Source organism: Mycoplasma sp. 4423, from assembly GCF_054353855.1.
This window is the reverse complement of the sequence record NZ_JBTHHJ010000007.1, coordinates 1-51,923: the sequence shown is the minus strand read 5'-3', so window position 1 is coordinate 51,923 and position 51,923 is coordinate 1. Positions and strand designations below refer to the sequence as shown.

General features: G+C 29.0%; 30 protein-coding genes and 1 tRNA gene. 12 read left to right on the top strand and 19 right to left on the bottom strand.

What is annotated here, in order from left to right; genetic code table 4:
* The 4 genes from ACXYRN_RS01915 to ACXYRN_RS01900 all read right to left on the bottom strand — a co-directional run.
* Nucleotides 1-632 (bottom strand): restriction endonuclease subunit S domain-containing protein (locus ACXYRN_RS01915; protein ID WP_458607467.1); only part of this gene is annotated, 632 nt, incomplete at its 3' end.
* A gap of 75 nt (nt 633-707) precedes the next feature.
* A complete protein-coding gene (locus ACXYRN_RS01910) occupies nt 708-1,358 on the bottom strand; it encodes a deoxynucleoside kinase (protein ID WP_458607466.1) in 651 nt (216 codons plus the stop codon).
* A complete protein-coding gene (locus ACXYRN_RS01905) occupies nt 1,349-2,023 on the bottom strand; it encodes a deoxynucleoside kinase (RefSeq protein WP_458607465.1) in 675 nt (224 codons plus the stop codon). Before ACXYRN_RS01905 ends, ACXYRN_RS01910 begins: the two co-directional genes overlap by 10 nt.
* 216 nt (nt 2,024-2,239) lie before the next feature.
* Complete coding sequence (locus tag ACXYRN_RS01900; protein ID WP_458607464.1) at nt 2,240-2,662, bottom strand: hypothetical protein; 423 nt, start codon at nt 2,660-2,662, stop codon at nt 2,240-2,242.
* 97 nt (nt 2,663-2,759) lie between these two features.
* Between ACXYRN_RS01900 and ACXYRN_RS01895 the strand changes: the two genes are divergently transcribed.
* Entirely contained in the window at nt 2,760-3,338 is a 579-nt protein-coding gene (locus ACXYRN_RS01895) for a thymidine kinase (protein ID WP_458597615.1), read from the top strand.
* 40 nt (nt 3,339-3,378) lie between these two features.
* On the opposite strand, the gene pgmB is transcribed toward ACXYRN_RS01895, so the two are convergent.
* From pgmB to ACXYRN_RS01820, 15 genes are all read right to left on the bottom strand, one after another.
* Nucleotides 3,379-4,041, bottom strand: coding sequence for a beta-phosphoglucomutase (gene pgmB, locus ACXYRN_RS01890; protein WP_458597614.1), 663 nt, complete (start codon nt 4,039-4,041; stop codon nt 3,379-3,381).
* Nucleotides 4,034-6,412, bottom strand: a complete 2,379-nt coding sequence (locus ACXYRN_RS01885; protein WP_458607463.1) for a glycosyl hydrolase family 65 protein — start codon at nt 6,410-6,412, stop codon at nt 4,034-4,036. Before ACXYRN_RS01885 ends, pgmB begins: the two co-directional genes overlap by 8 nt.
* A gap of 7 nt (nt 6,413-6,419) precedes the next feature.
* Entirely contained in the window at nt 6,420-8,054 is a 1,635-nt protein-coding gene (locus tag ACXYRN_RS01880; RefSeq protein ID WP_458607462.1) for an alpha-amylase family glycosyl hydrolase, read from the bottom strand.
* Nucleotides 8,035-10,056: an alpha-amylase family glycosyl hydrolase gene (locus ACXYRN_RS01875; protein WP_458607461.1), complete on the bottom strand. Its 2,022-nt coding sequence runs from the start codon at nt 10,054-10,056 to the stop codon at nt 8,035-8,037. Before ACXYRN_RS01875 ends, ACXYRN_RS01880 begins: the two co-directional genes overlap by 20 nt.
* A 205-nt stretch (nt 10,057-10,261) precedes the next feature.
* Entirely contained in the window at nt 10,262-10,969 is a 708-nt protein-coding gene (locus ACXYRN_RS01870; RefSeq protein ID WP_458607460.1) for a GntR family transcriptional regulator, read from the bottom strand.
* A gap of 23 nt (nt 10,970-10,992) precedes the next feature.
* A complete protein-coding gene (locus ACXYRN_RS01865; RefSeq protein ID WP_458607459.1) occupies nt 10,993-12,753 on the bottom strand; it encodes an alpha-amylase family glycosyl hydrolase in 1,761 nt (586 codons plus the stop codon).
* A gap of 84 nt (nt 12,754-12,837) precedes the next feature.
* Complete coding sequence (locus ACXYRN_RS01860; RefSeq protein ID WP_458607458.1) at nt 12,838-13,506, bottom strand: hypothetical protein; 669 nt, start codon at nt 13,504-13,506, stop codon at nt 12,838-12,840.
* Nucleotides 13,506-14,747 (bottom strand): ABC transporter ATP-binding protein, encoded by a 1,242-nt coding sequence (locus tag ACXYRN_RS01855; RefSeq protein WP_458607457.1) that lies wholly within the window; start codon nt 14,745-14,747, stop codon nt 13,506-13,508. The genes ACXYRN_RS01860 and ACXYRN_RS01855 overlap by 1 nt, the downstream gene beginning before the upstream one ends.
* Nucleotides 14,728-15,687, bottom strand: coding sequence for a sugar ABC transporter permease (locus ACXYRN_RS01850; RefSeq protein WP_458607456.1), 960 nt, complete (start codon nt 15,685-15,687; stop codon nt 14,728-14,730). The genes ACXYRN_RS01855 and ACXYRN_RS01850 overlap by 20 nt, the downstream gene beginning before the upstream one ends.
* Nucleotides 15,687-18,869, bottom strand: coding sequence for a carbohydrate ABC transporter permease (locus ACXYRN_RS01845; protein ID WP_458607455.1), 3,183 nt, complete (start codon nt 18,867-18,869; stop codon nt 15,687-15,689). Before ACXYRN_RS01845 ends, ACXYRN_RS01850 begins: the two co-directional genes overlap by 1 nt.
* Before the next feature lie 3 nt (nt 18,870-18,872).
* Nucleotides 18,873-19,391: a hypothetical protein gene (locus ACXYRN_RS01840; RefSeq protein WP_458607454.1), complete on the bottom strand. Its 519-nt coding sequence runs from the start codon at nt 19,389-19,391 to the stop codon at nt 18,873-18,875.
* A 12-nt stretch (nt 19,392-19,403) separates the two neighbouring features.
* Nucleotides 19,404-21,893, bottom strand: coding sequence for a hypothetical protein (locus ACXYRN_RS01835; RefSeq protein WP_458607453.1), 2,490 nt, complete (start codon nt 21,891-21,893; stop codon nt 19,404-19,406).
* Nucleotides 21,894-21,932: 39 nt separating this feature from the next.
* Nucleotides 21,933-22,376, bottom strand: a complete 444-nt coding sequence (locus tag ACXYRN_RS01830) for a hypothetical protein (RefSeq protein WP_458607452.1) — start codon at nt 22,374-22,376, stop codon at nt 21,933-21,935.
* 315 nt (nt 22,377-22,691) lie between these two features.
* Complete coding sequence (locus ACXYRN_RS01825; protein WP_458607451.1) at nt 22,692-24,548, bottom strand: alpha-amylase family glycosyl hydrolase; 1,857 nt, start codon at nt 24,546-24,548, stop codon at nt 22,692-22,694.
* A 41-nt stretch (nt 24,549-24,589) separates the two neighbouring features.
* Nucleotides 24,590-25,267, bottom strand: coding sequence for a hypothetical protein (locus ACXYRN_RS01820; RefSeq protein WP_458607450.1), 678 nt, complete (start codon nt 25,265-25,267; stop codon nt 24,590-24,592).
* 213 nt (nt 25,268-25,480) lie between these two features.
* On the opposite strand from ACXYRN_RS01820, the gene ACXYRN_RS01815 reads away from it, so the two are divergent.
* From ACXYRN_RS01815 to ACXYRN_RS01765, 11 genes are all read left to right on the top strand, one after another.
* On the top strand, nt 25,481-26,449 hold the full coding sequence (locus tag ACXYRN_RS01815) for a ribose-phosphate pyrophosphokinase (RefSeq protein ID WP_458607449.1): 969 nt from the start codon (nt 25,481-25,483) through the stop codon (nt 26,447-26,449).
* Between the two features lie 292 nt (nt 26,450-26,741).
* Nucleotides 26,742-32,249: a PDxFFG protein gene (locus tag ACXYRN_RS01810; RefSeq protein WP_458607448.1), complete on the top strand. Its 5,508-nt coding sequence runs from the start codon at nt 26,742-26,744 to the stop codon at nt 32,247-32,249.
* Nucleotides 32,250-32,257: 8 nt separating this feature from the next.
* Nucleotides 32,258-35,299, top strand: coding sequence for an ABC transporter substrate-binding protein (locus tag ACXYRN_RS01805; protein WP_458607447.1), 3,042 nt, complete (start codon nt 32,258-32,260; stop codon nt 35,297-35,299).
* Nucleotides 35,300-36,355, top strand: coding sequence for an ABC transporter permease (locus ACXYRN_RS01800; protein WP_435128893.1), 1,056 nt, complete (start codon nt 35,300-35,302; stop codon nt 36,353-36,355). It abuts the gene before it with no gap.
* Complete coding sequence (locus ACXYRN_RS01795; RefSeq protein ID WP_458597596.1) at nt 36,356-37,408, top strand: ABC transporter permease; 1,053 nt, start codon at nt 36,356-36,358, stop codon at nt 37,406-37,408.
* Nucleotides 37,409-37,416: 8 nt separating this feature from the next.
* Nucleotides 37,417-38,724 carry an ABC transporter ATP-binding protein gene (locus tag ACXYRN_RS01790; protein WP_458597595.1) on the top strand — a complete coding sequence of 436 codons (1,308 nt, stop codon included), beginning with the start codon at nt 37,417-37,419 and terminating at the stop codon, nt 38,722-38,724.
* A complete protein-coding gene (locus tag ACXYRN_RS01785) occupies nt 38,717-40,039 on the top strand; it encodes an ABC transporter ATP-binding protein (RefSeq protein WP_435128902.1) in 1,323 nt (440 codons plus the stop codon). Before ACXYRN_RS01790 ends, ACXYRN_RS01785 begins: the two co-directional genes overlap by 8 nt.
* A gap of 255 nt (nt 40,040-40,294) precedes the next feature.
* Nucleotides 40,295-40,558: an HPr family phosphocarrier protein gene (locus ACXYRN_RS01780; RefSeq protein WP_435128905.1), complete on the top strand. Its 264-nt coding sequence runs from the start codon at nt 40,295-40,297 to the stop codon at nt 40,556-40,558.
* A gap of 68 nt (nt 40,559-40,626) precedes the next feature.
* A tRNA-Leu gene (locus ACXYRN_RS01775) sits at nt 40,627-40,711 on the top strand.
* Between the two features lie 180 nt (nt 40,712-40,891).
* Complete coding sequence (locus tag ACXYRN_RS01770) at nt 40,892-50,917, top strand: SGNH/GDSL hydrolase family protein (protein WP_458607446.1); 10,026 nt, start codon at nt 40,892-40,894, stop codon at nt 50,915-50,917.
* 300 nt (nt 50,918-51,217) lie between these two features.
* Nucleotides 51,218-51,877 (top strand): hypothetical protein, encoded by a 660-nt coding sequence (locus tag ACXYRN_RS01765; RefSeq protein ID WP_458607445.1) that lies wholly within the window; start codon nt 51,218-51,220, stop codon nt 51,875-51,877.
* Nucleotides 51,878-51,923 lie beyond the last annotated feature (46 nt).

The window sequence follows — 51,923 nt, the reverse complement described above, 5'->3', positions numbered from 1 at the left end:
TCTCAAGCGTGAGTAAATTCAGAGAAACGAATATTAGGAAATTTTGAGTTTTGATCAGGAAACATTTTAGATAGCAATGTAGACTTGATGTTCATTAAAAAGTCATATTTTCGCTTATGAAGTGAAAGGAAGGAGTCTAAGGAAATGAAAAGATGAGAGATTTTTTGTTGTTCATGCTTTGATGTAGTCTTCAACAAATTCTTTTCAAGCTCATTTAAATTAATATTTTTTCCTTGTCTTAATCCATAAGTTAAAGGAACAAGAGAATTTATGAACTTACTACTTTTAAAGACATACATTCAAAAATTTGGATGATGTTTATCTATATCTCTAAATCTTAGAACATTGTAAACAGGTGATGTAAGTCCTTCAAATTTAGAAAAGGCTAAACCACTATTAAAAGACGAAAGATGCAAAACAAAGTCGTTTGGTAGAACCCTTTTAAAACTCTCAAGTGATTTAACTTTCTTTTTGGATTCTTTTAGTATCATCCCATAATTAATTGATGCGGTTAAAAGTGGTAGATAAGCAAAACCTCTCTCGTCTACACGAAATAAAATTTGTCCAAAAGCATCTTGTTCTCACTCATCTTCAAATCCATTAAACCTCAAACTAGGTACTTTTTTGTCCATTTCTATCCTTTCTTTTTATAATTATATTTAAAAATATCAATTTTTAAATAGACAAAAATAGATATCAAATAATATCTATTTTTCGTAAATAAATAGATCTATAATCTTTGTTGCTTCTTCAAACACCTGATGGTCATCTAAATCATTTGTATTAATTATTTTATAAGGAATATTATATTTTTGCACCAATTTCTCAAACAAAGGACGATATAACTGATGTAATCTTTTAAAATAATCTATATTCAAATCAAAGTTTTCAATTTCAACATCTCTACCTCTTTTTAGGATGCGATTTTTAATTACATCAAAATCAGCATCTAAAAAAATTGCTAGATCAGGGTTATCTTTTAAATCTATAATATAATCGAACAAAGCATTGAATGCATTTAGATACTTTGATGGTTTTTGCTCAAGTGTAACAGTTGCAAAAATATGATGTTCAACATTAAAGCGATCTAAGAAGATGTGGTGCTGTTTATGATTATGATTTTTTAAAAACTCTGATTCAGCATTCTTAAATCTTTCTGAAATAGATTCAATGATGTATGATTGAAATGCAATGTCGATATTAGGATATTTTTGATAAATTCATTCTAAAAAAGTATTAAAAACATCATCATTGGAATCTAGTTCTTCTAATAACATTGAATTTTGATAATGATTAGCAAGTTGTTTGCTGAGTGTTGATTTACCACATCCAATCATTCCACTAATTGCTATTTTCATACTCGCTCTTTTGCTTTTGATAAATCAAAATTATCAATGATTTCAATTGCTTTTGCTAAAACTTCTGCTTCTGTAAGGTTGTTGGTATCAACAATAACATAATTTAGATGATATTTATCAGCTTGCTTGATAAATAAGTCCTTATAAACCCTATAAAGGTTTTTAAAGTAGTCTTTGTTCAGCTCGTAATTATTTATTTCAACTTCACGACCTCGTTCAAATAATCGCTTTTCAAAGGTTTCATAACTCATATCTAAATAAATTGCTAAATCAGGAATTTCTTCATCTGTAATCATATGTTCAAATAAAGCATCATAACCTTTTAAATAATTTCTTCCTTTAACTTTCAAATTTACATGTGCAAAAATATAATGTTCAATGCTAAAGCGATCTAAGATTAAGTGATTATTTTTTAAATCGTTATGTTTTGCAGCAAATTCTGTAAATAACTCTTGTAGTTTAGTTGTATGATTTTCCACAACATAAGTCTGTAAAGCCATTGTTAGGTTAGGTTTCTTTTCATACAATCATTTTAAAAAAGTATTGAAAACTACATCGTCTTTATCAAATTCATCTAAGATAACAGATGTTTTATAATGTTCATTTAATTTTTTGGATAATGTGCTTTTTCCACTACTTATCATCCCACTAATTCCTATTACCATTTTTCCTCCTGTGGTTTTTAAGTATAGCAAAAAAACAAATGCAAAACTAGCAATTAATTAAAAAGTTGATTAAAATTAATTATAAAAATTATTCATTTTACTTTTTTATCTTACTGATAGATAAAAAAGTTTTTGAAAAAGTTTCATAATTAAAAATTATCTAAATCATCTTAATTTAGATAATCTACTGAATTAATATTTTCATCGCTACTTCTATTAATTTTGTGGTTCTGAACTTTTTGCAGTTCCTTTTCCCTTAGCAATGTTTTGTAATTGCTCTAATAAAGTAGCATTACTTTTTGGATATTTTGCATCTGCTGCAGCATATTTTGCTGTATAGTCTGGAGTATTTTTGTCTAAATGCATAGTTTCTTGGTAAAATGCTAATGTATCTGCAACAACATCATCTGCTACATCTTTTAACTTATTTTGCATCTCAGTTTTTGCTTCAGTTTCTTTGCTTTCTATAAAGTTATAAGTTTTTTTAGTTTCTGTTAAAATTGCATTTATCAAATTATTTTTTTTGCTAGATTCGGTTGCTTTTGCTTTTTCACCTGAACCACAAGAAACAGCAGCGGCAACTGGAACTAACGATAAAGTAGCGGCAGAAAATGCTCAAATTTTCTTTTTATGTTTCATCTTTTTTCCTTTCTTGAAAATTTTATCAAAATTTGATAAAAGATATTTAGGAATTTTATAAAAGTTTTATAATGATATAACACACTTGAAAGGAAGAATGAACTTAAAAAGACCAGAAGGAACCTTAGAAGTAATTACTGGACCAATGTTTTCAGGTAAAACTGAAGAATTACTTAAAAGACTTAAAATTCTAGAAATAGCAGAAGTAAAAACAATGGTATTTAAACCACATTTTGATACTAGATTTGATAAAAATAAAATTGTAAGTCGCACAGGAGCAAAAACTAAAGCAATTGTTATTAAGCAATCAAAAGATATTATTGATCACTGAAATCCTGAATATCGAGCTGTTGCAATCGATGAAACTAATTTTTTAGATGATGGAATTTTTGAAGTTATCGATAAATTAGTATTAAGTGGAGTTAGAGTAATTGTAAGTGGATTGGATATGGATTTTTTAAGGCGTCCGTTCGGAGTTATGCCTGGTTTACTTGCGATCGCAGATGATATATGTAAGTTAAAAGCGGTATGTTTACAATGTAAATCTGATGCAGCCTTTTCATTTCGTAAGGATGTGAACAACGAGTTAAATGTATTAGGTGATAGCGAATATGAAGCACGCTGTCGCAGATGTCATATTTTAGGTGAAAAACAAAAGTATAAGAAAAGAAAATAATTTATTTGCCTATAAGCAAATAAAAACAGACATATGTCTGTTAGTTGAATTTTGCTAAAATAGTATCTAAATTTAATTGCGATGTAGATGTTAAAACAATATCTGCATTTTTAAATTCTTCTGCATTTGCTGTGATTGCAACAGCTTTCATCTTTGCATCTTTAATCCCTTGAATTCCAGCAACTGCATCTTCGATTCCGAAGCACTCACTTACATCTAAGGATAAACCTGCTGCAGCCTTAATAAAGATATCTGGCGCAGGTTTACCGTTCTTGATATCTCCCGGATAAACAATGTAATCAAAAAGGTTGATAATACCTAATTTTTCCAAGATAGTAGGGGCATTATAACTACTTGATGCAATAGCAAGTTTTAAATTTTTATTTTTTGCATCGGATAAAAATTTTGTTATCCCTGGTAAAATGGATTTTTCATTAATTTGTGTTTGCAAAAGTTCTTTATAGAACAAATTTTTTTGTTCACTTACTTCTAGTAATTTTGAATTATTTAGCTGCAAACTTGGTTTTTTAAGTTTTAAAATAGCTTTTAAGGTTTCGATGCGTGGTAAGCCGCGCAAAAGTTCATTATCTGCAAAAGTATAATCGATATCAAATTGTTTAACAACTTTTGCTCAAGATTGATAGTGTAAAATTGCTGTATCAGTAATCACCCCATCTAGATCAAAAATTATTCCTTTAATCATGGATAACCTCGAAAGTTTGTGGATTTTTATTTATATTTCTTTTTTGTCCATTGATTCAGATATAACCGTTAAATTTAGTATCTAAAATTGTTCTAATGCTAAAGTTTTGTTGATTTAAAACAACTTCAAATGCAGCATTTTGGTATTTAAAACGATATGTAAGTTTACTTCAATTTTTTGGAAGTAGTGGTTCTAGATGCAATGCATCATTATGTCAATTTAAACCTCCAAAACCAAAAACAATCATATGATAAATTGCAGCTAATGAACCAGCATGAATTCCTGCATCGGATGTATGCATTGCAGGACCTAAGTCCACATTGATTCCATATTTAAATAACTGGTAGGCTTTTTCAATCATTTTCAATCTGACTGCTTCGATGGTATATGTAACAGGAGACAGCGATGAATCGTGTGTTGTAACAGGTTCATAAAAATCAAAATTCGCTTTTCTTATTTCTTTAGAATATAAATGTGGTAGGATGTTTAACAGCAAAATAACATCGGCTTGTTTAACAAGTTGACAAGAAAGTAACGCATTTCCTTCTTGGGTGTTAAATAGTTTTTTGCCTGCATCACCTAACATCTGAAATGGTAGAACATTACCACGATGTAGTTGTAAAAACTGGTCATTTTCAGCGATAACTAAATTCTCATTTGGTTTTTGTTGCTTGAGTTTTTCTGAAACTTCTTTAAGTTTTGTTACATTAATTGGGTAAGGAATTTTTGATTTAATAATAGCTCATCAATAAGGTTTTTTCTTTTTTAATAAATTTATATATTTTAAAGCTAAATCAATATTGAACTTAGCTAACATATTGATATAAGCACTATTATCGATATTTCCTTTATATTCATTTGGACCCATTACATCTAGAATATGATAACTTCCATCACTTTGTTTTTCAGCACGTGATGCATAGAAAATAGCTGTATCGATAATCATTTCATATCCCATTTGTTCCATGAATTTTTCATCACCAGTAATTTTATAATATTGATTTACTGCAAAAGCAACATCAGCTGAAACATGAATTTCTTGACGACGTGAAGCGATGGGAATTTGTTTGCCGGTCATCACATCAGCTTGCCCTCAATATGGACATACCTCGCCATCAGTTGGTCATGCCATTTCTCAAGGGAACTGTGCCCCTTTTAAATTACTTTCTTGAGGTCTTTCTTTGATTTCTCTTGCTTTTGCACGAGCCCCTTCAATACCTTTATATCTATATGTTAGCAAGTTACGAGCAACCTTAGCTCGGTTGAATAAATAAATTGGATTAATAAAGAACTCGGTATCTCAATATGTATGTCCTTGATAACCTTCACCTGAAAGTCCTTTAGCACCCACATTTAAGTTGGTTGAATGTCTAGGTACAAACCCGTTTAGATGAAAGATTGCAAAATCAAGAGCGAGTGAATCGTATTTGCTTTCTTCATCGCCTTCGATTTTAACAAAGAATTCTTTTCAAACTTGAGAATGCATTTTTTCAATTGATTCATTTTTAAGTTCTTCATATGATTTATTAAGTAGTTGCTGATGTTTTGTATTTGCATTTTCGCGAATAACTTTTTTAGGTAATAAAGAATTTTTGCTATCAACTGATGTATGAACCGACATTAATTTTTCTAGTTCGATTACATCACCTGCCTTAGCATTTAATTTGATTTTAAAACCTACATAACGACGCTTCATTTCGATAACATAGTCGTCATTTCCACCCCTAATAAACTCACCATTTAAATAAAGTTTGGTGATAAGGTTATGAACTGCTCAACGCTTAGAAAGTGTAGTACACTGCTCCATTTGCAGTGATTCGGTAGTGATTCGGGTTTTAGCGCCTTCTCCAAAATGTTGAGTTCCAGAGTTGGTGACTTGTGCATTAATAGCAGGTTTGATAATAATTTCTATATCTTTATTATCGGTTGTTTCTAAAACTTTAATCTTAATTTTTTGTGCATAAACATTCGGATCATTTCTAGAAACAAAACGTTCAAAAATAAAACAGTATTTTCCGTGATCACGTTCTAATAAGATCTTACGTTTTAAAAAACCTTCTCGAATGTAAAGTGTTTTATTATACTCGTCACGGTTTTTAACATCAAAAGTTATACCGTTAATGATAATAGGAGTAGTCATTAAATCTGCTAAATTTACTAACTCAGGCGAATCGTCTTTGGTATCTTTATTAAACATCCCGTTAACAAAAAAGTCTTCTTTGTTATATGATGCTCTTTCTTCGTCTGCGCTCCGTATTCCCATATATCCGTTACCTAATGCAAAGATGCTTTCAGTTTTTGCAGTTACTGAACGGTTGAATTTAATTTGACTAATCCGTTTTTTCTCTAAATCGTATTTTAAAAAATCCATGTTTTCCTTAATTAACTTTGATTAATACAGATTCGTAAGGACGAAATGTGTTTGTTATTGGTTTATTATCACTATATGTTGATAAAATTTGTTGTCCTGTATCGATTTGTTCAAAAATTTCTTTGTTTGTAACATTTAAATATGCAATTAATTTTGTGTCTTGATACTCGCGAACGATTTTAATAAGTCCGCTGTAAGTAATTTCAAGATGTGAAGAACCTAATACAAAAACATCTCTATATGTTGTTTTACGCATTGAAATAAGGTTTTGATAAAAGTAAAAAATACTATTTGCATCTGCTAATGCAGTTTCAACATTGATATGTTCACTGTTTCTACCAAAATTGATTCAAGGTTTTGAACCTGCATTAAATCCGGCATTAGTTTGCTTGTTTCATTGCATTAGCGATCTTCCTGCATCGCGTGAATTGATATTTAGATATTTGATAAACTCTGATTCGCTATAAATTTTATTTTTATCTACTAAATCAGCGAATCCATTTTCAATATCGCAATCACGGAATTGTGATCTGTTATCAAAATGAGTATTTAATAAACCAATTTCTTCACCATAATAAATGCAAGGAATACCTTTTAAAGCAAAAAGCATTAGAGCATGAGATTTGGCTGCTTCGCTATGAAAAATACCTTCATCTCCCCATCTAGAAATGCTACGTGATGTATCGTGGTTAGATAGGAAATTGGTAAACATTTGTGTTGTAATGTTATTATTATGTTGAAAAGGTTGTTGCTGATAAACAAACTCTTTATAGTCTCAATTAGCATCGTATCCATTTCTGCCTGTTTTTCTACCTCAACCGATTCATCATCAAGCAAAATTGAAGTAGTTTTGTGAAACTTGATTATCACCTTTTGCATATTCTAATAATTCATCTGCTGTTATTCCTGAAGCTTCCCCTAATGTGTATGCATCTGGTTTGTTTTTAAATGCTTGTTCATTGAATTTTTTAAGATATTCAACTGCTCCATCACATCAAGCAAAATAAGGGTTAGCAGCAACATTATCAAAGGTTTTTGCTACATGTTTAATAGCATCAAGTCGAAAACCACGAACACCTAAATTGTATCAAAAATCTATAACATCAGACATTGCATCAATGGTATTTGGATGTGCTCAGTTTAAATCAACTTGTTCTTTTGAAAATAAGTGAAAGTAGTATTTTTGAACACTTTGAACATATTCTCATGCAGAACCACCAAAAATACTTTGTGCTTTTGCTTCTTCATCGGTAAGTTTTTCTCTTCAAATAAAGTAGTTATGTTCAACGTTTTCAACCGATTCACAGGCTTTTTTAAATCACTGGTGTTCATTTGAGACATGATTTAGCACAATATCCATAATAATATCAATTCCATATTCTGCAGCTTTTGATGACATTAATCTAAAGTCTTCTAAGGTACCAAATTGTTTTCATACTGATTTATAATCAAGCACATCGTAACCAGCATCGACGAAGTTAGTGTCATATGTTGGACATAATCAAATAGCATTTATTCCTAATTTATGTAGATATGGAAGTTTTGTGATAATCCCTTGTAAATCCCCATCTCCATCGTTGTTCGCATCATAAAACGATCTAGGGAAAATTTGGTAAATAATTTTATCTTGCAGTTTTATCATTTCTTACCTCTAATAATACTGATGAGTGTGGTGATAAAATACCATTTTTATACTCAATTTTTGAGTTGAATAAAACTTTTAAGTCTTTGTCATAGGTATATTCTTCATCAGAGAAGTTATGAATTACCTGAATAACTTGTTTTTGATAAGTTATTTTAAAAATTATGATTTTTTTTAAGGTATCAACATCAATAAATTTAAGACATTGGTTGATTAATCTATTACTATGGAGTCTAAAAAATGGAGTTTTATTACGGTATTTATTTAATTTTTTAAAGAACTCAAAAGCATATTTTTCAACTTTTGGATTCTTTAGGTTTTTTCATTTGATTCCGTTGGTGTAGTCAGTTGTTTTATATGAATTTGACTGGTATGCAGACTTATCTGGATAATACTTAAAATCATCATAGGTTGATACCACACAGCGATCAGTTTCGCTTCCTGATATATCACACGGTTTACTTTGAAGAAGTTCTGTTCCGGCTAAAACAAGTTGTTTTCCTTGAGTAAATATTGTCATCATTAAAGCTTGTCGATACATTTCAATACGTTGAATTAACGATAAATCATTAGTTGTAGTGTTAATTTTATCTCATAAAGTCATACCATCGTGACATGCTGCATAAGCTAAATTTACTGAAATATCATTGGCAAAAAGAGCATACGGATCTTTTGAATAATATATATTTCCAAAATTGTAATCCTTAATGCCACCTACAATGCTTGTTACATATTGACGAAATAGTTCGATATCAAATTTTGAAATTAAGCCAGGTGCATATTCAGAGTGTTCATCACCTTTGATAGCATTACGAACCGAATCGTTAAAGTATCCAAAAGCAATGTCATTTCCGGTTACTCCTTTGATGTAGCAGATGTCATGTTTTAAATCACCACATCTTCAGGCTTCACCGTGTAAGATAAGTTTTGGATTTATTTTACGCAGTTCCTTAGCAATTTCATTAAATGTTTCAGCATGCATAAAGCAAGAAAGGTCGAAACGAAAACCATCAACTCCGAATTCTTCGACAAAATATTTTAGCGAATCTAAAATAATTCGTTTTACCATATATCTTTCATCAGCAAGGGGTGGATATGTAACAGGTTTAACCTTAGCATTATCTCGATAATAATAACCAGGTAAAACATTATCATAGATGTTGTTGGTCATCATATGATTATAGACAACATCTAAAATAACTCCAACTCCTTTTTTATGTGCATTTGAAACTAAATTACGAAATTCAGCGATTTTTGCGTATGGATCTTTAGGATTACTGCTGTATTGAGCATTTATTGCAAAATAATTATGAGGATCATATCCTCAGTTGTAATTAGTAGTTCATCCACTTCCTTGTCCTTTTTTAAGGATGTTTTGGTTATTTTCATTTAATGCATATGTGCTATGAATAGGTAGAAACTGCACGTGTGTGATACCGAGTTTTTTGACATATGAGAATAAATCTGCTTCTAATAGAGCATTAAATGTCCCTAGTTTACTTTTAAACTCTTTTTGACTTTTTAAACTAGTAAAGTCACGAACATGTAACTCATAAATTAATGCATCGGTGCTATTATTAAGTTCGGTAGCGAATTTTTTAGGAACAGAACCTGCTTTTTTTGAATTTATATTAACCAATGCTCCATAACCTACTTTATCTTCTTTACCTTCTCAATCAAATGCAGCCAATGAAATAGCATATGGGTCTAAAGCATTTGTAATGCTACCATCTGAATGTCAAATTTTATATTGATAAAAATATCCTTCAAAATGTAATGGTATTTGTGTTTTTCAAACTGTATCTATTTTTAATGAATCAAATTTTTGAACAAATTTTAAATTACTATCATAGAGCATCACTTCGACTCTTTGAGCAAGTGGCTGTCAGAGCTTTAGTTGAATATGAAAGTCTGAAAATTTAATTCCTAAATCAGGTTTTTTATATGCATATTTTTCATCAAAATCTGCATAAAACCTTTTGTTTTTATTCTTAATATTCATATGCAATATTATAAATTTATTTTGTCTTTTTTAGGTATAAATTAATAATTTTCTTGACATATCAAAGAGATAATTTTATGCACCTAAAATATAATAAAAAAATTAAAAACAGCATAAAAAATGTGCTAGTTTTTAACTTTTTTTCAATAAATCAAATTTCTTTTATTACTAAGAGCAAGATAAAAAATAAATTTTATTTTAAAAATTATACATATAATGAAAATTCTTGATGATAGAATTTAAAATGTTCGGGTTTTATATAATATTTCCCTGCTATACAAATGCTATCGCTGTCATAACCTCAAAAAGCAATAACAACCATGTTATCAACACCAAATTTATTTACTTTTTCATATTTTAATTCATAAACAATATTTTTTAGACTATGTCGATCAATTAGAATGTTGATAATTGGTGTTCTAGTATCAATAGGTTCAAATTCATCAATGTTTTTAGTAGAAACATATATATCACCTTCAGCAATAATCTCACCTGCTTTTTGATAGTTCATTTTAAAAGAACGATGTCCTTCGGTAAAAATAATATTTTTTTCTTTAAATCAATTCGGCAAGGTTTCCTTAGTTTCACTGCCAAGAATTCTATCAACCCCGATCAAATAACTTATAGGTTTAATTAGGTTATGAAAATTTTCTGCTACAAAGTGGCCACGTTTTGAAATAGAGTAAATTGCACCAATAGAAAAAAGTTTCTGATAAGCAGATACCACAACAGAACGTGAACAATTAAATCGATTCATAAGTTGATGTTCAGAAGGCATAATCATATTTATAGGAATTTTTTTAGTCGAAATTAAATCAATTAAATACTTAATCAAATTATTAGTCTTGGTTTGATTAAGGTTTGTTTTTTCATTTGTGTCTTTTTGATACTTGACTGGACTATTCTTTTTCATAAATATATTTTAACAAAATAAAATTATTTTCTAATTAACTTGAAAATAACATATCCACCTTGTTCGATTCAGATTCTTCATGATTCGTTTTTTGCTTTATATAGCAAAATTTGTTCAAAGTGATAATTACGAGAAATTTTTAATAAATCAAGTTCTTTATGTTGATAGTTACAAAAAGCAAATAATAAGTATTCTTTTTGTTGTCCTAAGTCTTTTCGGATTATAACACTACTATAATCAACTGTATCAACAAAATCATAAGGATTTGCTATCGTATCAGCATCTGTTAGTGATAAAAATGGATAATCTTTTCTTAGTTTTGCCATAAACTGAATTAGTTTGTATGCTTGTCCTTGCTTGCTTTGCACATCAGCGCTTTCTAAATTAAGTGCTGATGTAAACATTATATGATCACCAAAACTTTCTTTTACTTTCGGATCATAAATAAAGCAGTTATAAGTATTATTTTCCCATTTCATTGGTTCTCTTAAGGTAGGATCACCATAATATCTAGTTGAATAATAATAAAGTTCATCTGCTGCATAAATAATAGGTGTGGCAGGTAACGCTAAAAGCACAAATAATGCAATATTTAGTGCTTCTTTTTCTGATGTTGTAAGATTATCGTTAAATTTATATCATTTTTTCTTACTGATTTGACTGCGATATACTTCAAGTCATCTACGCACATCATGGTTATCTAAAAACGGGATTCATTTAGCTTTTTGCGATGTATTTTGATATTCAATTAACATATTTTTTAGTTGATTATATTCAATTCTAACATCTGGATTGTGTCTGAAAAATTTTCCACCATCATAGATTGTATCTAACCCGATGTTACCATCTGCATCCTTTAAATACATTAACCCTTTGACAGCATCTGAATTAACTCACTCACCCATCATAAACACTTCTTCTATGTTTTCTGCATCAGTAATTTGTTTTGATGCATCCCTTAGAAGGTGAAAAATTTTTGCTTCATTAAAATTGTTTTTAGTTTCAATTTCACTTGAATAATATTCTGCAAAAGCATCGTAACGAAATCCATCTACACCAACAGCTGTTCAAAATTTTTGAATATGAATCAGTTGTTCAATAACTTTATAATTATCTAAATTTAAATCAGGCATCCCGTAAGAAAAACGTGCTAAGTAGGTTCGATTAGTTGCATTTATATCTGTGGTAAAGGGATATTTGCTTTTTATTTTCAGGTTATCAACTTTAACATCTGAATCATATAAATTTATATCAAGACGATAAAAGTCACTGTATCCATCATTAGCAAGTGCTGCTTGAAATCAAGGATGTTCATAAGAAGTATGATTAAATACCATATCTAAATAAACTTTGATTCCGTGTTCATGTGCTGTGTTTAAAAAATCAATAAAAGCATTCATGCCACCCAATCGTGAATCAACATTGCAATAATCAATAACAGAATAGCCGTGATAACTTGACGCAGGATGGATTGGGCTTAATCAGATTTGATCGACTCCGAGGTTGCTAATATATTCAATTTTATCTTTTAAACCGATAAAATCCCCGATTCCATCATTATTTCCATCAGCAAAGTTATATATTAAAACTTGATAAATTATGTTGGTATTTTTGTAATTTTCTAACTTCTTTGCCTTTGGAGCAGTTAAAAACAGATTTTTATAGTCTGTATGATATTCATAATCGACGCGATTGTTATCTCATGATGCAGCAGTTTTAAAAGGTTGTTTTTTAAGCAAATATGAATAATATAACTTGTAAAAAGTTTTACTAAAAGATTTCATAGGAATAAATGATATCATAATGGATTAATAATTTTTGTATAAACTTGACAGGTTAAGAAAAACCAAGGAAACCCTTGGTAAATATTATTTTGAATTGTTTAATAAAGCATTAATTTCAACTTTTAACTTTTGTGTATCATGAGCTTTGGCTGCTAAAATTTTATCTTTTTTAACAAATCCATATCTTTTCTTAGTTACTATTATTAAAACAATACATATAAATGCTAAAATCATCGCAATTCATGATGTTGTATAATTGATTCTAGGTAAATCTCCTGTTTGAATTGGTGTATATGATTTTGCATTATCAGTTATAATAAGTGTGTAATTATTTTTAAATGTTTGATCTGGTTGTAAAGCATTTATAAAGAATAAAACTATAAAGATAGCAGGTATCAAAGCAAATAAGTAAATAAATGTTTTATCGGAATTTGATTTATTTTTATATAACATAACTTGCATATAAATCAAGGTTAATAAAGCAACCAATGAAAGAAAAATACTGATTGAATTTAAACTTCAAAAGACTTCTTTTAACTGATATGAAGGTGAGTTAGCATAAACTTGTGCAGGGGTAAATCCGGCTGCTGTATCGCTGTTTAAAATGTAGTTATATTCAAGTTGAATTTGTGCATAAAAGCGAGTGTATAAGGTTGCTTGCAAAATTATTACAATTGCTAAAAACACAGAAATAATTGCTAAATAAATTTTACGTTCTAAATAGTTGTTTTTAGTATCAAAATACTTATGCATTAGTTAATTCTTTCTTCGCTTTGACTATCAAATAAGTGGATGCGAGATACGATAAATTCAACATAAACATGTGAATATAATTCAAATTCTTCAGAGTTAGAAGCATTAACAATAAATTCAATATCTTCATTAATCCGCACTGTGACTAATTGATCTTTACCGATTAATTCAATATTTGCAATTTTACCTAACACTCTGTTTTCAGCATTGGAATAACTTATTTTTAGGTCTTCACTACGAAAACCGGCAACTACTTTTTGGTTTTCTTTTAATAATGCAGCTGTTTCTGTATCAAGTTTAATTTGAATTTTTTGATCATTAGATACCAATAAATTATCTTTATATATAGCATCAAAAGTATTCATTGTAGGTGATCCAATAAATTTAGCAACAAAAATATTAGCAGGTTTAAAGTATAAATCTTTACCTTTTCCATTTTGTTGGATTTTTCCATCGTTAAAAACAACAATTTGATCACCCATTGTCATCGCTTCGAGTTGGTCATGAGTAACATAAATACTTGTGGTATTTAACATACGATGAATGTTAACTATTTCGCGACGCATACTTTCGCGCAATTTAGCATCCAAGTTAGAAAGAGGTTCATCCATCAAGAATACAAGTGGTTTACGAGCAATTGCACGACCAATAGCTACACGTTGGCGTTGTCCTCCTGATAAATCACGGGGCTTACGGTAAAGGTAGTCATCAATACGTAAAATTTTTGCAACATCTTTAACACGACGATCGATAACATCTTTACGTTCGCGGGCGATTTTTAATCCGAATGAAATGTTGTTGTAAACATTCATATGCGGGTATAAAGCATAAGATTGAAACACCATTGCGATATTACGTTCATTAGGTAAAAGGTTGTTATATCTTTTGTTATTAAATAATAAATCACCTTTAGTAATTGAATTTAATCCAGCAATCATCCTTAATAAAGTTGTTTTTCCACATCCTGAAGGTCCTAAAAAGATGCAGAATGTTCCAGCTTTAATATCTAAGTTAATATTTTCAAGTGTATATTTTTCGTTTCCTTCATATTTTTTTGAAATATTAACTAATTTGATATCAGCACCATTGCTTGATTCATAAATTTCACCTACTTCAGAAACAAGTGCATCAATATCGATGGTTTCAAAACCGCTTGTATCATCTAATTTATCTTCTGTTACAACAGAATTATTTGTGTCTTTTTTCTTTTTAAAAAACATATTATCCTTTCACGGCTCCATCTGAAAGACCACCGACAATGTATTTTTGTAAGTACATAAATAATGCAAATGCAGGGATAGAAGCAAGAATCGAACCAGCTGCATATGCTCCTGCATTAACATGTTTTGGTTCAGCTGATAAGAATTGGTCTAGTCCAACAGCTAAGGTTTTTTCTTTTGAATCAGCAAGTACGAATTTAGGTAAGATAACATCAGTAAATGGTGTTAAAAATGATCATAAAGCCACCATAATAAGCGCAGGACGAATAACAGGGACTAAAATTTTAAAGAATAATCCTCAGTTGCTACATCCATCGATTTTACCTGAATCATCAAGTTCGCTTGATACGGTATCTAAATAGGACTTAAGCATAAAGGTATTCGCTGAAATGGCTCCACCTGAATAAATAATAACTAACATAAATATTGATGGTATCCCAATGCTATTACCTAAACGAACCAGTAAGAAAAGTGAAATAATAGCAGTTGTTGCCGGAATCAGTTGTAACATCATTATTATCATTAATGAATTTTTTGATCCAGCGAATTTAAATCTGGAATATGCATAACCATTTAATGCCACAGCGACAGTTGATATCACCATAGTTAAAACAGCAATTATGATGGTATTTTTATACCAAATCAAAAAGTCGCTACGAGGACTGGTGAATAAGTAAGAGAAGTTGTCTCAACCAAATTTAAATGGAACAACCGCAACAACACGTTCATTATTTACATTGAATGCTGAAATAATTAATGAAACTATTGGAAAGAGAATAATTATTGCTCAAAAGATTAAGAATAAGTAGTTAAAGAATAATCAGAATATTTCAAGTGCTGTTAAGGGTTTGGTATCAGTTTCGTTAAAATTAATTCGTCTAGGAGTTAATTTTTTATACGGAACTTTTACTTTATCAAAGGTATGTTGATAAAATTTTTTGCGTTTTCATTTTTCGAACATTAATCTCTCCTTGACATAGTTTTAATAAACCCTCTTGCACCAATAGCAATTGAAATAAGAGCAGCAAAGGTTGTTAAGGCAGCAGCAAATGCTTGGTCACCTGGGATGTTGGTTGCTCCTTGTGCGATTTTGAAGACAAATGAAATAATAATATCAGTTGATGCTTCATTGAATGCAGATGCTTTAGCAAAGTTTGGCCCACCACCAGTGAAAATAGAAATTGTAGTGAAATTATTAAATGCTCCAACAAATTGACCAATTAGCATCGGTGCAATTGAAATAAGAAGAGATGGTAAGGTAAGATGTCAGAATAGTTGTCTTCCTTTTGCTCCATCAACAGCACCTGCTTCATAAATATCTTTTGGTATAGATTGTAAATTACCAGTTACAAGCATAAAGATAAATGCATAAGCAATTCATGTTTGCACCACGATTACCAATACACGAGCAGTACCGATTTCACCTAATCAGTTACGTGGCTCCTTTAGTAGTCCGATTGATAACATTATTTTGTTAATGTATCCAACTTCACCACCTTGAAATGATGATCTAAGAAATGATAAAGTAACGAATGCTGGAATAGCTCATGGTAAAATATAAATAAGTCTAAATATTTTTTTAAACTTAATGCGTTGGTTATTTGTTAAAATTGCGATTATAATACCAAGTGAAATAGGGATAAAGGTTGAAAAGACTGTCCATATTGCTGTTCAATAAAATACACGTCCTAAACCACTAAAGATACCAGTGTTACGAAATACTCATCAATATCCTCAGTTTTTAAGCCCTACTCAGTTAACAGTTTGTGCCGGAGCATAGTGCTCAAAACCATAGTTAGTAAATGAAACAAGCACTGATGTAATAATAGGTGTAGCTACCACAAAAAGCATTAATACTCAACCTAAAATAGAGATCACTCAGGGATATCCACCTGTCGAAATTCATCTTTTGGTATGTGATCATTTACTTGGACGAGAACCATATTCTAAGTTTTTTGCTACCCGATAACTACTAAGCGATGATGTAGCAAAGTATATTATGACTATTACCATCAAAATAACACTTATAACACCACCAAATAAGTATATCCGAGCATCTGTTAAAATACCTTCTGCATGGTTAAATTTGCCTGCTCCTAAGTCGCTAAAACCAGGAATTCCACCCATTTTATCTCAGTAAGCACCAAATGAAAATGGAACAATTAGTGCTCATAAAAAGATGCTTCCTAAACTAAGTAAAATTCCTTTTATGTATTGTTTAAAGAACAATAATTCAGAAAGACCAGGGAAAATAAATCCAAGCACTAAAGCAAGTCATCTGAAATTTTTCATTGTTTCAATTGGTATTGATTTTTGTGCTTCATTAATTTTGCTATCATAAATTTTTGAATTAACTCGCATTTCAGCAAATTCACGTCAAAATGAAGTTTTCAAAATTTCTTTGTTAGATAAAACTTTTGATTTTAATTTTGCTTCTGTAACAGCCTCTTTATAGTCGATTTTGTATTCGATTTTCTTATTTTTGAAAGCTACCTTAGTAATTTCTTTTGTCTTGATTTTTGCTTTTAAAGCTGCTATATTTTCTTTATAAGTTTTCTTATAAAGTTTTTTGGATGAAGCAAAAACTTGTTTCTCTGCTTGATATTCAGTTATAGGTTTTTCTTGTTTATTAATATTTGGATTGACATCTTTATTATTTAGTTTTTGGATAAGATTATTAATTACAGCCATTAGATTCGTAGATTCAGAACCGTTTTGACTTTGATTTGATAAATGTTTTAGATTATATAAAGAAACCTTTGATTTAATCCGTTCTTCGCAATATTTAATGCGAGTAAGTCGATAATCAATAAACTTTTCTCTTAATGCTTTTGATTCTACCTTGTGAAATTCACCTTCATATGTATATTTAACTTTTGCATCTGCAAGCAGATTTTTATATTGGGATTTTAACAATATTGAAAATTCATTTTGAACTCTTAAAACATTAATAAAATTTAAATATTCTTTTAAAGCGATATTAACAAAAGGATAATCATTGGTTACTTGATAAGCATTAAGAATATTAAGAATTTTGTTATTTTTAACTTTTAAACCTTTTAAATCTAGGTTTTTTATGCTAAAATCAATTTTTGGTAAGTTATTAAGGTTTTTTGAAAGTAATGAATATAAGTCTTTATAATTTTGTAATCTTGCTCGTTCTTTAAAAAATGGTTTGATGGATTTATATCATTGCTTAATTTTTACAACTTCTAAATTTGATTTATCAACAATTTCTTTAACAACTGCTTTATTAGCAACTTCAACTGATAAAATTTTTTCTTGTTGTTGCTTTATTTTTTCTAACGAAAGCAGCTTTTGTTGTTTAGCTTGACTTTTTCGTTCTTGCAGTTTACTTGTGTATTCATATTCGATTTGTAGGATTTTTTGTCTGTTTTCAAGAATAATATTTTCTTTTTCTTTTGTATATAACTCTTTTTGTAAAGTATATGTAGATTCATATTGACGTTTTAATTCTTGACGACGAGCAAATAAACTTAATCTTTGTTTCTCTAAATTTTCATAGAAGTTTTTAAAGAATGTTTTTGCTGAATCTCCTAATCTTTGGATATATGCAAGTTCGTTAGGTAGCAATAAATTATGTATTTTTTCGATATCAAATTCTGTATCTTTAACATGTTTTAGATAAAGTTTAAGAATAGAAAAGATAGTGTATTTTTTAAATGTTTGCACTTCTGAAAGACGAGTTGAAGTCTGTAGTTTTTTAATACTTTCGACTTTAATTTCTAAATCATCAGCAGATTTTGTTAATGAATAAACAAAATCTTTTGCATATGATTTAATGTCTTTTAGTTGTGCATTAATTTTTTTAAGTTCAAAATTTAACAAAGAAATCGAAGAGGTACAAAAGGATAATTTCTTAATAGAATCTTTAAGAACTATTATCTTGTTTTTGTAAGCAACTTTGTGCGAATTTAATTCGCGTTTTAGGTTGTCTTGTAGTTTTGTCCTTGCTCGTAAGAACAAATCTTTGTCTATTTTTTGTTGGTTATTAATACGATCTTGTGTTCTTAAGAAGACATTTTTAATCTGTTTTTTATAGGATTTAAGATTGCCGGCACTCTGAGGTAATATTGAATCGAATGATTCACCGTATCAGTTGTACAGCTTTAATTTTTCCATAAATTACCTTGCCTTTCCTTTGTGTATTTTAACCCATTCATAATAATGAAGTTTTCTTTGAATATGATATTGCATACTGAATGTAAATAAAGCAATAACAGTTGAAAAAGAGAAAATAGATATAAATGCACCTGTTATTATTTGAAAGTTACTCATATAAGATGTTCCCCTAAAAAAAGGTAGACCTGTAAGTAAAATAAAAACAATAATCCAACATGTAAAAAAGATATATCCTGCTTTCAATTTGCTTCGTAAAAGTAGTAAATAAATCAAAAAGAAAACTAAAACTAAGGTATTTGCAATATAAGCAACTAATGTTGCAATGGCTTGATTTTTTGCAAATTCGCTCAATTTATCTGCATCACTTCTTATTTCAATAGGCACCGATTCAGTATTAATTCCATATCCGAATGGAATTAATACCCATATAAGAAGCACTGCTGTAAGCAGTGCTAATAGTGTTAATAAAATATAAAACTGTTTTTTTTCGATATTTATTTTATATTTAGTATAACTGTACATTTAGCTTACTTATTATTTGAATACTACTCTAACTGGTAAGTTACCAGAATTTATTGCATTAAGTGTTGCAGTATAATCAGCTGATAATTTATCTTCCATTGCACTTAAAAACTTATCTTGTGTTTGAAGTTTATCACCTAATGATCTGTATCATTCTGCTGAACCAAAAGTTTTATCGTTTCAATTTGATCAAACAGTTTTTAGGTTTGGATTAGAGTTATCAAATCTGGTTGGTTGTACTTGTAGAATACCTAATCCTTGTTCTTGAAGTTTTTTGCTTGATGTTAGAACATTAAACACAAAGTTTACAGAAATTGATTTATTGTATTCATCAATGTTATTTTTAGTGGTAGCAATGGTAACATCAGATAATGTTCCATCTTTCTTTTGCATCTTAGATGACATAAAATCATCAGCAAAAGTTGAAATCTTAGCAAAGTTTTCAAATCCAGCTAAATAAAGTTTTACAATTTTACGGATTTGTTCATCAGAAACAGTTGTAGGAGCAGCAGTATTAGAGAAGAATTTTGCACGAGCAAATACTTGATCTTCAAATTCTTGGAGTTTATTGTCTTTCATTGCTTGTTGAATCTTTGCAATTAAAGCGGCTTTTTGACCATTGTCATCTCCATTGACACCAAAAATAAATTGTTCAATTTTTCTTAAGTGGAATGTTCCGTTGTTACCATTTTCATCTGGTTTATCTTGAACCATATCAACAAAACCTAGATTTCCAAACTTATCCTTGTTTGTTAAGGTAGCAAATGCTCCTGCTTTCATCTTGTCTGCACCAAGCTGTCATGGTTGTGCAGGTGTGCTACCAACTAATTCATCGCTTCATTTAGTTGTGGATCCCATTAATCCAGCAAGTGTATTTCTGAGTGGCAATGCATTTACCAAAGAATTATTTAGTTCATCAACTTTTGCTTTTGTTTCAGTTGAACCATTGAATGTAATTTTCATCTTATCTTTTGAAACTTGGTTAGCATCTGCGATAGGATTGTTTTCATCAGCCTTTGATTCTCATAAACCTCATTTTCCGTAGCTTCCTTTTAATTCATTAAGTTCACTTAAAACGGTTGCTAGTTTACTATTAAGTTCATTGAAATCAGCATAACCTAAATTTTTTGCAAAATTTTGTATCTTAGTTTCTTCTGATGTATTATCTGATTTGATTCTATCTGACATTCTAGAAAATAGAGCTTCTGAATAAGGTATTTTAGAATCTTGTTTAAAGTATTGATAGTATGAATCGAAATTAAATGCTGCTTTTAAAACTTCTTCAAGTGCTTTCTTTCTTTCAGGTGATGATCCGTTGTTTCTTGAAGAAATACCATAACCTCAACCACCGGCCGCCTGAATGTATGGAGCTCCATCATCAACAGGAACTACATTGAAGAATGATAGTGCATTTGCTGCATCTCTTGAGTTTTGAACATCTCATGTCCCAATTAATGCATAGTCAAGTTTTTTATCTTTCATTGCACTAAAAATAGTTTGGTTAACAACACCCATATCGCTTCCGTACATTGCTTGTAAATCACCTTGACTTAATCCGTTTTTAGCTCAAACGGTTTCTTTGTATGCCTCTGGTGTCATTCCATAAGCTGCATGAATAATTGGAAATAAAACATTAGCAACTTCTTTTAATCCATCTTTAAGTAATCCATGTCATTTATCACCTTTTACAAATCATGAAGAAACTTGTCCTTCATTATTTTTGTATAAGTTCTTTTGGAAGAATGATTGAGATAATGAATTTCCACCTAATTCATTTTGTTGCACTTCTGTGTATGAATCTCATGCTTTTTTGATCCCACCATATAATATACCATTACCATATCAAAAGTCTTGTAATCTTAAGACTAATTTACCTTTTTCAACTAGTTCTTTCAATGTATCTGTATGTTCATTTGTAAGTTCAGCTCTTGTGTCTGCTTCATCTTTGTTTGATGCTAAAATAAGACCTTCCTTGTTATGACGAACTGCTAAAAATTTATGTGTAGGTTTCTGATCTTGTGTCCCGTTAATAGTTCCGAATTTAACAATATCAGCTTTTTGGTCATCAGGTAGCGATACAACTTTGTTTAAATCATCTAGTACTTTTGGTGTATCATTTACTTTATCTCCAAAGAATGTATCTAAGTCAGCTAAATAATTATTTTGTGCAAATTCTGTAACACGGTCTTGAGGTAAATAGAAAATATCAGGAACAGTTGGGTCGTTTAATCCTTGTGTACCAAGGTTTAATGCATCGAAAACACCTTTTTGAATAAATTCAAGTGTAAATCCATCTTTTGTGTGTGAATCAGAAGCATCAAAAAGTTTCTTAACTTCATTGTAAAAGTCCTTTTGTGCTCCATCCACAGCGATGTAAATTTTCTTAGAACCTTTTCCGGTGTCTTGTTGTGCTGAACCACTTGTTCCACAAGAAACAGCAACTCCTACTGCTCCAAGCGATAATAATCCACCTGTATAAACTAATGCTTTTTTTATTTTCATATTTCAATATTCCTTATCTATTGTTAAGTAATTACAGGATTATTCAAATGCAATTTCATTTTTTTGATATGCAATAAAAGAAAAAATAATACAAATTGGTGAGAGTAATAACAAACCACTTATACAAGCAACATAACCTATCCAGTGATTAAATTCTGTTTTTGACATTATATAAATTACATGAATAGTTATTAAAGCAATCGCTAAATAATTTATTACTAATACAGCAAGCATTATACGTACTCAATAATTTTGCAAGGTTTTGAAAAGTTCAACATTAAAAACATTAGGAGATTTACTGAGATTGATAATAATTTGGATAAAAATAATTTCTATAATAAGTACAACAATGTTTGCAAAGAGTAAAAATAAATATTCTAAGATTTTTGGAGTATATTTGCGTTCAAGTGGTAATTTACCTAATCAAAACCACCTAAAACGAGTTTTAAATGGTGGTTTTGAAAAATGTATATTTTTCTTCATAATCCTGATTAAATTATAATATAGCAATACAAAAAACACATAATAATTGTGAAAATATGATATTAATTCCTTTGATAACTTGATATGTCAAGATAGTTGTTCCATAATTTGCTTATTTATAGATAGATTATGACAAAACAATTTTATTTTTTTGTAAATAAATTGGTTTTTGTTCAAGTGTTCGTTATTGATTTTTAATAAAGTTAATAATAAAGAAAAATACACTTTTTAGCTCATATATAAGCAACAAAAGTGTATTTTTATCTCGTGTAATAATAATATATTTCAAGGTTATTTATATTATAAACAGAAATTTTATTGTTTTTTAATCAAAAACACTCCGACTTTTATGTGTGAATTGCTTTTCAATGATTTTTCACTCATTTGAAAACTTTGATTGATTAAATCCTTATCAAATTTATATCCATCTTTTAGGTTAATCTCAAAACTACCTAAATTGTCACTATATACAACTAATAAATAATTTCCATCATGGTTATCTCTTAAGGTTAAATTATTAGGATAATTTGATGCATTTTTGATAATGTCTGATGGTTTCTTAATATATTTTATATCTTGATCTCTAAGTGATGGATATTGCTCGCGTAAATGGATTAATTTTGAAACTAATACATATGCACCGTTTTTATCAGAAACTAATGATTCAACATATCCTTCACCTTTTGAATCCTGTGTTTGAATAATATCACTTCCTGATCTTTCATCCTTAAAATAAACTCTTTTGTGCAAATCTTTCCATCAATATGCTTCACGAATTTTATCATCACCTTTACTTTTATCTCCACCTTGCATTAATATTTCATTTCCGTCATATAAAATAGGTGTTCCACCACGAGAAAGCAAAGAAAATAATGCCGCTAAATAACCTGCTCTTTCTTTATTGTTAAGTCTATGTGATGTTCCTAACGGTGATTTTGTTACATTTTTTTTATAATTTGCTATTCAACGATCGATATCATGGTTATCTAAAAACGGTAATCAATAACTCATACCTTCATCGCTGTTAAGATAATTGATTAAGTTTTTTTCCTCATCAGAATTAATAAATGGATGTATTTGATATTTATAATGATTTCCATCTAAGACACTACCAAGAGCTTTATAATTCGACCTTCCATACATTAAATATTTTGATGCATCATAAACACTTTTTCATCATTCCCCGAACATTAATACTTCTTTATCAGAACGAGCAACATTATTTTCTATAGCTTGCTTAATTTCTTTATCAGATGCATCACGTCAATCAAAGAATAATTGTGATGTTTTTGATCCATCACTATCGGTTGGTTTATGTGAATTTTCGCTACCAAAATAATGGTAAAAAGCATCATAGCGAAAACCATCAACACCTTTTTTGATTCAGAATTTATGAATGTATTCTATTTCTTTTAAAACATCCGGATTAGTTAAATTTAGATCAGGCATCCCTTTTCAGAATTTTGCTGCATATCTTAGATTTGTATCAGGTTTTGGGTTTTGATGATAATTAATATTTTTAAAGATTTTTCTTACATCTTTGTCTTCACCATAATCTTTATCGTTTGTTGGTTTGTTGTCATAAAAATAATAATATTTTTGATATTTTTTATCTCCATCTAAAGCTTTTTGAAACCAAGGATGTTCATAAGATGTATGGTTTAAAACCATATCTAAAACAACTTTAATTCCTTTTTCGTGTGCCTTAGTTATAAAATTATCAAAAGCCTGCATTCCACCAAGTTCGGGAGCAACAGCAGTATAATCGATAACATCATATCCGTGATAAGATGAAGATGGATGAATTGGGGATAGATATAATGTGTCTATTCCTAGATTCACGAAGTAATCCAAATTATTAGTTAAACCAATAAAATCACCAATTCCATCATCATTTCCATCAGCAAACGAATATACAGTTAACTGATACATTACATTCGATTTTGTCTTAGCGATAAAAGGTGCTTGAATTTTTGCATTTTGATATTCATCTTGGTAGCTTACATTATTCAAACTTTTTTGGTTCTCTGCGACAAATTCATCATTCCCTCACCCTTTTAATCTTTTAACAGTTGATACATCATCATTTTGTTGACTGCATGAAATAGCAGTTGCAATAAATGCAGATGATGTTAAAAATAAAAATTTTTTTATTCACCATCTATGTCTCATATTTACTCCATTAGCATAAAAAATCTACTATAAAGTAGATTTTAACTTCCTTTAGCAAGATTTAAGATATCTTTTCTTAATACTTCAACTTTATCTAAATTACCTTTAATTTTTTGTCAATTTGATATCAATTCATTAAGTTTTTCAGATGTAATTTTGTTGTTTTTTTCAAGGATATCAAGGTTTTTTATGATTTGTTGCATTGATGAAGATTCAAAATATGCATTATTAATTAACTGTAAAGAAGTTGCTTTATGAATTTCGTTTCTATAAAAATTTACAATGCTTTCTTGAAAACTTTTTAAAGTATTAGAAGCATTTTCATGTAGTTGTAATTTACCGATTTTATCAATGTAATCCAAACTTTTCTTCTTACTTCTTTCAATAAATCCATCGTTTAGTTCTTTTAATAAAGCATCAAGTTTAGCTATTTTTTGATCATTAGTAAGGCCTTTGTCATCATAAAAACCTTTTACTCTTGTGTCAAAACTTAATGCTCAATCAGTATCTTTTGGATTACTATTAATTATACTAATTTTAGTATCTAAAAACTGCTTATATGTTTGACGTAATTTGCTTACATCTTCTGGAAATGATTGTACATATTTTAAATTATGTGTCGGTATTGCTATAGCAGCTGAAACACCTGCAGCACCTAAGACGAATCATGAACCAATAAGCACATTTTTCATAATATTACTTTTCTTTTTGTCTGTCATTATATTCCTTATATTTAATAATTATACATTTTTATTTTATATATACTTATCTATCACATTATTAAATTTTTTCTTTGATATATCAAGTCATAATCAATTTCATAATTTTTCTAATTATCTGGTAATGTTTACACCATATAATACACAAAACACAATATTTAATTATCTTTTAGTTTAAAATATAAATAAGGTAAAATTATAATGAAAGGAAAAATGGATAATAATATTGTTTTGTTTGGTATGCATAATTCGCTTAAACTTGCTCAAAAAGTTTCAGAAATTATCAATATACCACTTTCGAATGTAGATCGAACAGTATATGCTGATGGTGAAGTTATGCTGGTTTCTACTCCAACTGTAAGAAATAAGGATGTTTATATAATTGCAAGCACATCAAGACCTGTAAATAATAATATTATGGAACTTTTGATGTTTATTGATTCGTTGAAACGTGCTAGTGCTAAAACAATTAATGTATGCTTAAGTTACTATGGATATGCTCGTCAAGATCGCAAGGCTCGTGGAAGACAACCTATTACAGCCAAATTAGTTGCTGATTTGTTGCAAACAGCAGGTGTTTCTAGAGTAATTTGTGTGGATTTACATAATCCTTCAATTCAAGGTTTCTTTGATAAACCAGTTGATGATTTAAGAGGACAATATCCGATTGCAAAAGCTCTGAAAGCAACAGGAGAAAAATTTACAGTTGTTTCGCCAGATCATGGTGGAACTGTGCGCGCGCGTAGATTAGCTGAATTAATTTCAGAAAGTGTGCAAATATGTATCATTGATAAGCGCCGCACTGGTGTAAATCAAACAGAAGTAATGGGGATTTTAGGTAGTGTAAAAGATAAAAATGTTGTAATAATTGATGATATCATCGATACTGGTGGAACTATTTTAAAAGCAGTTGAAACTTTAAAAGCAAATGGTGCTAAAAAAGTTATAGTTGCTGCAACACACGGAATTTTTACCAAGGGTTTTGAAGTTTTTGAAAATCACCCTGATGTTTCTAAAGTAATTGTAACAGACAGTATAGATAATTATGAAATGTTAGACAAGTTCTCAAAATTGCAAATAGTTTCACTTGGTGAATTTTTAGGTAAAGTAATTAATGCATCATTAGTTGGGGAAAGTGTTTCAGAAATTTACCGCAGTTATGAAAAAGAAATATCAAGTTAATTAGCATCCATAACACACTTTTGTGTGTTTTTTTATATTACAGTTTATCAGCAAAAATTTATATTTTATGATATTACAAATTTTATGCTGATAAAACAAATTATATGAATAATAATGTAAATAATTACTTAAAAACAAAATTATTTTAAAAAATTATTAAAAAATGTTAAAAATGCTCAAAACATATGATATATAGCACCCTTTAAAAACACAATAAATATATAAATATGAAAAATTATGGTAAAATTATATAGAATATTTATTCAAACCAACTTATAAAAAGAAAGGAAGTATGAAAAAACTAAAACTTAGTTTAAAAGCAAAAGTTTTACTTTCAGCCAGCATAATAACATTTACATCTGCTATAACTGTAGCAGCAATGTATGGATATGCAAATAACTCAGATGAGGTGCGAGGTTCATCGCTGCCTGTAAGTAAAGAAGAACTGAAAAACGATTTTTCTAAGTTATATAATGAAAATCATGAATTAACACCTGAAATCTTTATCACTGATCCGTCAAAAGAAAATGCAGTTGGATTTATTTCACCTGACTATAAATCATTTGGATTCAATGATAACAAAAGCAAACTTTATTCATTTGAAGACTTTTTTAATGAGTACTATAAAAGATACAATGAAAGTTTTATCTTAGCAGTTAAATATGGTTCATTTACATTTTATGATGAATATGTTTTAGCAGTAAAGCCAGATAAATTTATCGACTTTAGCAAGTGATTTATTAATAATGTTGCATGAGGACCAGATTTATTAACCTTGGATAGTTTTAGATTGGTACCAGGAGTAGAACAAAACGGAAATGCGATTACATTAGGATCGCATTCTACTTTACATAAAGAAGTAAGCGAAATCAAATTCTTCCCTGATGCATTCTTTGGTTCGATGCCAGTTTACTCAGTAATAGGTGGAGCGGGAAACCGAACCGATTCACTTACATATGCAACATTTAAAGATCAACAAGATAAAGTTACTGTTGATAACTTTTTAGCAACCATTCCACTTGCTTCTGCGATAAAAAATTCTCGTTCAGCAAATAATCTACCATTTTTATCGCTTTATAATCCAAACAGATTATTAGGAGAAACCTTTAAAATCTTTATTCCAAAAACTACACGTTTAGAAGATACATTGATTTTACCAAAAAATCTCACAGCATATACATTTACATTAGAAACCAAAGATGTTAATTTACCAACATCTGATAGTTCAGGGCATTCAGATGCCCCGAAAATAACTTATGATTCATTAGTTGATGCAAAAGTTACAAAAGTAACATCATCAAAACCAAATAATAGTGATAATCGAATCTTGAGTATCGAATTTTCTTATAAGGATGCAGATGGTAAAGATGCAAAATTTGTCTATGCAGCAGTTGAAAACGAAATTGATCCATATTCTGAAATAAATTACAAAACATTTAAAGCTATTTTAGATCCAAAATTAAAACATTTTCTAGATTTCTTTGATGTTAAAGCATATGAAGGACAAACACTTTGAATTTATGCTGATGAAAATGCTAATTTATCTGCATATGCATCAAAAGTCGAAGCGATGAATTCGATTGATTCATTGCGTGACTGAAGCAAAGTTCCCCAGGAAAGCAAAAATCGTTTACGTGAATTTAAAGTTAAATCAATTGATGTTAAAAATAAACGTCTTGAAATTACATTAGAAAACACTAATACAAATATTCCACTAATTATCACTTTTGATGCGATGCATATGAGTGATGCCGAAAATAAATTATTCGAACAATTTAAAGATGCAGTAGGGTACAAAGGTTCAATTAATCCAATTTCAATTAAATCAGGCCCAGAAGATATTAGCATCGTTGATAAAAATGGTAGACCTCTTAGAGGATTATCGACTCGTAAATATCAAATTTATAACGAAGTATATACCGGTTTAGTTGATAAAGTTCTTAAAAAGTTTCCACAATTAGCAAAAAAACTAAATGGACCACATATTCAAAGAACAATTAACGATCAAGGATTTTATGATTATAAATTAGTCGAAGGTGACTATTATGGATTACGTGATAGCGATCGTATAGGATTGCCATTATTGCTTTCTGCTACAATAGATAATTACGAAGGGATATCAACTGACTTCTTAAAATATGTTGCAACCCATGAATATGGACACCATTATACACTTGACCAATCACAAGCACTTAATCAAGACAGTAATGCCGTTGTTGTTGGAGGGATTTCTACTCGTGGTGGTTTAACTGAGACATCTTATTATTCAGCAAAATCATTGCGCAATTATTTAAATGCACGTACTAATTTAGATTTTGTTCGTGTTAACGCGTTAGGGCAACAAACTGAAGATACTGATACAACAGGACAATACATTCGCTTCTTATTTAAAGATAAAAACGGAAAATTTGTTCGTGAAACAGACAAGCAAATTTGAGGAAACCCAATTCCAAACAGTGATGTGTTCAGTGTTTTGGATGAAAAAGATCGTAGATTTTTACAAGACTTTAAAGGAATGCAAGAAGCTGCAAAATTACGTGGAGCAAGATTAGGTGATTTATTTATAGCTAATTCATTTGATGAAAATTCAGGTACATTAAATCCATTTATCGAGGGTGTAAACAAAACTTTTGAGAAAAAACAAATAGACGGAAAAGATGTTTATGTTTTTAAAGAAGTAGCAATCTCTGATATTGTTGAAAATATAAGAGATGGTTTAGGAAAATCACTTAAAGATGTGATTAAAATTGCTTCCCCAAATTCAATAACAATTTCAGTAGTTGAAACACAAAAAGATGCAAATGGCGCTACTATAGCAACCAAAATTAATGTCTTTGATAAAGATGGAAAACCAGCAATTAATGTTCCATTAAATGAACCACTTGATGAAAAAAGTCTTGATTATATAAGTGAACAAACAAATATTATTAAGAGTACAATTGAGAGTTTATTAATTACCCGTTTTGCAGATTCAGGTTGAAACACCCGTGATACAGATTTTGGTGGTGTAATTGGTCCAATTCGTAAAACATTGCTTCAAGGAACCAATTTTACAGATAACGGATTTGTTGATTCTTTAAAATACCGTTCAGATGCAGTTGAATTAGATGCAGATTCAAACAGAATCGATCAAATTTACCAAAATAACACAAAACGACCAGGAACCCGTCGCGCATTAGAATATACAGCATTAACAGATAAAGGTGATTTATACACAAACCTCAGTGAAATAATTGATACATATGTAGGATTTATTTTAGAAAACCAAAATAGAGGTTCACAATTTCAAGATGGATATTATGCTCAATTGTTGAATGTTTTTGCTTTTGTTAAAGATGGAAAAATTCAAAAAGGATATACATTCCCGTTAATACTAAACAATCATTTTTCAGATAAAGTCCTTTATAATCCAGATGAAAATGGGCAATCTGATTTATGACCATATGCAAGACAGTTTAACAGTGATAACAATGCTAGTGGTCGTCCACAAATGAACCCGGCTTATGGAATAATGTTTAGTGGTTTTGGTTTATATAACATTGATCAAGACAAAAAATTTGTTCCATTCTTAGCTGGGATCGATGCAGATGGTAATGTTGTTTCAAAAGATACCTTCCAAAGCATAATTCGTAATCCTAGAAGTTTTTCTGCTCTTGTTAAAAAAATAGCATTTGTCAACTTTAATAAAAATACTGTAAAAAACTATAATTTATACAACTCATTTAATAAAGAGTTTTTAGCAACAGTTAAAAATGGAAATCAAAGCGAAACAACAGCAGCATTTGATAATTTCGAAAAATTTATTGAATTTACATCGATTGATTATTCTAAAGCATCATTAGAACCATTAACTGTTAAAGACGGTGCTCCCGTAATTAAATTTAATTGAGATGTTGATTACGTAAAAACTAAATTTGATTTTGATGCATTTAAAGCAGCAGTAGCAACTTCAGATGAATCAGCAGAAAATAAATCAAGAATTGCAGCAGCAAGCGATCAAGAACTTGCAAATGAATTAATGTTAAGATTTAGAAATTCAGATTATTTCTGAACAGTTACAGACTTTAATCCAGCAACTCAGTTAAAAGAAAATCAAGCAATTTTTTCATCTAAATACGGAATCGATATTTTAAGTAATACTTTTACAGACAGCTTTTACTTTGATAAAAAATTTATGGTTGATAATGAACTTATCACACCAACACAAGAACGTACATCATATGATGCACTAGAGTTGCAAAAAATATTCTCTGATTATATAACTGGCATTGTAGGTAAAGATTCTGCTACTAAGATACTAGAATTTACTAATACACAAGACTTATATCAATTTGTAGGTAATATCATTACTTACTTAGGACAAGGTTATCGTGATAATGATCGCATTTGATACCTAAGAAGAGCGGTTTATACTGTATTTAACAATGGATATCCTTCTTCTGATATTCTTGAATATAACTCTACGCGTGTTGAAAACTTGCTAAATGATAAATTTACTGACTATATATATTCAATTCCAGAAACTTTAACTCGTGATTATGTGCAAACTACATATGTCCCTGCCACAGCTGATTTTGGTAACTTGCCTACATACTTAACTAATGCAAACGAAGCATATACAGGACAAGATTATGTAATTGATGCAACTAAGTTAAAAATTTGAAATGAACATAAAAATAGTTATTCAAATATTATTAATGCAAGTTTTGATGCAGTTAGAGCAGAAGCATTTGATAAATTATTTAATGAAACCAAGGATATTTACTTTAAAAATTCATTAGATCGTCAAATCAAAGAATCATTAGCATCAGAAAACCAAATTGAAATACAAAAACTCGATAATCGAAATGCACAAATTGATAAGGAATTGAAAACTCAAATCACGGATGAGCAAAAGAAGCAATTAGAATCTGAAAAAGCAACTAATATAGCATCTAAAAATCAATTACAAGAAGCTAACAAGAAACTTAATGAAGAAATTGCTAAATTATTTGAAGAGCAAGACAAGCAACTACAAGATACATACGAAAAAGTAATTGGTGTATATAAAGGTAAATTATCTGATGTTTCTGATTCAAACGGAAGAAACGAGGATAGATCCTCATCATATTTTGGAAAACTTATAACCAAAAGCAACGGTTACTTCCAAGATCGCTATCAAAAAGTCGCTATTGGAATGCAACTTTATGATGATAATGGAAAAGAAATTATGGATGATGACATCCGTCTAAAGGACTTTAAAAATCAACCAATTAAATCACGTCCGAGAGCTTTCTTTATTTCACAATTACGTAATTTTGGTATCGGAGAGAGAACTGTAGCTGGTATCTTTAGAAATAAACGTATTGATTCATTAGCATTATACGGATATGTTTCTAACGAAGATGCTAAAAAGATAAAACAACTTCGTTTTACAGATGTTGAAACAGGTGAGCAAAAATTCTTACCAATTAATATTAAAGGAACAAATAACGTCTTTTATCTCAAACAACAAGGTGATGCAAGTTCTAAGGTTAGAGTAGAAGATGAAGGATATACTTCATGAATATCTGATTTTGGAGTTATGGCAAAATACCGTAATACCTTATTATTACCAAAGCATCAATACTACATTCAATTTGTAGATGAAAATAATAAAGTTGTTTCCGATTTTACCTTAGGTGATGTAACTCAATTAGCAGAAAACGGAAAAACAGGTACACAAGCATCAGTAACTATAAGACATAATGAAGATTCAAAAACACAAGATAAAGGTAAAGCAATAATCAAGATTGATTACCAATTTAACATAACAGGATAGGAGCTAATTTGAAAAAAAGGTTATGATATTTATTTACCACAACCGCTGCACTTTCATCAGCATCCTTGCTAGCAATAGCGTGTAGCACCAGTGGAAATAACACAACAAATACAAAGAGTCTAAATGAAGTTCATAGTCAAAATTCAGTAATTGATTATGATCTTGGTTTAGCAACTGAACCAATTAATAACTTAAACTATATAAAATATAAATCAGTTGATAAAATATTACCTTCATTAGTCGACTCATTTCTTAAAAGTGGACCAAACAGTGATTTAAAATCTATTACTAAAATAAGTCCGTTAAATATGGTTATGGTAGATACCGATGGAACTGTTAAAACAACAGAAGATAAAAAAACTGAACCAAGTTCAAACTTTGATGATTTCTTCAAATTTAAAAATAAATTAGAAGAAAGTGATGGTTTTGGTAGAGTTCGTGGTAGTTGATACGGATTACATGACTTTGGTATTACTGGTGGTTTAGGGCGTGCGACAATCGGTGATCCACAACGAAATGCAAGTATTTATGCATTCCCTAACCCAAAAAACAGCAACAACTATATGGCAGTAACTGGATTTCTAAACAACGGATTAAATCGCTGAAGTAACGGAGATGTTTCAACAGCACAGGATTTACGTGATTATTTAGAATATATTTTGGATATTAATACCGGATCACAAAAACTAGATTCTGTATTAAAATACTCTATTCGTGGAGCCGAAAAATTTGTTGCTGCTCAAAAAGACTATGTTGATAAATTTGGTGTACCATATAAAAATCCATGAGGTCGTAGAAAATACATTAAATTAGCTGATGGTAGTTACATTCAAGATCCAAGTGAAAAAGAGTGACAATCACAAGTTTCAAAAAATAATGTACCTGCTGATACAAAAGAAGTTGAAGCAATCAAAAAAGCTGCATTAGATTTTGGTTTTTATACTGGTCAGCTATATTTAGATTACAGTCTCGAACAAGTTAATGAGAGTATGGATTTAAATCCTAATTTCAAGATTGAAAAAGAATCACAAAGTTTTACATTCAGAGATCCAAAAGATAAAACTAAGACTTTTGTTCGCACATTAGTAAAAAATGTTTATGCAAATCCTTACCAAAATTTTAAATTTGATGAAGATGCAAGAAAAATTAAACCTACAATTGAGACATTAGCAAATAATTTAAATACTTTTACAATGATTTTTGATGAGAACAAGACACCAGGTTTATCATATATGCTATTTACTATTTTCTTCCACCTTTTCCCTGTAAATCGTAAGTATATTGAAACAGTTGCAGGTGGAATCGATGTCTTCGGATCACAAAAACAACACTTTTTAACAAATGGGCCATTTTTGATGAAACCTGAAAATGTTATTTTAGGTCCACAGGGATCATTATTGTTAGAAAAAAATCCAGATTATTTCGATGCAGAAAACACCATTTCAAACCGAATAAAAATTTATTTTTCAACTGACAGAAACACTAATGCAACATTCTTTGAAGATGGTTATATTTCACAAACTTATATTCCGGCTGAAAAAATAACACAATATTTTGCTAACCCTGAATACAAAAAATATCTAAATAAAAACACAGGTTATGGAACAATTGCTTTTGGATTTAACCTTGATAATGAAACAAACGCACAAAGTTATATACAAGATGAAGACCTTAGAAACGCAATTTTCTATGCAGTAAACCGTGAAAACCTGCTTAAAGTAGTTGGATGAGACTTTTCATTTCCAGTAAACACCTGAACAGCATATGGACAATATCGAACATATGATGGGAAAAATATCGAAACCTACTTTTCAGATATGAGTAGTGATGCAAAAGATGGAGTAAAATTCCCATTACAAAATTATGATTTTGTAACTCATCTTTCAAAAGGATATACTTTTGAGAAAACACATCGTTATGATCAAACATATGCACCAAAAACAGCACAATTTTATATTGAACGTTTTAAAGCAAGACACAAGGCATTAAAATCTGTAACATTAAAATTCTTAAACAACTCTAGTGATGAACAAAAGAAAGCAGGTGCATACTTAAAAGAAATATTAGGTAGAACTTTCGATGGTTTTGTAAACATTGATATTAAGAGTTTACCTGAAAACTCATTTGCTTCATTTATTGAAGAAGGAAAATACGACATTATCTATCAAAACTATGATAGATTAGGTGGAAATAGTGCTCAAGACTATGTTGCAGTATTCTTCAAACCCGATGAAATAGATAGTTTTAACCAAAAAAGTATTGCCTTTAAAACAAACCCAGTAGGTTCTTACACATATGCAGATTACATTCGCCAATTATATGTGCAAGCAACCAATTTAGATGTAGATAACTACATCGAAACAAAATTACAAACTCCGTTTTTAGCTTTAGTTAATGCATCACAAAGCGCAAAAGATGCATATGAAAAAGCTAAAAAAGGAGATAAGAATCATATAACAGCTTTTGAAGAAGCAGTTAAACCATTAATTGAAAAATTAAACAAAGACACATCAAAAACATTTAGTGACCGTTTAATTAAAAATTTAATTGAATATATGCTAATTCAAAATCCGAATATTAAAGCAGGACGTAAGAAAAAAATTCTTAATGAACTGTTATTAATGTTTGAGGGAATTGATAAATTAGCAGATGCTACACGCCCTACTGCAGATCGCTTACATATTCAGTGATCATTAGGAAAGATTGATACAAAAATAGATTTTTGACGTAAATTTATTGATTTATCTTTCATTCGTCCACAAGAAGATTCGCAAAGTTATACTGATAGAATAAATGCATTCTTTACCGGAAACTTTACAAATGCTGAGGCAAAATTAAAATGAACCCAAGAATATGTGTACATCTTCATCGGAGAACTTGAAAAAGTCATTCGTGATGCATCGATTGTTGTACCATTAATGGAAGTTGATACCAACTGAGAAATAACCAGAGTAGGTGGTGTAGATAGTCTTTATACATTTGCACTGCAATATGCATATGATTTTACTAGACCACCAAAACCAGGATTACCAAGAGGGAGGGCAAAATAGATGAAATGATCTAAAACAAAAGAAAATAACAAAACTACTTATGTTGATGATAACTTTATAGTTTTTTCAAACAAAAGAACTAAAGATGCAACATTTGTTGAGAAATTATTTAACATTAATTCACCTTTATTAATTTCTTCTTGAAGATTTTTTAAGATTATTGCCGAATTCTTTATTATTGGATTAATTGTTATTACTATTACATTCTTTTTAATTAATGCCGTTCCTGGTTCAAATACTTTAACAGCTGGTTTAGATGATGCAGCAAAAAAAGCAATAGAAGCAAAATACGGTTTAGATCAGCCGTTAATTATAAGATACTGACACTATATAGTAAGACTCTTTCGCGGAGATTTTGGTATATCATTATCATTATTTCCTGCACAAGAAATAAATTCATTTATTTGAGAGCGCTTCTATAAATCATTTTTAGTAGGAATTTTTTCAGTATTATTAACTGTTGTAATAGGAATTTCTGTAGGAATATGAGTTGGTAAAAACCCAGGCGGAATAGTTGATAATGTATCAACTGTGTTAGTAAGTATTTTTTCATCGGTTCCTTCGATTATTTTTGCTTTAATATTAGTATTTATCGGTCGTTTAATTAACTTACCATATATCTTCGCTCAACATAATTTCCTAACATATATCCTACCTGGATTAGCGCTTTCTCTTGGAAGTATCATTGTATATATCAAATATATTCGTACCGAATTAAATCGTGAGTTAAACTCAGTGCATGCTAAATTTGCATATTTAAAAGGATTATCAAAAAACCGTTTTGTATGAAAACATGCACTTAAACCTTCACTCTTCCCAATCGCAACATTCTTCCCTGCTGTTATTTTCGGTTCATTTATCGGAAGTATCTTCATTGAGCAAATCTTCTTTATTTCTGGTTCTGGTGCAACATTACTACAAGCAATTCAAACAAAAGACTATAATGTGATTTTATTCTTAATTATAATGTTTACTTTACTTACTATTTTATCTTATGCAACTCGTGATATCTTATATGAAGTTATAGATCCAAGAGTGCGTAGAAAGGGGGCATAATTGGCATTCAATGATAAAAAAGAATCTAAATTAGTGTCTTCTTTTAAAAAGTATTTAACTAAATTAAAGCAACGTCAACAACTTGGTCCAACAAATGAACTAACTAAGGATGCTGCTCCAAGTATGATATTGCAACCGTTTCAATATCAAGCATGAAAAATAGTAGGTAAAACTTTTGATTTCCATGCTGATGCACATATGGGTGCAGAAACGAAGGTATTTAAAGAATTTGTATATCGTTATTCAAAGAGTTTTGCAGGTGTATTTGGTTTTGTTTTATTAGTCGTGATTATTCTTTTATCATTTATTATCCCATTTACTACACAAGATCCAAACTTATCAAGCGTTGATGCAAGGTTCTTAACATTTAACCAAACAGACGAGCAAACAGGAATTTATCATATTTTTGGAACCGATTCAATTGGTCGCGACATTTGGGCACGTTTATGACACGGATTGCGATACTCGATTGCATTAGCATTAGTTGTTACATTTATCGAAGTTATCATCGGACTTACCATTGGGATTTTAATGGGTCAATATGAGCGTTTTGATCGTGTGATGACATTTATAATTAAGGTTATTTCAGTAGTTCCAACAATCATTATTTTGATTTTGATGACTATTGTTGTTAGTCCAAGTTTCTGAGTAATTGTTTTTTCTTTATCATTTACATCATGAACAGGAATGGCTAATCAAATCCGTGCTCAAGTTAAGCGCGCAAAACACTTTGAGTGAGTTGCAGCTTCGAGAGTTTTAGGTACACCAGCATGAAAAATTCTTAAAAATTATGTTCCTGTTATCTTGCCAATACTGATTACTCAGTTAGTATTTACAATTCCTGGGGTAGTGCTTTCAGAAACATCATTAGCTTTCATTGGTTTAGCAATTGATGACGTTCCAACCTTAGGTAACCTTATTTCAGAAGGTCAAAAGGTCTTTCCTACCTATTTAAGATATGTTTTTGTTCCATCGACAATGTTGATTTTAATTACAACTAGTGTGCAATTAATAGGAGCGAGCGTCCAAGATGCCTTGAGACGTCAAAGATAGAGGTTATTGTGAGAAAAGAACAAAATAGTAGATGATTTAGACGTTTTGATACAAAAACTAACAAAACTACTAATGATTTAAGTTTAAAAAACCAAAATCAAGAATCTTTAAATCAACAAACTAACATTGATACAAAAACCTATGAACAACAAGTTTCAAAAAAACAAAAGAAATTTTCTTTATTTTCCCGTTTCAAACGTTCTTATTTCAATTGAGATAATTTTTATAAAAATGTACAATACCGAACTTTTGAAGATGGAAGTAAATTAAAAATTGCTGCAGAAATAAAAGATATTAAACTTTCTTTTACTAACCCAGCTCGTCCAGGAGAAAAAAATATTGTGCTTCGTGGAACAAGCTTGCAAGTTTATGAAGGTAAAGTTCATGCAATTATCGGTGAATCAGGATCAGGAAAATCAGTAATAACATCACTTCTATATGGACTTACTGGTGATAATGCTGTTATCGATGGTGGAGAAATTCTTTTATACAACAATAATGTTGAAAAATTCTCATTTCGCGATTGAGAGCGCTCACATTATCGTGGTCGTGTAGTTTCTGCTGTATTCCAAAACCCAATGTCAACACTTAATCCTACAATGAAAGTAGGAACACAAATTATGGAAGGGATGCTGTTAAATAAGGTTGTTAAAACCCGTAAAGAAGCTTATGATCGTGCTGTAGAGTTTTTAAAACTAACTAAAATAAATGATCCTGAAGCAGTTATGAAGTTATATCCACATGAAATGTCTGGTGGTATGGTTCAACGGGTAGTTATTGCTGCAATAGTTGCATTAGAACCAAAAATTCTAGTTATGGATGAACCAACCACTGCCCTTGATCCAACTGTGCAAGCATTAGTTTTAGACATTATTAAAGATTTACAAACTAAATTAAAGTTATCTATCGTATTTATTACCCATGATTTAGGTGTTGTTGCATCGATTTCAGATTACATTTCTATTATGTATGCAGGACAAATCATAGAAGAAGGAACAGCACATGAAATTTTACACTATCCACAGCATCCATATACATGGGGGTTAATCCTTAGTATGCCCGATGTTAACAAAGGAAGTCGTTTATCAACCATCCGTGGAAGTGTACCATCAAGTTTAAATAACATCAAAGGTGATGCTTTTGCGGTAAGAAATGATTATGCATTAGGGCGTGACTTTGAAATTGAACCAGATTTTTATTATGTTTCAGAGACTCACCGTGTTAAGTCTGCTTTATTAGATCCACAAGCTCCAAAATACCAACCACCTGAACTTATCCAAAGATTATGAAAGGAATTTTTAGCTGAAAATGAGTAACGAAAGAACATTATATAAAGTTAAAAGATTCTTATTTGGTGAAAAAGAAGTTTGACGAACTCAAACTAAAGGTGTAGCAGAAATGCTACGCCCAAAGCATGGTGAAAGTGAATTAGTAACTATGCGCAATGTTGATATCACTTATGGAAGTGGAATTAAAGCATTTAGAGCAGTCAGTGATTTAAATTTAAACATTTATAAAGGTGAAGTTTTAGGACTTGTTGGCGAATCAGGGAGTGGTAAAAGCACCATCGGTCGTGCTTTAGTGGGATTGGTTCCTTATAGCTTTGGTGAAATTAAACTACTTGATAAAACCTTACCGAGAAAACTTACTCGTGGGTTCAAAGTAGGTAAAAAACTTGCTGAATATAAAGCAATTGAAAACTTTTTAACCAACAAAGTTCAAATGATTTTTCAAGATCCGGCCAACTCGTTAAATCCACATGCTAATGTTGAAGCAATTGTTTCAGAAGGTTTAACTAATACCAAAAATGCAAAAGAAATTTTCTTGTATAACTATGATCAAGAAGCAAAAGTAAAATTATATAAAGAGTTTTCACAACAAAACCACCCACAATTTTTTGGAAATTATGAAAAAGAATTAGATATTAAAATAGCAACCAATGAAGATATTTCATATCAAGCATTCTTTGTAGATTTATATAACCAAGTGATTAAATTAAATCAACCACATATAACTAAACTATTTGATGAACTTAGAGCAGAACGTGATAAATTAAGTAAACATACTGAAAAAGAATGTAAGCGTTTATTAGTTCGTGATATATTAAGATCTGTTGGTTTAGATGAATCAGTATTGCGTAGATATCCATTAGAATTTTCAGGTGGACAACAACAAAGAATTGGTATCTCTCGTGCTGTTGTACTGCGTCCGCAGCTATTGGTTGCAGATGAACCTATCTCAGCACTTGATGTGTCTATACAAGCGCAGGTGGTTAATATTTTCAATGAATTAAAAGAAAAGTATCAACTTACAATTTTATTCATAGCACATGATTTACGTATGGTAGAATATATCTCTGATCGAATTGCTGTTATGAATAAAGGAAGATTGTTAGAAGTAGGAAAAACCGAAGAAATTATGAATCATTCATTGCATCCATATACCAAAAGCTTACTTGATGCAGTTCCTTCAATTGAAGGAAGCAAAGGAAGTTTGGTTGGATATGTTTATGATATCAATATGCATAAATATGATGAAAATAACCAACCTGAATGAATTAAAATAAACGATGATCATTTTGTGCTCGGAACTGCTCAAGAAGTTGCAGATTGACAAGCAGGAAAATATTAAAAACCTTGTTTTTGCAAGGTTTTTTTGTTTCTATCGTAAACAAATAAATCACTTTATTTTCATAACTATATTACTTTTATGTCTATATACAAGGTGAAAAAGTTCAAATCACATAAAATATGCGATTTATTCCACAAATATGATAAATATTTAACAAAATATTACTTTATTTTAGTGAAAAACAGTAAAAAAAGTATAAAATTTTATTCATGCTATCATTTGTAGCAATATTTAATAAAATAATGAAAGGCTATTATGAAAGAATTTACAGCTAAAATAGTTGATCCGATTGGACTTCATGCACGTCCTACTTCAATTCTTGTAACTGTAGCTTCAAAATATAAATCTGATATTAAATTACAATCAGGTGGACGTGAAGCGAATTTAAAATCAATTATGAATATTATGTCTTTAGGTGTTAAATGTGGAGCAGAAGTAACTGTTAAAGTTATGGGTGAAGATGAACAAGAAGCATTTGATGCCATTCATGATGTATTTGTAAAGAACGAATTAATTTAATTAAAATGCTTTGCGTTTTAATTTTTTTAACTTTTTTGTAAAAATATGCTAAAATATAAAAACAAAAAGCCCGAGTGGTGAAATTGGCAGACACGCTAGACTAAGGATCTAGTGGAGCAATCCGTGCAGGTTCAAGCCCTGTCTTGGGCACCAAAATTTATCAAATTAGTTATATTAAGAGCATACATACAAGGATTGAATTTTCTTTTCAATCTTTATATGTGTGCTTTTTGCTTGTATTTAGCGACCAATAATCATTCTTTTTTTTGGATAAATGTGGTATTATATAAAAAAGTCATTATATATAAAATATATAATGAAGTGAAAGGAAGTATGAAAAAAAGAAAGTTTCTTATAACAAGTTCCACCCTTTTATTAGCAGCTACTACTATTGCAGTTGCATGTAAGGCACCAGGTTCTTCTGAAGAATTACCTCGTGGAGGCAATGAATTTTATCAAAAACCAGTTCTTATACCTAATACTCAACTCCCACAACAACCTGTACAACCACCTAAGAGCACATTGTCAAATGTAAATATTTTAGGTGATCAAAAATTTGACCATATTGATGAGGCAAAACGTAAAAAATCAGAACATTTTATTCCTGCTAATGAAGATATTCGTTATGTCGCGATTGGTGATTCGATTACTGAAGGATTTGATGGAACCTTACCACAATCATATCCTGGTCAATTAGAAAGTGATGGAAGTATTTCGGGTGTTTCATATCCTGCATACTTAGCTCGTTTGTTAAATCAAAACCACCGTGTTAAAGCATTTAATAATTTTGCCGTATCTGGTTCTCGATTACTTGATTGAATCAAGTTACTTGGAATCCCTTATGATGATTCACTTGTTAAGGATGAAGATACATTAAGTATTTTTGGAAATGACTGACAAGCAAAAACTCAACAAATAAAAGACAAGTTACAACAAGCAAACTTGGTTACTTTTTCATTATCTGCTAATGATATCTTGTTTCTATTATTCCAAAACTTAGCAACTGATGATGTAACTAACTTAATAAAAAATTATTTAAAAGGTCAAGCAATTATTTCTGATGCAGTTGTTTTAATAAACAAGTTATTTAATAATGCGTTAAGAGAAACACAAAAAAGACTTACAACATTCGTAGCAAATTTAAAACAATTCGCTCCAAATGCTAATATAAACTTTATCGGTTATCCTACTCCGATGTTATCAATTGCCAATGTGATTAAGGAATATGTAGCAAAATTGTTTGGTGGAAGTTTAGATTTTTCACCACTTGATATCTTGGTAAATGTTTTAAACAAAGGAATTCGAGAGACTGCGATTATTAATAAAATTAACTTTATCCAACCTGTTAATAATGATTATTGAAATAAACATGCTTCCGAATTATCTACTATCTTTTTCGATATCCATCCAAATACTTTTGGATACAAAAAAATGGCAATGGATATATATTTAAAAATCACTAATCCATCACTAAATATTAATGATTATAAAGGGTATGATTTTTCACAAGAATATTTGGATTTTGATGCCAATAGTGCAACATACCAAATCCAACCTATTATTCCTAATTCACAACTTTTTGGACCAAACACTGCTTCATATTTAGATGTAGAAAATAATTATGAACAAGAAATTGATGACAAAAGAGATATATATAATTTTGGAAATCGCATTGCAGAATTAACTGAAACTTTTTCTTATCTAACTCGCGAAGCGTTTGATTTTTTAACTAATAACTCTATTTATAATGTTTTAGATCCAGAGCGTAAGTTAGCAAAGTTGTTTAATAAAAAAGTTGCTAGTGGTAAATTTGCTAAGGACTCATTAGTTGAATCTTTACTTCGTTCAAATACTTTACAAAGAATTTTATATAACTTGCAAACTCAACTACAAGAATATCAAGAACAAAATCAACTTACCTTAGATAATGTTTCTGCAGCATTTAAATACTCTATTTTAAATATAGATAACCTTGCTATAGTAATTTCTGCTGTTGCTTCAAGTGATATGGTTAAAGAGTATAAAACAGAGTTTGCTGATGCTTTAAAAACCATTTTAAATAATGCAATTAAGGTATTCGGACCAAATGTAAAATCTGCTGTAATGAATGCGATTTTAGCACCAATTAAAAAATATAATGTTAAAGAATCTGATATTTCATCAATACTTGATTCTGTTTTAAATTCTGAGCATCTTAAAGAACTAGTTTCAGCATTTGCGGATTCATATGCTTTACATCCAGATAACTTTACAGATGTTTCAAATTTATCTGATGTGTTTTCAAATATACTAAAAGATCCACAAATCAATACTCGCATTTCTAGTCATCTTAATGCCTTATTATTCGAGTTTTTAACTAGTCCTAAACTACAGGCAGTTGCTTCAGAATTTCTTTATAACTTTTTAAAAGAAAATAATTTAACAGCAAATATCACATCTGATGAAGTAAATGTTGTTATAAATGATTTAATTAAATTATTAAAACAACTTAATGATAACCAACAACTAATTGATAAATTTACCTCATATACATTGAATAGTTTTCCATATTACGGATACAACCGTATCGGTGATTTATTTTCAGTAGCATTAAGATCTTTAATTACAACAGAATTTATTGGATCGCAAAATGAACCAAAATTACTTGATTTTATTAAAACGATTTTAAATTCTGATTTATTGCAGCATCATAAAGCATTTATAAAACAAATTATCAGTAATGCCTTAGATTTAAATACATTAAAAGGGATTTCAAAATCTGTATCTAACCTTTTTGCTAATAGTTCGGTTGCAAAATATATCCCAACTAAATCACTTGATAAGTTAATTAATTTAGTATTTAGTCAACCACAAATACTTGATATTTTAAAAGCAACCTTAGATGCGATTTTAAATAATACTGCTGAATATAATAAAGCGCAAAGCCTAAATGATTTAATTGCTAAAGCAATACAACATTTACCAATTGATAATCTTAAACCACAATTAATTGCAATTTTTAATAATATTTTAACTAATAATGAATTACCACAAATCATCAATGATGTAATGTATACATCGCTTGCTACATTCGGGATAGATATTAAGAATTCAGATAATATCAAGTTTATAAGTGATTTTTCACAAAATATCATCCCATATATCCAAAAACAACAACTTATCAATCCGATTATTGATGCATTTATTGATAAACTTAAGGCAGTTAAAAGATCGAATGAACCAATAAAAATTCTTGCTCAAATCCCGGATGCAATTTTTGCAATCATTAAAAACAAATACACTACTAACACAATTACTCAAATTAAGGATTTATTGAATCAAAAATGAATTAAAGATAATTCAAATGGTGTGTTAAATACCGCTGCTGTCGTTTTAAATTCATTACAAGAATCAGGTGTGCTTTCAAATGGTATAACATCATTATTAAGCAACTTGCTTGATAAACCACAAATAGCAAAATATGTTGATAAAAATGAAATTCTGCAATTAACTTTAAATGTTATAAATCGTCCACAAACAATGAAGTTAGTAGTTGCGCTTTTAGAAAGTGTTTTAAAGAATCCTGATTTACTTGATAAACTATCATCACCAAAAGAACTTGTTTCAATTCTTTTAAAAGAACCGAAAGTTAAAGAAGTTATAAATAAAGAAATTAAAGAGATTCTTTTAGATGTAATTAATAATAATGATCTAACTAAAACAACCGCTAAGATAATTTATGAAGTTACAAATGCAAATGGTTTCGCTCTTGATCAAAAGTTTTTACCTGTTCTTAATTCTGTTTATCCAAGTGCTTTAAGTGTACTTAAGTCATTAAATAAATTAAATCCTTTAATTGAACAAGTTATTGAACTTGTTACAACTTCTGATGATATAAATTCATTATTATCAAAACTACCGCAATTAATATCATTATTTGACTTTAGCGATCTTGATTTATATAAACTTTTATTAAATACCCCTTTATTTACTACAAATAAAGAATTATTAAAAGAGTTGATTAATAAAGTTTTTGCTAAATTTAAAGATCAATATGCTTCAGCAGCACTTGACAAAATGCTCCCAGAGAGTGTTTTAGGACTTAATAAGACAGAATCAAAGACTTTGTTTGATAAGATAATCAAAAACACTGCGTTTAACTCTATATTTACCAATTTTACAGCATTTATCATAGATCACTCTCAAGAGTTTGTTAATGCAAATAGTTGAATAGACATAATTAATATATTTTTAAAGGACTCTAACTTTATAAGTTCAAACAAAGAATCGATTACCAACATTATTAATGAATATAAAACCGACGCTACATTGAAGAAGTTATTAGCAAACATTATTAGTGAAAAAATAGGTAATTTATGAATCTTTGCACATACTACTAATAAAAACCAACTTATTTCTGATTTATTAGACTATTTATTATCACAATTTGATAATTTAAAAGTTGTAGAACATTTATTTAAAGCATTGGATTTATATCAAAAATCAAGAAATACTAATCCTATAAAGATACTTAATTTATTTGCAAATGAAATAGCATCCGAGTTTAGTTCAGATGTTATTTCACAAAAAGTTATTACCTTAATTAAAGGGTTGCCAGATAATTTCATTTCAAACCATAAAAACGATTTAAAGCAAATCTTTATTAATGTATATGACCATTTTAAAACAGATGAACATTTAGGTTCAAAAATTTTGAACTTACTTCCACAAGCAACCTTAGCAGAAGTTAATAAATATACATCAGAACAAATAAGTGATCAAATTATTTATTCATTTTTAAATAAAGAATCTACTAAAAATTTATTTAAAGGAATTGTTGATAACATTTTAGATAACATCCAAAATCTTAAATCAATAAACAGTATCAAAGATTTATTGAATCATGTTGTTAAATCTATTAACGGAGAACAACTAAAAACTAGTTTAACAACTTGAATCGATGAAATTTTAAATGATGATAGCTTGGTATCAAATATTAATACCATTCTATCGAATGTTATAAAATTTAACTTTGTTGAAATTTATAATAATCCACAAACTTATCAGTTTTTAAATATTTTTCTCAAAGAAGCTTATTCATGAGCAAAAGAATTAGGAATTATTGACTTAGTTGCAAATGACTTAAAAACATTCTTTGATAATTCTGAATCAGCTTTTGATCAAAGAGTAGCAACTTTAAAAACTTCATTAGCATCACAGTTGCAAACCAAAGTTATTGAAAACTTACATAATTTAGTTAAAAAACTTTATAACTCAGATGCAGTTAAAAAATATCCAGCATATACAGCAACGGTTGCTAACTATATCTTTAATAGTCTTGTTAACAACATTTTAATCTTTAAGGATATCATAAATAATGCATTAGTTTCAAATCAGATTATAGATGCATCGCAAAAATTAAGTGATGAACAATTAAATCAATTAAACCAATTACTTAAGGCTATTAATAACCTTGATAGTAATGTTTCGATTATTGATAAAATACTTGCTATACCAGTAGCTGAAATTAATAAAACAACTAATACAAATGAATTAATTAGTTTATTTACAAATAAATTATTATCAGCAATTGATTTAAATAATTATGCATTTGTAAAAGTATTGTTAAATTCAGAATTTGTGCAAAATCAGCACAATTGACTAAAACAAATTTTTAACAAATTATTAGATAAATATTGAACAGATGCTAATACACAAGCATTAGCAGAAAAAATCTCGGTTGATTCAGTAGAAACTACCCTAGGATTTACAAAGGGTGCTTTAAGAGATTTGATTAAAACTATACTTAAAGATTCAAAAACTAAAGAAATCATTAAATCACTTGGTGATAGTGCTATTGATCATATTTCATCATTAAAAGCACCTGATTCATATAACCAGTTAGTTAAAGCAATTTTTAATATTACTGGATTAAAAGATTCTATTAAAGAAAAAGTAGTAGCTTTAATCAAAGAATTTGTTTCAAAAGCATCTGTTAAAGAAAAACTAAAATCACTTGTAATATCACTTTTAAATAAGGAAGTGTTGCAACCATATTTAAAAGGGGTAAATGATAAAAATAAACTCGCTGAAAACATCATCAAGATATACGATATAGTTGATAGTCAACTTGATATAAGTGAATTGACTTTTGAAGTAATTTATGCATCGTTGCAAAACAACGGATTAAACTTTAATTTTACAAGTATTGCTAATGCGATTTTAAATGGATTTAAAGCTCGTTTAAACAAGGATAATAAGCAAGAAGAAAATATTATTAAGTTATTAAAAGCAGTAATTAAATCTGGATTATTTACTGAAAATAAAACCGATATTATCACTATTATAACTAATATAATTACAAAATTAGGTGATGGAAGTTTTGTTGATGAATTGATAAATAATTTACCGACTGCTACAAAAACACAGATTCAAAACTTTATCGGATTAAGTCAACTTTCAAATGTTGCTAAAGCAATGTTGAAGAACATTCATTTTCACAATTTAATTAATGCAACATTTAGTAAATTAATTGAACATATTAACGAATTTGAAAATGTTACTTCATATAATGATTTATTTAAAAAATTATTAACAGTTATAGATATAAATTCTATAAAAGTTGATTTAAAAGCATTTATTGATGATTTATTACAAAATTCTGATATCAATAATTCTCTTTATGAACTCATTAAGAATTTACTTGTTCAAAATGGTGTAAATGTAACAGAAAATGAAGTATTTATTCGTGCTTTTGTAAGTAATATCAAAGATGTTGTGCGTCACATTGGTTTAATTGATCCGATTATCGAAGAAGTATTTGAAACCTTGCAACAAGCTGCTTCAAGTACTGATGATGTATTAGTAAAAATTGCTCAAATACCTAATCAAATATCACAAATTATTACTGAAAAAGTATTTAAAAATCCTAAGCAATATGTAGATTCACTACTTGCTACAAACGTTATTGCCACACATAAAGAATCCTTTATTAAGGTTGTTACACAACTGTTAATTCATTTAAAAAATAATGGATATTTTGATAAATTTATCAATTCTGCAATCGATTCAATTAATAACAAACAAATACTATCGATTATTTCAAAAGATGATATTAAACAACTTGTAAAAGTGGTATTAAACGATACATTATCAACTCAAGCAATACAGACATTTGTACCTGAATTGATTAAAAATACCGATTGAATAACATATTTAAACAACCCTTTTGCTTTAATTAAGAATTTACTACAAAATACCAATATAGCAAATTTTGTTAAAACAAGTTTTGCAAATGGAATTCAAAATATATTAACCAACACAACGGTTTCAAATATATTAGCAAGTGTTTTAGATAAATGAATAACTCAATTAGGCTTAAATCTTGCTGGTATTAATAAGATTTCATTAATTCATGATTTAATTTCTTCAATAATTCCATTTTTACAAAAAATTAATGTATATCAACCCTTAATTAACTTATTAACTGATACATTTGCATCAACGGATTCATTTGCAGCATATGCAGCAAAATTAAAAGTTGAAATACCAAAAGTGTTTGTATTTAATGATAATGTTTTAATTGCGGCATTACAAACATTCGAAAATATTAAAAATCATAAAAATACAGTAGTACAAATTGGTGTTGCTTTATATAACTCAATAAGTGAAAATGATGCATTTGTCGATCAAATGTTTGCTTATATTTTCAAGAACCCAAATTCATATACAAGCAATGGCATTGATGTAGAGTTACTTAAAAAAGTAATTAAAAGTTTGTTAAAAAATAATGAAATTAAATCAAGAATAGCAACTTTATTAGATAATGTTATAAGTAGATATGATGTTATTAAAAACTCACATAATCTTTCTGAATTAATTAAAAATATATTCAATAATGATGATTTTAAAAATTCATTAAAAACTATTGGTAAGAAATTAATATCTCTATTTTATAAAAATGATGATATCAAGAACTTTATTGCTAAATTTGCTATTCATAAACTTGAACACTCAGACTTTGCCGCATTATTAATTAATGTATCACATAAAGAAGACTTAGTAAAAGCTTTATTAGGTGCAATTAAAGAAGTTAATCATTATGTTCCTGTTACAGATTTATTAATTGATTCATCAGTTGATGAAGTAGCAAGAAATGGACTTAATTTTGATTTTAATAGTGTATTAAATAAATTAATAGAAAGTTTCAAGTTATTTGTTTCATCACAGGATTATGAAGCAAAAATCATTGATTTACTTAACGATGTAGTTCGAGAAAATGGTATTCAACAAAACAAAAATGATTTTATTATTTTAGTTGAAAATATAGTTAAATTAGCAATACAAAAAGTTGATTTTGGTGGATTTATTTGAAACGCTTTTGATGCAAAAACTCAAGCATTTATTACAAATGGATTTTTATCACAAAACGAATTTACTAATTTAATTAATTCTGCTTTAAAAGTAGATACATTAAAAACATTAATTACAAATATTGCTAAATACTACATAAATAATGTAAATACATTTGCTTATTCAAACACTTTTTTCGATGTGTTTAAAAAATATATTTCAGTAGCAGCAAATGAAAGTGAGTTTAAAAATTCAATTAAAAAACTTGCTTTAGATGGTCTATCATCAGCTGCAACTAAAACAGCAATTAAATCCATTATAGAAAAAGCAGTATCATTTTTAAATGTTAAGAAATCAACTAATATTAATTACTTTATCGAAGCATTCGCAAATGATTTTGGCAATATGTTTAATCGAATTGGTGTATTTGATAACCTTGCTGATTCAATGGTACAAACCATTAAACAGGTTAATGATTTTAATGGATTTAAATCTAAGTTTATCGCTAATGCATTACAAACGATAAAAGTTACTGATTTTCCATTTATTAAAAAAGTTATTAACGATCATGTTATTACACAGCATAAAGTTGGTGCTAAGGAGTTATTGGTAAATTTAGTATCAAACCTGTTAGATGATAAGACTAAAATAACTAAAGTAATTCACGATCTTAACCTTTCAAAGGTTTTAGTTGAAAACGGAGTTTTTAATGATCCAAGTGTAATTAATGACACAATTATTTTAGCTTTACAAAACAAAAATATCCGTGATATTATTAATATGGTTATAGGTGATTTTATTGATCGTGGAAATGATTATCAAATTGCTGATGATTGATTTGGAGCGATAAATATCTTATTTAAATCACCTAATTCAAAAGATTTTAAATCTAAATTTACTACATGAGTTAAAGAAACATTGTCTAACCCTGATCCAAGAATTGCTAAAGGACTTGCACAAGTGATGATTGCCAAACTTCGTAATGTAGGATTTAATCTTACTGAAAACAAGCATCTAACTTTATACCAAAATGTTATAAGTAACCTTATGAAAGCATTAGTAAAACGTCCTGAATTACCTATAATAGTTAATAACATATATGAAAACATTAAAAAAATACAATTAAGTAAAAATAAAGATAATTTTGCTTATATAAAACGTGCTTTTTTAGATGGTGCTTTATACATGATATTAACTAATGATCATAAAAACATTGATATAGGTAAAATGGGCAGTCAAGCTAATCTAATTGCATTTATTGCAGATGCAATTGGTGATGAAAATTATCTCCGTTTTTTAAATTCTTTATTTGAAACTAGTGATATGAACAAAAGAGGCGGGATTTATCATTTTATTGATACGTTAATACTTAAAAAGAAACCTGTAAGTAATTCGAATGCATCGGGTTCATCGAATAAACCAAGCTCCCTGAATGCTAAAAAAGAAGTGCCAGCACCATATGGAGTAGTATATGGTGGAATAACAGAGATATTCAGGAACGGAGATAAAGTTTCGGATTTACTAGGTTCAATTTTTGCACCTATATATCGTCAAATGATTGTAAAACTAAGCAAAAATCAATATAAAATAGGTAAAGACTTTTATAAAAATGATGAATTCAGACTATTATTTAGACTTTCAGCATTTATCTTATGATTTATCCATACGGGAGCAGGTGTAACAGGTCAACCTTTCTGAAATGTTGCAGGTTTAGATGTTGAAGGTTACTTTATGGGTGGTTTATGGTCAGGTTTTGAAAAAGCAATTAATGATCCTAGACATAAAGATATTTTTAATAAACTTACAACAGATAAAAAGGTTGCAATGGGAATGGCTAGAGGTGGTGGATTTAATAAAGAATTCGTGTTAGGAAATAGGTCATATAGCACAAACATACGAAATTATTGAAATGATCAATTATTAGCCTATATTTACTATGATTCTCCTACCCAAAGAGATCGTCATACTGGTAAATTGATGCGACAAGTTTTAGAAGAATCGATTGCTCGTGGTTCGCTAAAAAGATAAGAATACTATATAAAAATACTAGCTATGACTAGTATTTTTATATACTTATGAAGGGATAATGGTGGTAAAAAGATTAACAACTATTTATGCTAATTTTTCTTCCCTTGTTTATTGCGCAAGGTAATAAGGAAAGTTTTTAATATTTTCCAATAAATAGGGATATTTGATAAAATAAAGTAATAAGGAAATATATTTATGGATTGAGATTCTTTTATATTTATTATGGTAATTATTTTTAGTTTTATTTTTTCTGCTGTACCAAGTACTTGACTATGTATTGTAAGTTTTATAAGGTTTAATATGACTAATTTTGTAACTAATAAAATTACTATACTGTCTAGATTAGAATCTGCAAAAAACACTAATATTTTATTTAAAGAAGGTGCAAAAATATTTCTTAAAAAAAGTAAAACACATCAAAAAATTGGTATTGGTATTCTAACATCATTAATTTTTGCTATATTAATATTAGAAATATCTCTACAAATTGCAATAAAATATAATATATTTGAAATGAAAGATTCTGAAATTATAAATTTGAATTATATAAGGATGATAGATATTATATATGTAATATATTTTATTGTTACTTTTAAGTTTTTGAAATTATATACCAAGGCACTCAGAAAATCTAAAGTAATAATAGAAAATTTAATAGAAAAATTTGAATTTCATCAAGATGAGTACTTTTTAAATGGAATTACTGAAACCAACTATTTTAAAAATAAACCTATTTATCATATTGATTATGAAAGTGAGAAGAAGGTTTTGCTAAATTATGAATATTTAATAGGCTATTCAAGTAAAAAACAAGAAATAATTGCTATGAATTATTTTTTTGCTTGAGGTTATCATTTTAAAGAAGTTCATAATGGGAACCTTATATATATAGATTTATATAAACAATTTTTATATTTAAAAAATGAATGAATAAATAAAAAAGGGTTATATATAAAGTAGGACAAAAAGATTAACAATTAATTCTGTTAATCTTTTTGTTTTATTA